Consider the following 47727-nt stretch of genomic DNA (forward strand, 5'->3'; position numbering starts at 1 on the left):
ACATGGATATCGAGCTTGCCATCGATGTCCTCGAAATGGCCGAACATCTCGACCATGTCGTTCTGTTCTCCGGCGATGGCGATTTCCGCCGTCTGGTCGAAGCCGTTCAGCGCCGGGGCGTGCGGGTGACAGTTGTCTCCACCGTCAAATCCCAGCCGCCGATGATCGCCGACGAATTGCGCCGCCAGGCAGACCATTTCCTGGAGCTGAAGGATTTCCAGGAAAAGATCGCCCGCGCCCATCAGGGCCCCCGCCCGGTGCGTCCGCAGCAGGATGAATACGAAAACGGTGTCGAGGATGACCTCGATGACGATGACGATGATTACGAAGACGATCTCGACGAAGCGGAAGTGACGCCGCGTCGCCCGAATTACTGAGCCGCGCCAAAACAGCCTGATGACCGCACAGATATCAAGCCTGGCAGAGCCGGGGCGCGATTGCCCGCTCTGCCCACGGCTCGTCGATTTTCGCCACGGTAACCGCGAGAAATTTCCGGACTGGCATAATGGCCCTGTGATCTCGTTCGGACCGAAGGATGCGGCTTTTCTTATTGTCGGTCTTGCGCCCGGCCTGCGCGGAGCGAACCGCACGGCCCGCCCCTTCACGGGCGACTATGCCGGCGACCTTTTGTATCAGACGCTGGACCGGTTCGGCTTCTCCGAGGGAACATATGTCAGCGAAGGCAAAGACGATCTGAAGCTCGTCGATTGCCGTATCACCAATGCTGTGCGCTGCGTGCCGCCGGAGAACAAGCCAATCGGTGCCGAAGTCAAAGCCTGCGCACCCTTTCTTCAGATGGAGCTCGCCGGCCCCCGGCGGGTCGTTCTGGCGCTCGGCGGTCTTGCCCATGGCGCCGTGCTGTCAGGGCTCGGCATTCCGAAGAGCCGCTTCAAGTTCGGACATAATGCCGTGCATGAGCCTGGCGCCGGTTTCACCCTGGTGAATTCCTACCACTGCTCGCGCTACAACACGAACACCGGCAAGCTGACCGAAAGCATGTTCGAGGATGTTTTCCGGACAATCCGGAGCTTGCTCGATACGGATTGAGCGTCAGTTCTTCTCGCGCATCAGGCGCGCCTTGTCGCGCTGCCAGTCCCGCTTCTTCTCGGTCTCGCGCTTATCCATCTTCTTCTTGCCCGTCGCGATCCCGATGGAGATCTTGGCAATGCCCCGGTCATTGAAATAAAGCCGCAGCGGGATGAGCGTTGCCCCTTCCCGCTGTATCAGACCGAGCAGGCGATCCCGCTCCTTGCGATGCACAAGCAGACGCCGTGGCCGGCGCGGCTCGTGATTGAACGGCTCTGCCGCCGGATATTCCGGGATATGCACATTGAAGAGGGTCAGCTCTCCGCCGTCCTGGCCAGCATAGGACTCGCCGATGCTGGCCTTGCCGTCGCGCAGGCTTTTCACTTCGGAGCCAGCCAGAACGATACCGGCTTCGATCGTGTCTTCAATAAAGTAGTCGTGCCGCGCACGACGGTTCTGGGCGATCAACCCGTCGCCTGAGTTCTTTCCCGCCATGGGAGATTTCCTTCAACCGCCGGGCAGAGCCCGGTCCGCTGATCAGTTCAGCAGACCGGCATGCCGCAGAGCGGATTCCACTTTTTGTTTGCTGCTGTCCGCGATCTCGCAGATCGGCAGACGCGCCGTCGGCTCACAAATACCGAGCAGGCTCGCCGCATATTTGACCGGACCCGGGCTGCTTTCACAGAACAGGGCCTGATGCAGCGGGGACAACCGGTCATTAATGGTCATGACCGTATCGAGATCGCCCTTGCCCCACGCCCGGTGCAGTTCCGACAACGGCCCCGGCGCGACATTCGCCGTCACCGAGATGCAGCCGTGACCGCCCTGGGAGAGAAACGGCACAACAGTCCCGTCCTCACCGGTCAGCTGAGAGAAGTCCGGTCCAATAGCAAGCCGGGTTTCCATCGGACGCGTGCCGTTGGCTGTCGCATCCTTCACGCCGACGATGTTCGGCAATTCGGCGAGCCGCTTCATGGTATCGACCGTCATGTCGACGATGCTGCGTCCCGGGATATTGTAGATCACGATCGGCAAATCAACCGCATCGGCAATAGCCTTGAAGTGCCTGTAAAGGCCTTCCTGGGTCGGCTTGTTGTAGTAAGGCGTGACAATCAGCGCCGCATCCGCGCCGGCTTCCTTGGCATGCCGGGTCAGCTCGATGGCTTCCTCGGTCGAGTTCGAGCCAGTACCGGCAATAACCGGAATCCGGCCCGCAACCTGATCGATGCAGATTTCGACAACCTGCTTGTGCTCGGCATGGCTGAGAGTCGGGGACTCGCCGGTGGTTCCCGTGGGGATCACACCGTCCGTACCTTGCTCGATCTGCCAGTCGACAAGTTTTCGGAACGCGGCCTCGTCGACCGCGCCGTTTTTAAACGGCGTGATCAATGCTACCAGGGATCCCTTGAACATTGGATTTCCAGCATTGTAGGCCACGTCTCGTCTCCTGCCGATTTTGGCTGTTTCCTCGAAAGACGGGGACCATACGCTTACCTTCACGGTGTAACAAGAACTAGCGTTCCCTTTATGGCCATCGCGATTTGCCGCCTGCACATGATGCCCCCGCCGGTCCATAGCGAGTGGTGACTTAGCGTAAAGCGCGTTTCCTGTTACTATATGTCCAGGCACGCAGACTCCGCACCGGTTCAACCTGAAGATCCTGTCCGCGTGCGCTGTCCAATGACGGGGGAGTAGACACTTCGAATGCTGTTCCGAAACGGATCAACGCCACGCGCGATCCTAGCTGTTACCGCCTTGTTGATCGGCGGCAGCGCAATTCTGGCAAGCCCTTCAAGCCAGGCTGCAGCTCCAGTTCCGGAAATCCGGCCTGAATTGGAACGACCGCCTCTGCCGGTCGTCAGGCCCGGAGACATCCTTGTTCCGCAAAACAGTTCGACTGCCTACAGGCGCGCCTTCGAGTTCGCAGCCAAGGGAAAATGGACGACTGTTGCACAAATTCCGCGGGACCCTGCCCGCCCCGAGCTGGAGAAGGTCCTCACCTGGTTGCGCCTTCGCGATCCGGCAAGCGGCGCTCAGTTCGACGAGATCGCAAGCTTCCTGAAAGAGAACCCGGGCTGGCCCGGCCGCTGGGGCATGATTGCCCGCGCTGAATATCTGATGCCGGACGATCTACCGGAATCGGCGCGGAAATCCTGGTTCGCCGATATCTCTCCCCAAACCGCCTCGGGACGCCTGAAATACCTGAAATCCCTCGAAGACGAGACAGACCGCACTGATCTGACCGACACGGCACGGGCCTACTGGCACGAAACACCGTTCGGACTTTCGGATCAGCGTGCTTTCCTTCAGCGTTACAGATCCCTGCTCCGCTCCGAGGATCACTGGATCCGTCTCGACCGGATGTTGTGGCGCGGCTACATTTCCTCCGCCCGGCGGGTCTTGCCCCTGGTCGAGAAAGACAGGCGGGACCTGGCATTGGCGCGAATCACACTGCGCACCCAGTCCCCCGGCGTCGATGGCGCCATCAACAGGGTTTCCGACGATCTGAAATCAGATCCCGGCCTGCAATATGAACGTCTGCGCTGGCGCCACCGTAAAGGCCGCAACGACGATGCCCTTGAGTTGCTCTGGTCCGTGCCTGCGAACCAGCAATTCCCCGATCTCTGGTGGCGGGAACGCTCCCGGCAGATTCGCTATGCTCTCGACGACAATCGCAAGGAGGATGCCTACCTTCTCTCTGCGGCGCATATCCAGCGTAGTGGGTTGAGTTTCGCCGAAGCAGAGTGGAATGCCGGCTGGATCGCCCTCCGTTTTGCCGACAAGCCCGTCGAAGCATTAGCGGCCTTCGAAAAACTCTATAACGGCGTCAGCACATCAATCAGCCTGGCCAGGGCGGCTTACTGGGCAGGTCGTGCGGCCGAAAAACTCGACCAGAAAAAGAAGGCCCGCGACTGGTATCGCCTGGCCGCGGAAAACCCCGCCACATTCTACGGTCAGCTCGCGCAGGCACGTCTCGATACCAACGGCTTCCAACTCCCCCGAGAGCCCAAACCGACCTCGGCCGAGCGGACCACCTTCCGGCGCACGGAGATTGCGCAAGCCGCCTCCTCGCTCGGACGCATAGGCGAAGACGAACTTGCCCGCGATTTCGTGCTTCATCTCGCATTCCTCGCCGAGGACGGAACACAGGCAGTCCTCGTCGCCCAACTGGCGCGCGAACTGGGCTATCTCGATATTGCCGTCCGGGCCGCACGGCGGGCTGCCCGTAAAGGCGTTGTCCTGGCCCAGGCCGGGTATCCGACACGCTATGCCACCGAACACGGACCGCTGGAGCCTGCCCTGATGCTCTCCATCATCCGCCAGGAAAGCGGGTTCGATACGAAGGCGCAAAGCCGGGCCGGTGCACGCGGCCTGATGCAACTGATGCCGGCGACGGCCCAGCAGGTATCGAAAACCGTCAACCAACGCTATTCGACAAAGCGGCTGACGACCGACCCCTATTTCAACATCCGGCTCGGCAGCACCTACCTCTCCGGCTTGATCGATCGGTTTGGCGGTAATTACATTCTCGCGATCGCCGCTTATAACGCCGGCCCCGGCAATGTGAACCGGTGGCTGCAGGAGCGCGGCGATCCGCGCAGCGACGAGGTTGACGTCATCGACTGGATCGAGCGTATCCCGTTCGGGGAAACCCGGAATTATGTCCAGCGCGTGCTGGAAGGGCTGGTGGTCTACCGGACCCGGCTGGGGCGTCACAGTCCCGTGATATCATGGGATAAGGTCTCCCCGCGCGATGTCTGGTGCGTTACGGCTTGCGGCGTTCTGCTGGATGCCCATCAGGCGTCCTTGCCCACAGGGGAGTAACGCTCAATGCCGGTAAACCCGTCCTTCACAGGCATCAAAGCCTGTGTATTCGATGCCTATGGCACCTTGTTTGATGTTCATTCCGCCGTCGCGCAATGCCGCGGCCAGTTTCCCGATCCGGAGGCACAGGCGGACAGGACATCGGAGATCTGGCGGACGCGGCAACTTCAGTATTCATGGCTCCGGGCCTTGCAGAACCGTCATGTCGATTTCTGGCAGGTGACCGGAGACGCGCTCGATTTCGCACTCGAATCCGTCCTCGGCAACCTTGGCCCCGCCGGTCTGCGCGATGCGCTGCTGAACAGCTATCTCACCCTGGATGCCTATCCCGAAGTGCTTGGTGTGCTGAAAAATCTCCGGGACAGCGGCCTGAAAACCGCGATCCTCTCCAACGGCTCGCCTGAGATGCTGGAACGGGTATGCGATAAATCCGGTGTCGGCGCGCTGATGGATGCCGTTCTCTCGGTCGAGGAAGTCGGGATTTACAAGCCGCACCCGTCTGTCTACCAGCTCGCTGTCGACCGGCTCGGCGTGCATGCGGATAGTATTTCTTTCCAGAGCTCGAACGCCTGGGACGCAACCGCTGCTTCCGCCTTCGGCTTCAGGGTTGCCTGGATCAACCGTTTTTCCCAGGCGCCGGAACGGCTCCCCGGCAAACCGGACGCGGAACTCCGGACCCTCGATGAATTGCCGCCCCTTCTCGGCAATTGACCCGGTGACAATCACAGCGTTGCACCAGCGCCCGCGCACTCCTATCGTCATCATACGCCGATCCGCATATTGACACCTTCGCGGACAGGTCCCCGAGACAGGAGAAAGACCAGATGAACGAGCTTGCTTCAACGCACCTCGCAGCCCCCGTTTTCGCCGATGTCGAAGCTGCCGCCACGCGCCTGAAAGGCGAAGCGGTACGCACTCCTCTGCTGGAAGCGCCCCTGCTGAACGAGAAGCTCGGCGGCCGACTGCTCGTCAAACCGGAGTGCCTGCAACGCACAGGGTCCTTCAAATATCGCGGCGCCTTCAACCGGCTTTCGCTGATCCCGGAAGCCGACCGGGCGCGGGGCGTGCTCGCCTATTCCTCCGGCAACCACGCCCAGGGCGTCGCCCATGCGGCGGCCCGGCTCGGCATCAAGGCAAGCATCATCATGCCGGAAGATGCGCCGGCGATGAAAATCCAGAACACCAAGGATTACGGCGCTGAAGTCATCCTCTATGACCGCTACAACGAGAGCCGTGAGGAAATCGGCCAGCGGATCGCCGCCGAAACCGGCGCCACCCTGGTCCGCCCCTATGACGATCCGGGCGTGATTGCCGGACAGGGCACCATCGGCCTTGAAATCGCGGAACAGGCAGCCGAAGCCGGCGCCACTCTGGATGCCGTTATCGTCTGCTGCGGCGGCGGCGGGCTTGTCTCCGGCACCGCACTGGCTATTCACAATGCCGCGCCGGGCGTCGCGGTCTATTCCGCCGAACCTGAAAATTTCGACGACATGGCCCGCTCCCTCGCCAGCGGCAAGCATGAGAGCAACGATCCCAATGCACGCTCCATCTGCGATGCCATCGTGACGCCGACCCCGGGAGAGATCACCTTCAGTCTCTGCAAGCCGCTGCTGGCAGGCGGTCTCGCGGTCAGCGACGATGAAGCTCTCGACGCGATGGCGGCGGCATTCCGTTATCTGAAAATCGTTGTGGAGCCCGGAGGCGCTGTTGCTCTTGCCGCCGCCCTCAGCGGCAAAATCGACATGAAGGGCAAGACCGTTGCCGTCGTTTGCTCAGGCGGGAATTGCGATTCTGAAATGTTTACGCGGGCACTCGCCCGCTCTTAAGAGAATGCACATAAGAAACGGGCGGCGAAATCGCCGCCCGTTCGAATGTCAGCCCCGAAGATTAAACGAGGGCGTGAGACTCTTTGCCTTTGGCATCGGAAACGGTGCCGGTTGCCGGATTGCCCCCCCCGACAACGCTCGGTGAAGCCAGTTCCGGCTTCGTGCCAATCCGCTCCAGCGCTTTTTTCTCCACCGGCTTTTCATCCGGGAAGTGCCGGCAATTGCCTTCAAAGAAGGCGCCGGGCTCGATGGTCAGCCGTTCCTGGACAACGTCTGCAATGACACGTGCCGTCTTGCTCAGCGTCACATGGCGCGCCTTGACCTGGCCGGTCACCGCGCCAGCGATGACGATGGCATCGGCTTCAATCGATCCACGCACAACGGCCGTGGAGCTTATCGTCAGCTTCTTGCTGGTGATATCACCCTCGACCGTACCGTCGACCTGCATGTCCCCGTCGCTCACGAGGTTGCCGCTGACCACAAGATCAGCACTCAGGATCGAAGGCGCAGCCTGCTTCTGCGGTGGCTGCTGCTGGCCGCGACTATCCTTTTTTTGAAACATATCGTCCCGCCTTGAGAAAGTTACGCGGATTCATCGGTTTATTCTTGTAGCGAACCTCATAGTGCAAATGCGGTGCCGTGCTGCGGCCCGAAGAGCCCATCCGGCCAACCACTTCGCCCAGCCCGACCATCTGGCCCACTTTCACCGCGATACTACTCATATGCGCGTATCGGGTCGTGATATTATTTCCATGATCGATTTCAACGATGCGCCCATAGAAGGCCTCACGGTGCGCCCGGATCACTTTGCCCGGCGCCGCCGCCATCACTTCCTGTTTGCGCGGTCCGGACAGATCCAGACCGGCATGCAATGCCCATCGCTTGTTGATCGGATCCTTGCGCCGGCCGAAGCCGCTGGTGAAGTAATATTCTTTCATCGGCACGATCAGCGGCACGGACAGATAGACATCGCGGAGCTTCTCCCAGCGGGAAAGCCTCAGCTCCAACTGTGTTTCCAGGTCGTCTGCCTCTGAACGCTCGGACTGGAGCTCCGGGTGATAGGGAATGAAGGGGCCACCCTGCCCCATGATCATTCCTTCGGGCATCGGCGCGATGCGCTCCAGATCGAGCCCCGTCTGCCGCAACACGGCTTCAACAGCATGAATATTGTTGAGCGCCCGCTCCGAAATCGCTTCCAGCCTGTGCCTGTGTTCGTCGTCAACGTCGGTGAGCCGCGCTTCCAATGAGGAAATCCGGCTCCGCAACGAATCGTTTTCCGATGTCACGGAACTACGCTCGAGCATCACCGTCCTGAGATCCGAGCGAAGATGCGCAATGGTTTCGGAAAGATGATCCCTCTGGGCCACGGACTCCGCGAGCTCGTTATTCAGGCGCCAAAGACGGCCGTCCAGCTTTTCGCGTTCCGCCGCGATCTCGTTCTTCTCGGCTTCGAGGGTTTCGAGATGGGTCCGCAGGTTACTGATATGCGTCTCGAGGCCGTTATTCTTGCCGGTCATCCGGCGCAGCTCGCGGCCGAGGAGGCTGAACTGATCGTTAAGAGCTTTGCGCCCGGCATTGATCCGGTCGCGCTCCACCTGGGTGTACCGCAGCCGCGACTCGGTCGTTGTCAGGTTCGTGCGCAAGCCTTCGTTCTGATCGAAAAGCCGCTGAAGCTGGCCCTGCGTCTCTTTCAGGTCACGCGTGATGGCAACCACGGAAAGCTGATAATCCGAGACCTGGTCAAGCAATTGGCGGTAGGAATCCTGGCTGCGCTGGATAGCGACGTCTTTGCCCCGCAGCAAATCGTCCTGCATGTAAACGCCGACCGACGCGAAGCCGACCCAGCCTGCCGCCATCATCCACACCAGAACGATGCCGACCTGCAATCGGGTACTGAGCGAGAAATAGCGAATCCGTGAATCGGATCTTAGTATGACCTCGCGTTCGCGAAAAAAGTGATTAATCCAGGCTGTTATGCTGCTTGCAAGCGAAGAGCTTTGCGTTTCCATACGCTTGTAGCCTTGAATATTGTGTCCGACATCCCCTGAGAAGAGTACCTGCCAGACCGCCTCAAAGCAAGACGGGCGGCATTTTTGAGCGTCATTGGCTGCAACATGCGGACCCGCGCGGGCAATAACCATAAGTAACTCACGAATTTATGCCGACAGGGACCGTGATCGGAGTAAAATCCAGTCCATGGATCGGGCACAATGGGAAGCTGACCAGATACGCGGCGTCGCACTCGCCCTGCGGCACTGGTTCGAGGTTTCCGACACGGAAACGCGCATGCGGGAGCTGGGTATTCGCCCGGCCTCCGACCGCAAGTCATCGCACCCGGCGGACAAGCGTCTGCAGGCTTTCGCGCTTACTGCTTTACCGCCCCAGATCGTCCGCCTCAAACCGGAAGCACCAGTCACGACCCTGCATTTGCTGCAGGTTGTCTATGATGACGGGATGATGCGGGCCGACCCGTGGCGCTGGTGGTTCGCCTGGATCAGCATTGAAATGATTTCCCGGCTCGGCCCGGATCCGAGTGGCCGGCAGGTCAAGAATTTCATCCGCACCGACGACAGCCTGCAATCCGTCCGCCATACCGCGGCCCGCTGGCTCGCCAGCAATGAAGCCCGAATCGATTACGTAAATAACGAGTTCAAGACCTTGCTGCGGCAGGCACTCGCCGATCGGGAAACCGTCCCCGATCAGGACTCGCTGATCGACCGGCTCGGTCAACCTCTCGTGGTCTTCATCGAAGCGATGGCGGGGGAAGCCGGGCGGATCTCCGCCGGCATCACCGCGCAACTGGCCGAACGGGTCGAACGGATGTAGCAGAAGACCTGCCCGCGCCCCTGCATGGCGTAATTGCGCGACAGCAGGTCGTAATCTGGCTTTTCGTTTTGCCGTGCCTGGTGCTAGGCATATCCGGTCATTTCCTAACGATACGGCAAGGCAATCCGCTCATGGCCGAATATTCCGTCTTCAGTCTGATCCAGAATGCCCTCACCGGGCACAAAAACTGGCAGCGCGCCTGGCGCGACCCGGAGCCGAAGCCAAGCTACGACGTGGTCATCGTCGGCGGTGGCGGGCACGGGCTAGCAACCGCGTTCTACCTTGCGAAAGTACACGGCATCCGCAATGTCGCCGTGCTGGAAAAAGGCTGGCTCGGCGGCGGTAACACCGGACGCAACACCACCATCGTTCGTTCCAACTACATGCTCGACGACAATGCGCTGTTCTATGAGAAGTCGCTGAAGCTGTGGGAAAAGCTGAGCCATGAGCTGAACTTCAACGTCATGTTCAGCCAGCGCAGCGTCCTCAACCTGGCCCATTCGGACGGGCAGATGGACCGCTTCGCCCGGCGCGGAAACTCCATGCGGCTGAACGGCATCGACGCCGAACTGCTCGACCGGAAAGAGGTCAAGCGCATGATCCCGTATCTGAATTACTCCGACGAAGCGCGCTTTCCGATCTATGGCGGCCTGCTGCAGCCGCGCGGCGGCACCGCCCGGCATGACGCCGTGGCCTGGGGCCTCGCCCGTGGCGCCGACCGGCTGGGCGTGGACATCATCCAGAATTGCGAGGTCACCGGCTTCAAGCGCAACGGCAACCGGATCGAGGCTGTCGAGACATCGCGCGGCACCATCGGCTGCGGCAAGATCGGCTTCGCCGTCGCCGGGAACACTGGTTATCTCGCCTCCAAGCTCGGCATGAAGCTGCCAATCGAAAGCCACGTTTTGCAGGCCTTCGTCTCCGAGCCGCTGAAGCCGTTGATCGACCATGTGGTTACCTATGGCGCCGGGCACTTCTATCTCAGCCAGTCGGACAAGGGCGGCCTGGTCTTCGGCGGCGATCTCGACATGTATAATTCCTACGCACAGCGCGGGAACATGGAGACCATCGACCATGTCATGCGCGGCGGCATCGCCATGGTGCCGTCGCTCTCCCGGCTCCGGCTGCTGCGGCACTGGGGCGGGATCATGGACATGTCGATGGATGGCAGCCCGATCATCGGCAAATCGCCGATCGACAATCTCTATCTCAATTGCGGCTGGTGCTATGGCGGCTTCAAGGCGACGCCGGGCTCCGGCTGGGTCTTCGCCCACACCATCGCCGAGGACGAGCCGCATCCGCTGAATGCCGGGCTCCGGCTCGACCGCTTCGAGCGCGGCCATATTCTCGACGAAGAAGCGACCGGCCCCGTGCCGGGGCATCACTAGGAGGCGCCGGCCATGCTTTATATCGACTGCCCCTATTGCGGCAAACGCGCCCACGAGGAATTCACCTATATCGGCGACGCCACCAAGAAGCGCCCGGATGGCGCCGAGAAGAATGACCCGGCCTGGGTGGACTATGTCTATACGCGCGACAATCCGCGCGGCCCGCATCTGGAACTCTGGCACCACGGCCTCGGCTGCCGTGAAGTGGTGAAGGTGCTACGCAATATCCTGACGCACGAGATCCTCGGGTGCGGACGGCCTGCGGACGACATCCCCCTGCCCGAAGCGGAGACCAAGCCATGATTCGCGGTAAGGAACAGCAGCCCTTCCGGATGTCCGAAGGCGGCGAGATCGAACGCACCCGCCCGCTTAGCTTCAGCTTCGACGGCAAGTCCTACACCGGCTATGAAGGCGATACGCTGGCCTCCGCCCTGCTCGCCAACGGCGTCAAGCTGGTCGGCCGCAGCTTCAAATACCACCGCCCGCGCGGCATCTATTCGGCCGGGCCGGAAGAGCCGAATGCGCTGGTGAACCTGCGCACAGGCGGACGGCAGGAGCCGAACACGCGCGCCACCCAGATCGAGCTGTTCGCCGGGCTGGAAGCCAAAAGCCAGAACCGCTGGCCGTCCCTCGCCCTCGACGTCATGGGCGTGAACGATCTGGCCTCCCGCTTCCTGGTTGCCGGTTTCTACTACAAGACTTTCATGGGAATACCGGGCTGGCACTTCTATGAGCATTTCATCCGCAAGGCCGCCGGTATGGGCGAGGCCAAACATGTCAGCGATCCGGACATCTACGACAAGATGAATGGCCATGCCGACATCGTCGTGGTCGGTGCCGGCCCGGCCGGACTTGCCGCAGCCCTGACCGCAGGCCGGAGCGGCGCCCGTGTCTTCCTGATCGACGAGAACGACAAGCCGGGCGGCCGCCTGCGCAGCGAGCGGGAGACCATAGACGGCAAGCCCGCCATGGACTGGGCCGCGCAAACACTTGCCGAACTCGAGGAGATGGAAAACGTCACCCTCCTCCGCCGGGCAACCGCTTTCGGCTATTACGATGGCGATACCATCGCCGTGCTGGAGCGGATATCCGACCATCTCCCCGTCCCCGCACCCTTCCAGGTGCGTCAGCGCCGCTGGTTGATCCACGCCAAAAAAGTATTGCTGGCCACCGGTTCGACCGAGCGGCCGCTGGTATTCGACGGCAATGACCGGCCCGGCGTGATGCTGGCAGGTGCCGCCCGCACATACGCCAACCGCTTCGCCGTGCGACCCGGAAAGCACGCCGTCGTCTTCGCCAACAATGACGATGGATACCGCACCGCCCTCGACCTTGCGGATGCGGGCATCGAAGTGCGCGGCGTGATCGATCCGCGCAGCGGCGGACAAGGCCCGTTGAAAGAAGACGTCATCGCGCAGGGCATTGATGTCGTCAGCGGGGCTGTCGTCGTCCGCACCCATGGCTATCTCGGCCTTGCCGGTGTCGATATTGCCGATCTCGGCACCCTGCAATCCGGCGCCACCCCGGAAACCCGCTACATTCCGTGCGATCTTCTGGCGACCGGCGGCGGCTGGAGCCCGAACGTGCATCTCTACAGCCACCAGAGCGGCAAGCCGGTCTACGATCCGGCCATCGCCGCCTTCGTGCCGGGCACGTCCCGCATGAATGACCGCTCCATCGGTGCCGCGCGGGGCCGGTTCAGCCTCGGGGATTGCCTTGCCGACGGGTATGCGGCAGGTCAGGAGACCGCAGAGGCACTTGGTTTCACGACTGAAGCTGTGGCGGATATCCCTTCCACCGACGAGCAGGCAACCGGCCCGCTCAAGATCCTTTGGCAGGTTCCGGCATTGCCCGGCCGCAAGGGCCGCCGCTTTGTCGATCTGCAGGACGATGTCACGGCGGATGACGTCAAGCTGGCCCAGAGCGAAGGCTATGTCTCGGTCGAGCATCTGAAACGCTACACCACGCTCGGCATGGGCACGGATCAGGGCAAGACCTCGAACATCAACGGCCACGGTGTGCTTGCCGAAGCCCGCGGTCTCGACGTCTCCGAAGTCGGCACCACCACGTTCCGGCCGCCCTATACGCCGGTCGCCATCGGCGCCTTCGCCGGACGCGAGATCGGCCGCCACCAGAATCCGGTCCGGCGCACGCCGATGCATGACTGGCATCTCGCGCATGGTGCGCAAATGATGGAAGCCGGGCTCTGGATGCGGCCGCAATATTATCTTGGCAAGGATGAGCCCAATTCCCGTGAAGGAATGTTCAAGGCCATCGAGCGTGAGACACTGGCGGTGCGGAACGCCGCCGGGATTTCCGATGTTTCCACTCTGGGCAAGATCGATATTCAGGGACCGGACGCGGCGGAGCTGCTGAACCGGGTCTATATCAACGGCTGGAAGACTCTGGCCGTCGGCAAGGCGCGGTACGGTGTCATGCTGCGCGAGGACGGCGTCGCCCTCGATGACGGCACCACCTCGCGGATCGGCGAGAACCATTATTACATGACGACGACCACGGCCGAGGCCGGACCGGTCATGGAACATCTGGAACTGCATCTCCAGGTCCATTGGCCCGACCTCGACGTCAAGGTCGCGTCCGTCTCCGACGAATGGGCCGCCATGGCCATTGCCGGACCGAACAGCCGCGCCATCCTACAGGACCTGTTCCCGCAACTGGATCTCTCCAACGAGGGCTTCCCCTTCATGGGCGTGCGCGAAGCGAAACTCGGCGCCTTCCCGGCCCGGATTTTCCGCATCAGCTTCTCGGGAGAGCTGGCCTACGAGATCGCGGTGCCCGCCGGGTATGGCGAAGCCGCGTGGGAACGCTGCCTTGCCGTTGGCGAGTCACACGGCCTTGTGCCCTACGGCCTTGAGGCGCTGAACATCCTGCGCATCGAAAAAGGCCACGTGACCGTCGCCGAGATCGACGGCCGCGTCTCCGCCGCCGATCTTGGCTTCGGCAAGATGATGAGCTCGAAGAAGCGCTTTATCGGCGATGCCCTGTCGACCCGCGAAGGTATGGACGATCCGGGTCGCCCGACGCTGGTTGGCCTCACGCCGGTCGACGGCAAGACCAAGATCCGCGCCGGATCGATCCTGGTGGAAGATCCGAAAACGCCACCGCCGGTGCCGAAGCTCGGCCATGTTTCCTCCACCGCCCCGATCAGCCCGAATGTCGGACATCCAATTTCGCTCGGCTTGCTTAAGGACGGCCCGAACCGGATTGGCGACACCGTCTGGGCGGTCTTCCCCCTGAAAGGCGAAGCCGTCCAGGTGAAGGTAACCAGCCCGAATGTCTATGACGTGGAAGGAGCACGCCTCCATGGCTGACACCGTGATTCTCGCCCGCCGCTCGGCCCTCGCCGGAAGCCTGCAACCGGGCGACCATGGCGCCAACCGGTTCGACGGCCCGGGCATTCACCTGACTGAACGCGCCCCGTTTTCCGTCGTGCAGGTCGAAGCCCGTGCCGATGCGATCCCGGCACTGGCCGAGGCATTGGAAGCGGCCACCGGCACGGCGCCGTCCCTCACCCCGAACCAGAGCGCCGGAACAGGCAGGCCGCGTATCCTCGGCACCGGGACCGGCAGGTGGCTTGCCGTGGAGCCGGAACAGCGCGACCTCGCCGCGCATCTTCGTGGTGCTCTGCCGGACAGTATTGCGGTCACCGATCTCAGCCATGCACGCACGGTGCTTCGGTTGTCCGGACGGGATGCCCGGACGCTTTTGGCGAAAGGCTGTTCCATCGATATGCATCCGTCGGTGTTCCTGACCGATACAAGCCGGATGACCGGGCTGTTCCATGCGGCATGCCTGATCGATTGCCGCAGTGCGGAGCCCGTGTTCGATATCTATGTGCACCGTTCCTATGCCGTACACCTGTTCGAAAGTCTGCTCGACGGTGCGCTTGAATATGGCTGCCGCGTTTCCTGAACTTCCGGGAACATCACCAAACATTCTCCGTATCCGCCATGCCTCCCCGTGGTGAGCGGAACAACCATCGTTAAGAGAATCGCATGACCGGAATTCTGCTGCTCGGCTTCCTGATCGGAATGCAGCACGCCTTCGAGGCAGACCATGTCGCCGCCGTGTCCAGCATGGTCACCTCCGGCACGTCGGTGCGCCGCGCGGTGCACCATGGCCTCGCCTGGGGGCTGGGCCACTCGCTGATCCTCGGCGCCGTCACCGGACTGATGATCGGTTTCGGCCTCAGCGTTGACGAGAAATGGAGTGCCATCTTCGAGTTCGGTGTCGGCATCCTGCTCGTTGTTCTTGGCGCCCGTGTCTTGCTCCGCCTCTGGCGTGAAGGCGGCGCCTGGCGCGTCCACCGGCATTCCGATGGCAAGGCCCACATCCATTTCGTCACTGCGGAAAGTGAGCGGACGGAGCATGCACATCGCCACGGCCTGCCGCTCGGCACCATCTCCATCGGCATGGTGCACGGCCTTGCGGGCTCCGGCTCGATCCTGATGATGACGGCGGTCGGCCTCGACACCCCGTCCGATGCAATGCTTTACGTCCTGCTGTTCGGCATCGGCAGCATGATCGGCATGGGCATTCTCTCCGCCATCATCGCCCTGCCGCTGCACTGGACGGGTAAAAGCCTGAAGGCCGGAAATTTCGCCATTCAGGGCGTTATCGGGCTGATCGCCATCATGATCGGCATCACCATCGCGGCAGAGAATGCCAACGCCCTGATGTAGGATTTGCGGCTGGATCAGGCCGTACCGGCGCGGCTAGTCTCTTTCATCCACATTGGAGATGGGTGCCATGATCGATCAGATCCTCGTCATTCTCGGTATCACGCTGCTTGTCATGATCAGTCCCGGACCGGACATGGTGATCGTGATGCGCAACACCATTGTCGGCGGACGCGCGGGCGGGCTGCAATCCTCTCTCGGCGTGCTGGCAGGCAACATGGTGCACATCACCTATTGCGCCATCGGGATCGGCTGGCTGATTTCCGAAAGCATCCTCGCCTTCAACATCCTGAAATATGCCGGGGCCGCCTATCTGATCTATATCGGCGTGATGAGCTTCCGCGCCAAAGACATGGTACTCTCCGCGGAGACGAAAGCCGAACTGCAGAAGAACGCCGGCAAGAGCTGGTTCCTGCAGGGCTTCCTGAACAACATCCTCAACCCGAAGGGAACGCTGTTCTATCTCGGTGTCTTCACCATGGTGATCACCCCCGAGACCTCGACAGCGACGACCCTGCTGCTGGTCCTGATCATGATGTCTGTCAGCGCCCTGTTCTGGCTGTTTTTCGTTTTCACGCTCGACAGCACGATCGTCCGGAACGTACTTGAGCGCGGTCAGAAGATCGTCAACCGGGTGTTCGGCGGTCTGCTGATTTTCCTCGGCATCCGCGTCGCCTTCATGGAGCGCTAACCGAAATGAGCACAGACCTTGGCCACTATGGCGATCTCGCACGCTTTGCCGTCACGGACGATCTGAAGCAACGGTTTCACATTTCCGACGACTGGCATTTCGCCATCCCGAAACTTGTCGAGTGGCGGGACTGCGATGCCTTCGCCCATGTGAACCACACCGCCTACCTGACCTGGTACGAGAGTCTGCGGAATCTTTATTTCGAAACACTGGGCCACCCCCGGCATGCGATGGATGTGCCCGGCCCGGTGATGAAGCACCTGGAGACGGACTATCTGCGCGGCCTCGCCTATCACACGCCGGTCTGCGTCACTGGCCGCGTGGTTTCCATGCGCAATACCAGTCTGGTGATGACCTATGCCACCTGGGACGCCGACGGCTGCTGCAACAGCTCGACCCAGCTTTTCGTCATGGTGGTGAACCAGACCGGCGAGAAAGCGCCGATCCCCGCCGCCCTGCGTGCCGCGATCATCGCGCTCGACGACCCGGAAACAGCGTGAGGCCAGCAATGCCCGGTCAAACGATATCCTATGATTTCACCGGACGGACCCTGTTCCTGACCGGGGCCGGCGGCGGCATACCGGCGGCTATTGCCAGACTGTTCGCCGCCTCTGGCGCAAACCTGTTTCTGACCGACCTGCATGCGGGCAGCCTGACCGCGCTTGCGAGCGAGCTGCAGGACGTGACCTCCCTTGTCACTCACGCCCTTGATGTGTCCGACCCACAAGCGGTCACAGCCGCCGCTGAAGCCTGCCACGCCCGGTTCGGGCAGATCGATTATGTCGTCACAGGCGCCGGGCTCTATGAGGAAGGCACCGTGGACGGCATGGAAGATGACGTCTGGCGGCGGGGCATCGCCGTCAATCTCGATGGCGTTTTCCACACCGTGCGGGCAGCCCTGCCCCATATGCCGGATGGCGGCGCCGTGGTGAACATCGCCTCCATGGCGGGGCACCGGGGCAGTTTCGGCCATGCCCCCTATTCCGCGGCGAAAGGCGCTGTCCTTGCCCTCACCCGCTCTCTCGCCCAGGAAATGGCTGGCCGGAATATTCGCTGCAATGCCATCTCGCCGGGCCTGATCGACACGCCGATGGTACGCGGGCTTATGCAGGAGCGCGGTGGCGACATGCTGAAAATGACCCCGCTCGGAAGGCTCGGCACTCCGGAAGACGTGGCCGGGGTCGCCGCCTTCCTGTGCAGTGACGGTGCCGCCTTCCTGACGGCAGAGACCATTCATGTGAATGGCGGCCTTTACATCGCATCCTGAGTGCACTGCACATAACAAGTGTTTGAGATCACCGTCTCCAGCGACTACGCTGCATTTCAAGGGACCATTTTGGCCCCTGAAAATAAACCAATAAACAACGTCATGAGGCTTCACATGAATGCAATGGCAAAGGGTTTTGCGCTTGCGGCACTGGCCGCATCCGTCGCAATGCCCCTCTCATACGTGCCGTCCTATGCGGATACGCCGGCTGATACGCTCGTCGTCGCCAACCGTATCGACGATATCGTTTCGCTCGATCCGGCCGAAATCTTCGAATTCGCCGGCGGTGATCTTGCGAACAACGTCTACGACACGCTGATCACCTTCGACGCAGCCGATCTCTCCAAGGGTTATGTTCCCGGCCTCGCCGAGAGCTGGACCGTAAGCGAGGACGGCAAGACCTTCACCTTCAAGATGCGTCCTGGCGTGAAGTTCCATTCCGGCAATCCGGTCACCGCACAGGATGCCGCCTTCTCCCTGCATCGCGCGGTCATCCTGAACAAGACGCCGTCCTTCATCCTGACCCAGTTCGGCTTCACCGCCGACAATGTGAAGGACAAGATCAAGGCGACCGACGACATGACCCTGGTCATGGAAACGGACAAGAAATACGCCACCTCCTTCGTCCTGAACTGTCTCAGCGCCACCATCGGCAGCATCGTCGACATGAAACTGGCGATGGAACATGAAGCCGACGGCGACATGGGCTACGAGTGGATGAAGACTCACTCCGCCGGTTCCGGCGCCTACTCGCTGCGCGGCTGGAAGCCGAACGAGAACTATGTTCTCGATGCCAACCCGGATTACTGGGGCGGAGCGCCTGCCATGAAGCGTGTCTTCATGCGTCACATTCAGGAATCCGCCACCCAGCGTCTGCTGCTTGAAAAAGGCGACATCGACGTTGCCCGCAACCTCTCCCCCGACGATATCGCCGGCATCGCCGGTAATGACGGCGTTAAGATGGAAGAGGATCTGCGCGGCCGCATCATGTACTTCTCCCTGAACCAGGACGTGCCGGTTCTGGCCAAGCCGAAGGTGCAGGAAGCCTTCCGCTATCTGGTCGATTATGAAGGCATGGCGAACAGCTTCCTGCGCGGTCAGTACACCGTGCATCAGGCTTTCCTGCCGCTGACCTATCTTGGCGAGCTGAAAGACAAGCCCTACAAGCTCGACGTCGAAAAGGCGAAAGCCCTTCTCGCCGAAGCGGGTGAAGCGGACGGTTTCGACGTGAAGATCTTCGTTCGGAACGCCCAGGAGCGCCTGGAGATCGGTCAGTCCCTGCAGAACAACTTCGCCAAGGCAGGCATCAAGGCAACCCTTGAAGTCGGCACCGGCAAGCAGACCCTTGGCGCTTATCGCGCCCGCAAGCACGAGATCTATCTCGGTGCCTGGGGCCCGGATTATCCGGATCCGCACACCAATGCCGACACCTTCGCGCATAACCCGGACAACGCGTTCGAAGCAAAGAATACCGGCAAGCTGGCCTGGCGGAACGCCTGGGACATCCCGGAGATGACCAAGGAAACCGAAGCCGCCGTCGAGGAAAGCGATCGTGACACCCGGGCAGAGATGTACCGCAAGATCCAGACGGACCATCAGAAGTCCAGCCCGTTCATCGTCATGCTGCAGAAAATCGAGCAGACCGGCTTGCGCAAGAATGTCACCGGTTTCTATACCGGCAGCGCCGTGAGCAATGTCTCGTACGATACGGTCAAGAAGTAACCTTCGGGGATAAAGCTGCCGTATGGCACTAAACACATCACTTGCGACAGGGAGAGGAGCAGTGCTCCTCTCCCCGCGTATTTTGCGGTCCGTCCTCAGTACGGCCGCAACCGTTGCCGTCACTTTTGTCGGCCTGCTTTTCGTCACCTTCATCATCGGCCGGGTCATGCCTATCGACCCCGCGCTGTCCGTTGTCGGCGACAAGGCAAGCGAGGAGATCTATCAGGCCGCCCGCGTTGCGATGGGCCTGGATCAACCGCTCTATATCCAGTTTTTCTATTACATCCGGGACGTCTTCCAGGGTGATCTCGGCACCTCCTTGCTGACCGCCAGACCGGTCGCGGAGGATATTGCCCGGGTGTTCCCGGCAACCCTGGAGCTGGCGACCATCGCCACCATCTTCGGCATCCTCTTCGGCGTCCCCATGGGCGTGATCGCCGCGGTCAACAAGGGTCGCTGGCCGGACCAGATCGTCCGTCTGCTGGGCCTCTTCGGCTATTCCATGCCGGTCTTCTGGCTCGGCCTGATCGGCCTGCTGATCTTCTATGGCGTGCTTGGCTGGGTCGGCGGGCCGGGCCGGCTCGACATCTTCTTCGAGGATGTGGTGCCAAGGATCACCGGCGTTATCCTGATCGACAGTCTGATCGCCGGGGATTTCGAGATTTTCGGCAATGCCTTCTCGCACATCATCCTGCCCGCCTCCGTGCTCGGCTACTACTCGATCGCCTATATCAGCCGCATGACCCGCAGTTTCATGCTGGAACAGTTGAGCCAGGAATACATCACCACCGCTCGCGTGAAGGGCATCTCGGAATTCCAGGTGATCTGGCGCCATGCCCTCGGCAATGTGCTGGTGCCGTTGATCACCGTGATCGCGCTTTCCTACGCCCAGTTGCTTGAAGGATCGGTGCTGACCGAAACCGTCTTCGCCTGGCCCGGCCTCGGCTTTTACATCACCACAGGCCTGCTCTCGGCTGACATGAATGCCGTCCTTGGCGGAACCATTGTCGTCGGCGGTGTCTTTGTCGGCCTCAATCTGCTCTCCGACCTGCTCTACCGGCTTGTCGATCCGCGCGCCCGATAGCAGGACACAGAAATCATGACAGCAGACACACTCACTTCCGCGAAACCCGGCCTCCGCGCCTGGCTGACCACGGACACGCCCGCGTCACGTAGACATGCACGCATGGTGCAAGCCTATCTCGGCTGGCTTTCACTCTCCCGTAACCCGCTTGCCCTGTTCGGCCTCGGTATTCTGGTAACGCTGATCGTTCTTTCCGCTCTGGCGCCATGGATCGCCCCGCACGATCCATATACCCAGGAGTTGGCGAACCGCCTGCAGCCACCGGGCTCCCCCGGCCATCTGCTCGGCACGGACGAGCTGGGGCGCGATATCCTGAGCCGGCTGATCCATGGCGCCAGCATCACGCTCTATATCGTCACCCTGGTGGCGGTCACCGCGCCCGTTGTCGGCCTCGTGATCGGCACGCTCGCCGGATATGTGGGCGGCTGGACGGATACCGCTCTGATGCGGCTGACCGATATCTTTCTCGCTTTCCCACGGCTTGTGCTGGCGCTGGCTTTCGTCGCCGCGCTCGGCCCGGGTATCGAGAATGCGGTGCTGGCCATCGCCATCACTTCCTGGCCGCCTTATGCACGCCTTGCCAGGGCGGAAACGCTGACCGTGCGGCATCAGGACTATATCAGCGCCATCCGGCTACAGGGCGCGTCGCCCGTCCGCATCATCGCCGGACATGTGATGCCGCTCTGCCTCTCGTCGGTGATCGTCCGGGTCACCCTCGACATGGCGGGCATCATCCTGACCGCCGCCGGTCTCGGCTTCCTTGGCCTCGGCGCACAACCGCCCATTCCGGAATGGGGCGCGATGATTTCCTCCGGCCGGAAATTCCTTCTGGATCAGTGGTGGGTCGCCACCATGCCCGGCCTCGCCATCTTCATTGTCAGCCTCGGCTTCAACCTGCTCGGCGACGGGCTGCGCGATATTCTCGATCCCCGGAGCGGCCAATGACCGGGACGAACGGCGGCAAGAACGGCGCCCTGCTGACCGTCGAGGATCTCTCGGTCCGCTTCCACACCCGCACCGGCATTGTCGATGCCGTGCGCAATATCAGCTTCTCCGTCGGCCGGGAAAAAGTCGGCATCGTCGGCGAATCCGGTTCGGGCAAAACCATGACCGGCCGTTCCGTCCTGCGCCTGATCCGGCCGCCGGGGGAAATCACCGCCAAGCGCATGGAATTCGATGGCCAGGATCTGCTCAAACTCAGCGAGAAGCAGATGCGGGATATCCGGGGCGACCGGATTTCCATGGTCATGCAGGATCCGAAATATTCCCTTAACCCGGTGATGACCATCGGTGAGCAGATCGCCGAAGCCTACCGCGTGCATACAGGCGCCTCTTCCCGGGAGGCAAAGGCACGCACGATCGAAATGCTGGGGGCTGTGAAGATCCGCGATCCGGAGCGGGTGCTCTCGCTCTACCCGCATGAAGTCTCGGGCGGCATGGGCCAGCGCATCATGATCGCCATGATGCTGATCCCCGATCCAGATCTGATGATCGCGGACGAGCCCACCTCGGCACTCGACGTCACCGTGCAGATGCAGGTGCTGGCGATCATCGACGATCTCGTTACCCAGCGCGGCATGGGACTGATGTTCGTCTCGCACGATCTCAACCTTGTCGCCTCTTTCTGCGATCGGGTGATCATCATGTATGCCGGGCAGATCGTGGAAACCTGCAAGGCGAGCGAACTGGACCAGGCGAAACACCCCTATACCCGCGGCCTGCTTAATTCACTGCCGCGTCTCGACCGCGAGCCCGGCCCGCTGCCGGTGCTGGAACGCCAGGAAAGCTGGAAGACGGAGCCCGGTGTCGATGCCTATTTCAAGTGAGGCCATTAAGATGCCGCTGATTTCCGTATCCGATCTCGATGTCCGCTTCGGCTCCGACGACGAAATCGTGCATGCCGTGCGCGGCGTATCCTTCAACGTGGCAGAGGGGGAGACCTTCGGTCTGGTCGGCGAGTCCGGCTCCGGCAAGTCCACCGTCCTGCGCGCCATGAGCGGTCTCAATGCGGACTGGACGGGCACCATCGAGATCGGCGGTACCCAGCTTGGCCGGGTACGCGGCAAACCGTTCTACAAACGCGTCCAGATGGTGTTTCAGGACCCTTACGGCTCGCTGCACCCGCGCCATACCGTCGACCGCATCCTGAGCGAGCCCTGCCAGATCCACGGCATGAGCGATATAGAAGGCCGGGTCCGTGATGTGCTTGTCGCGGCCGGCCTCGGCCCAACCTTCCGGTTCCGCTATCCGCATCAGCTTTCCGGCGGGCAGCGTCAGCGCGTCGCCATCGCCCGGGCGCTTATCCTGGAGCCGGAAATCCTGCTGCTGGATGAGCCGACATCCGCGCTCGACGTATCGGTGCAGGCGGAAATCCTGAACCTGCTGCAACGTCTCAAGCAGGAACGCGGCCTGACCTTTGTCCTGGTCAGCCACGATCTTTCGGTGATCGCCCATATGTGCGACCGGCTCGCGGTGATGAATGCGGGGCGCATCGTCGAGGAATTGACAGTCGCCCAGCTCCGCGCGTCGGAGCCGAGTGAGGCCTATACGCGCCAGCTTCTCAAGGCCAGTCTCGGATACGACCGCAGCGCAGCAGCCGACATGGAATCGTTCGATTGAACATTCCGTTCACCATCTATTCATATTTCCCCGGATAGCATCCCGCCATGGAACGATATGGCGCGACCGAAATTCCGGTTCCGGGAACATCAGGAACGCTTTTTCTCGGCCCTATTCCGGGGGATGAGGAAACACTGGACCGGATTGCCAGCTCCGGGATCGATGCCGTTCTGACACTGGCAACGGCAGAAGAACTGGTCGAACTCGGCGTGCCCGGCATACGGGACATCCTCCTCCGGCATTCTGTCAGCTGGACGCATTTTCCGATCAGGGATTTCGATATTCCGTCGGACGCCGACACCAAAGCCTGGTCCTCGCTGGAAACCATCCTGTCCGAACGTCTGAAAACCGGCGGCGCCATCCTGATTCATTGCCGGGCCGGTTTCGGCCGCAGCGGCATGATCGCCGCGCGCCTGCTTATGGCCTGCGGGTCAACACCGGACGATGCGATCAGGATCGTGCGCAATTCCCGTCCGGGAACGATCGAAACGCCGGCGCAACTGGACTGGGCCAGGAACGCCGACGCAAACGACTAGACTAGAAGATCACAGGCAACACGCTTACAGAGCGGCGATGGCCATGATTTCGACAGTGTATTTCGGGCTGGCGAGCTTCGGAGACTCGACGCAGGCACGGCACGGGGTTGAGCCCGCAACCACCCAGCCGTCCCAGACAGCATTCATTTCTGCGAAATCATCCATCGAGTTCAGCCAGATCGTGGCGGTCAGAAGCTTCGACTTGTCGGTGCCGGCCTCGGCAAGCAGGGCATCCAGGTTCGCCAGGATATCCTTGGTCTGATCGGCAACACTGGCACCCGGTGCGTTCTGGGCGACCTGGCCTGCCGTATAGACCGTGTTGCCGTGGACCACGACCTGACTCATCCGCTCGCCCGTGCGATAGCGCTTGATATCCATAACCTGTTCGCTCCAATGCGTTGAAAGAGGCGGCAGCATAAGCGGGCGCGGCTACATCCGCATAGCCTCTTCCGCCGATCTCACCCATGCCGCAGCGGGAACAGCCGGCGCCGCGCGGATATCACACTCAGGCATTGCAAAGCAGGGCATGGCTCGGCTTAATCGCGCACTCAAGAATGGGCCGGAACGCCCGCATCGAATTGGGATGACGCTTGGGTATGGATGCAGGAATGCGCAGCGCGGTGGCTGAATGGCTACAGCCGGAAACGGGTGCCGGAAAAATCGAGATCACCGGAGCAAAACTGCTTTCCGGCGGCGCCATACAGGAAAACTGGCTACTGGATCTGACGATCCAGGGCGGACGGCTTGACGGGCTGGAACATGCCGTGCTCCGCACGGACGCAGCCTCCGGGGTGGATGAAAGCCACGGCCGGGTGGAAGAATTCCGGCTGCTCTCCGCCGGGTTCGATGCCGGTATGACCGTGCCCGAACCGTTCGCGCTTGAGCCGACAGGCTCGATCACCGGCAAACCCTTCTATGTCATGCGCAAGGCGGACGGCACGGCCAATCCCCGCATGCTCACCCGAGATACCGCCCTTGACCCGCACCGCACCGGCCTTGCCCGGCAGATCGGCCGGGAGATGGCGCGGCTGCACCGTATCCGCCCGCCCCGCCCCGATCTGGATTTCCTCGGCGATGCTCCGGCCAACCCGGCCGCCCAGCGAATCTCCGAGCTCCACGGCTTTCTCGATAGCCTCCCGAAAGCCTATCCGGCCCTGGAATGGGGACTGCGCTGGCTGGAGCTGAATCGCCCGGCGCCAAACCCGGCCGCGCTCTGCCACCGGGACTTCCGGACCGGGAACTACATGGTCGCGGACGGCAAACTGACCGGCGTGCTGGACTGGGAATTCGCCGGGTGGAGCGATCCTCTGGAAGATGTCGGCTGGTTCTGCGCCCGCTGCTGGCGCTTCGGCGCGGACGAGCGCGAGGCGGGCGGTGTTGGCAGCCGGAGAGATCTTTACGCCGGATACGAGGAAGAAGCCGGAGCAGCCCTCGACTGGTCGCTTGTTCCCTATTGGGAAGTGCTGGCCACCGTGCGCTGGGGCGCCATCGCCCTGCTTCAGGGGGAGCGGCATAATTCCGGGGCCGAACGCTCGATCGAGCTCGCCCTTACCGGCCGCAAGGCCGCCGAAATGGAACTCGATATTCTGCAGCAGATCGCTGAAATCGAAAGGATCCGCGCCAATGTTTGAAGCACCCGGCAGAAAGGCCCTGATCGAAACAGCCCTGGCCGCCTTCCAGGACGACATTCTGCCCGCTCTCGACGGAGACAAGAAATATCTCGGCCTGATGATCGCCAGCGCGCTTGCCACGGCGTCCCGTGAGTTGGACGCAGATGCCGGTCGCGATGGTATCCAGCGCATTCTCGACGGATTTGCCGGGCTCTATGGTGAGGACAATGTCGAGCGAGCGGGACATGATGCCGAAACCAAGCTCGACACCCTGTCACGCGACCTGACCCGTGAGCTGCGCGAAGGCCTCTACGACCCCTCCCTCACCGGCCCGGTCCACACGCTTCTGACCGTCCTTGCCGAGGAAAAACTGAAGCTTTCCAACCCGAAATTTCTGGCCGCGCGCGAGTATTCGCAACCAACGCCCAACTGATGCAAAAATCCCAGACAATTCCGGATAAATTACTGCATCAATAAAGTGATCTACTATTTTGTTATGACTTGCGGTTCCGTAAACCGCCGCAGGTTTTCCGCGCGATCCATTCAGTGAAACTGATGCAGCGCAGACACACCAAAGAGCGGCCGGAAGCCAAATCCGTGCGGAAATGGCACAGCCTCTGCGTCAGGGAAGCACCCGGTTGAGGTAGCCTTCATTATCGGGTTCGGCGGCTTCATACGCCGCATCGAACAAAGGGCTGCCGAGGACGAAATCCGCACTCGCCTGATTGCAGGCAAGCACGACATTGTAGAGCGTGCAGAGTCGCAGTAGCGCCTTCACATCCACATCGTGCGGCATGGATGTCATCGGATCCGTGAAGAAGAGCAGGATATCGAGCCCGCCCTCCGCGATCAACGCCCCCATCTGCTGATCGCCACCGAGCGGACCGCTTTTCAGGCACTGAACCGCAAGCCCGGTATCCTCGGCGATGACTTTTCCCGTCGTCCCGGTGGCATAGAGATCATGCCCGGCGAACCGGTCCCTGTGAGCATGCACGAACGCCCTGAGCGCCGGTTTGCGGGCATCGTGGGCGATCAGCCCTATGCGCTTGCGTTCCTTCATCCGATACGGTCCCCGCTTTCAGGCGATAGTTTCCAAAAGGGCGCTACACTGTCCCGTAAGCCATCGTTAAGCTGCAAGAAAATACCAATCAAAAACAACTTTATGGGACGGGAGGACATGTCCGATATCACCCTGGCCGATCTGCGCAAGCTGACGGAGTGGGATACCCCCACAATCTGCAACGGCCTCGAGGTCGTCACACCTGAGCGCCGGACCATCGGCTTCACCACCATGCCACTGGTCGCGCTCGATCCATCCCTGCCCCCGATCTGCGGCTATGCCCGCACCGCCACGATGCGCGCCGTCACGCCGCCTCAGGGCGATGCCAAAGCCACCCGCGCCGCCTATTACACCTATGTCGCGGACGGCGCGCTGCCCCGCATCGTGGTGTTACAGGATCTCGACCCGGAGCCCGGTTTCGGTGCTTTCTGGGGTGAGGTGAACACCAACATCCACAAGGGTCTCGGCTGTCTGGGCTGCGTCACCAACGGATCTTTCCGCGATGTCGATGCCTCGGCGCCCGGTTTCCAGATCCTCGGCGGCAAGGTCGGCCCGAGCCATGGCTGGGTTCATCCCGTCGATTTCGGCGTGCCGGTGAATGTCGGCGGCATGGCGGTCAATCACGACGATATCATCCATGCGGACCGGCATGGTGCCGTGGTGGTGCCGGCCGAAGCAGTGAAAAAACTGCCCGAAGCCATCGCCCTGCTGGAGCGGAAAGAGAAGGTCATTCTCGATGCCGCCAAGTCGCCGGATTTCGACATCGACAAGCTGAAGGCCGCAATGGCCGGTTCCGCCGAAATCCACTGATCCGCCAGCCTGAGATCCCAGCCTGAGAGACCCAAAGATGAACAAGTTTCATGTGCTGGTCGTCGACAAGCTCAACGACGCCGGCCAATCCCAGTTCGACGCCCGTGACGACGTCAAGACCACCGTGCTGCAGTTCCCGACCGAGGAAGAGCTGATCGCTCATGCCCATGACATTGACGCCATCGCGGTTCAGACCACCAAGATCCCGCGCGCGGTGATCGAGGCGGCTCCGAACCTCAAGGTCGTCTCCCGTCATGGCGTCGGCTACGATTCCGTCGATGTTGCCGCTCTCACCGAACGCGGTATTCCGCTCTGCGTTGCAGCCACGTCGAATGCCGTGTCCGTGGCCGAACACACGATGTATTTCATCCTGTCCCTGGCGAAGAAAAGCGTCGAGTTCGACCACGCCACACGGAACGACAATTTCTGGATCAAGCGCCAGATGGGCGCCCAGGACATTGCCGACAAGTCCGTGCTGCTGGTCGGTTTCGGCCGGATCGGCACCCGCGTCGCAAAGCGGGCACTGGCCTTCGACATGAAAGTGTCGGTCATCGATCCTTTCGTCGATGACGCGGTGATCAAGGCGGCGGGTTGCACGCCTGTCCACGATCTGGCGGCGGTTCTGCCGCAGATGGATTTCGTCTCCCTGCACTGCCCGAAGAGCCCGGAAACGGTGAATCTGATGGGCAAGGCACAGTTCGCTGCGATGAAGCCGACCGCACATGTGATCAACACCGCGCGCGGCGGCATGGTGGACGAGGATGCGCTGTATGACGCACTGACCTCCGGCGCCATCGCCGGGGCCGGCATCGACGTCTTCGCCAGCGAGCCGCCGAAGCCGGAGCATCCCCTGTTCCAGCTCGACAACATCATCGTCAGCCCGCACAGCGCCGGCGTGACCGAACAATCGATCCTGCGGATGGCAAGCCAGACGGCAGAGAACGTTCTCAACGTGCTCGACGGCAAGCCGAACCCGGACACCGTCATCAACAAAGAAGTGCTCTAGGGAGGGCAGGCCATGAAAACACGATTGAGAGATTGCCTGAAAGACGGCCGCGGCGCGATCAACGGCTGGCTATCCGTTCCGAACACCTTCACTGCCGAAATCTTCGCGATGCAGGATTTCGACTCCATCACCATCGATCTGCAGCACGGTCTGGTCGACTACCAGGCCGCACTCACCATGCTGCAGGCGATGAGCGCGTCGGACGCGACACCGGTCGTTCGCCCGCCGTGGCTGGAGCCTGGCATCATCATGAAGCTGCTGGATGCCGGCGCCCTCGGCATCATCTGCCCGATGGTAAACAACCGTGCGGATGCGGAAGCGCTCGTCGGCGCCTGCAATTACGTGCCCGACGGATACCGTTCCTCCGGCCCGACCCGCGCTGGAATGGTCTATGGCGCCGATTATCACAACCAGTCCAACAAGACGATCGTCACCCTGGCGATGATCGAGACCGAGGAAGCACTGGCGAATGTTGCCGAGATCGCGGCGACACCCGGCCTGACCGGCCTCTATATCGGCCCGAGCGATCTTTCCATCTCGCTTGGCCACAAGCCGGGACTGGACCGCGCCGAGCCGGAAATGCTGGAAGCCATCGACAAGATCCTCGCTGCCGCCAAGGCCGCGGGCATCAAGGCGGGCATCCACTGCCTTGAGAACAGCTATGCCAAGAACATGCTGGCCAAGGGCTTCGATCTGGTGACGCTGGCCAACGACGTGCGCCTCCTCTCCTCCGCGATCAATGCGGCGGTAAGCGACATGCGCGCCTGATGATGGGCGCGCCAAATGAAGTTCGGGTCGCCCCCGATGTGATGATCCGGCTGGTGCGCGCGATGTTCGCGCGCGCCGGCTGCTCCGAAACGGAGGCCGCCTGCATCGCGGAGCGGCTGACCGGGGCCAATCTCCGGGGACATGACAGCCACGGCGTGATCCGGGTGCCGCGCTATCTCGAATGGGCCGAGAGCGGGCGGCAGAAGATCGGCCAGACGGTCGAAACCGTCATGGAAAACGATGTCATGGCGATCCTCGACGGGAATTACGGCTTCGGGCAGACCATTGGCGAGCAGACCGTCGACATTGGCCTGAAGAAGGTAAAGCAACACGGCCTCGCCCTGACAGCGCTGCGCAATTCGGGCCATCTCGGCCGGATCGGCGACTGGGCGGAGCGGGCAGCGGAAGCCGGTGTCGCCTCCCTGCATATGGTCAATGTCCGGGGCTCCCTGCTTGTCGCCCCGTTCGGCGCACGGGAACGGCGCATGGGCACCTCGCCCTTCTGCATCGGCATTCCCGTCGAGGGACAGGACCCGGTGGTGCATGACTTCGCCACCTCCACGGTCGCCGAGGGCAAGGCCCTGGTTGCTCTCAGGGGCGGCAAGGCATTGCCCGAAGGCGCGCTGATCGACGCGGACGGCGCCCTGACAAGTGATCCCTGGCCGCTCTACGGCGATGTGCCTGAAGGCAAGGCACCGATGCCCTATGAAGGCCCCGGCGCGCTCACCGCTTTCGGCGGCCACAAAGGCTCGGGCCTCAATTTCATGATGGAGATGATGGCCGGTGCCCTCACCGGCTCCGGCTGTGCAGGCGGGCCGGGTGAGCCGGAACGGCGGCGGTTCTGCAACGGCATGCTGTCGATCTATATCGATACCGAGAAGTTCGACGGTCAGGACAGCATGGCCGAGGAGATCAAATCCTATATCGCCTTCGTCAAAAGCGCCCGTACGGCCGATGGCCACAGTGAAGTGCTGGTGCCCGGCGAGAATGAACGGCGGGTGATGGCTGAACGGCAAGCGGCGGGCCTGCCGCTCGCGGCTGCAGCCTGGTCTGATATTCTCGGCTCCGCCCGGAATCTCGGTTTCACGGAAGCAGAGCTGAACGCGCTCACTGCTGCCTGAGCCCACCTAGAACCGTCATCCCTGCGCACACAGGGAGCCAGGGATGACGGGGGTCGTTCTATGATCAACAGGCCCCGGCTCTGCGGCCGGGATAACGAATATGTCAGCTTTCCCGCTATCCCCTGGGGAGTTCCCGCTCATGACCGAACAAGCCCGCATCCCCGCCTTCTGTACCCAGTGCCGCTCGCGCTGCGGCTGTGTGGCCACAGTCGAGGATGGAAAGCTGCTCGGCATCGACCCGCTGCCGGACCATCCGAGCGGCGCCAAGCTCTGTCCCAAGGGCAAGGCCGCGCCCGAGCTGGTCTACCACCCGGACCGGCTGACCCGGCCACTGCGGCGCACCTCCCCCAAGGGCGCGAAGGTGCCGACCTGGGAGTCGGTTTCCTGGGAGGACGCGCTGGACGAGATCGCCAGCCATATGGGCCGCATCCGGGACGAGCACGGCCCCGAGCAGGTTGCCTTCTCCGTCACCACGCCGAGCGGCACGCACATCTCCGACAGCATCTCGTGGATCGAGCGGTTCATCCGTGCCTATGGCAGCCCGAACACCATCTACGGGACGGAAATCTGCAACTGGCACAAGGACGTGGCCTCCCGCTTCACCTACGGCACCGATATCGGCACACCAGATTTCGCCCATACGGATTGCGTGCTGCTCTGGGGTCATAATCCGGCCGCGACCTGGCTCGCCCGCTCGACCGAAATCCAGAAGGCCATCCGCAAGGGCGCGAAACTGGTCGTCATCGACCCGCGCCCGACGCTCTTTGCCCGACGCGCCGATTGCTGGCTGCGCGTCCGCCCCGGGACGGACCAGGCCGTGGCGCTGGGATTGCTCCATCTGATGCTGGAAAGCGGCCGGTTCGATCAGGCCTTTGCCCGCACATGGACCAACGCCGCCTTTCTGCTGCATCCCGAAACGAGCCGCCTGCTGCGGGAAAGCGATCTGGCACCTGAAGGAAACCCGGATATCCTGCTCGCAGCCCCCTCGGCGGGTGGCACTCCCCTGCGTTACGATGCGAAAGAAGGCCGCTGGCTGGATACACCGGAAGATGCTGCACTGTTCGGCTCACACACCATAGAGGCCAGCACTGGCGCCTTGCACTGCCGGACCGCCCTGCAGGCCCTTGCGGACGCTGCCGCAGACTATCCGCCGGAACGTGTCGCAGAGATTGCGGGTATCAGCGAAGAAAATCTGCACAATGCCGCCGGCATCCTCTTCGAAAGCCCGTCTCTGGCCTATTACGCCTGGAACGGCGTCGGACAAAGCCTGACCGCGACGCAGACGGACCGGGCGATCTCCACCCTCTACGGGCTGACCGGGCATTATGGCAAGAAGGGCGGGAATGTTCCGGGCGGTGCCGCCAAATTCAACGACATCGCCGGGCATGATCTCCTGAGCAACAGCCAGAAGGCCAAGGCGCTCGGCCTCACGGAACGCCCCCTCGGCCCCGGCAGACAGGGCTGGGTGACCGCACGGGACGTCTACCGCGCCATTACCGACGGTGCGCCCTACCCCGTCCGCATGCTGTTCTCCTTCGGCGGCAATCCGCTCGCCTCCCAGCCGGACACGGCCCAAGCGAAGGAGGCCTTCGGCAAGCTCGACTTCCACGTCCATACGGACTTCTTCCTGAACGAAAGCGCCAAGCATGCGGATATTGTGCTGCCGGTCGCAACGTCATGGGAACGTGAAGGGCTGCGCAACGGCTTCGACGCCAGCCTGGAAGGCATGCGCAAAGTCCAGCTCCGCCCGGCCGTGATAGCACCGGTCGGCGAGACGAAGAGCGATACAGATATCGTGCTGGAACTGTCCCGCAGGCTCGGTCTCTCGGACGTCATGTTCGATTGCAACGCGGACAAGGGCCACGCCCACATCCTGGCCCCCTCGGGAGTTGGACTGAATACCCTCAGAGCCTCGCCAGAGGGTGTCACGCTGGATGCAGAGGTCGCAACCGAGGCGCACCTCGCAGGTGGCTTCCCGACCCCGTCCAGGCGGCTGGAGGTCTATTCGGAGCAGATGCTGGAGCATGGCTATGCTCCGGTGCCAAGCCTCGATATGACTGACCTGCCGAAAGAGGAGGACAGTCTGTTCCCCCTCCGCCTCGGATCAGCCAAGACCGTTGTCTATTGCCACAGCCAGCACCGCAACATTCCCTCGCTGCGAAAGCTGCAACCGGACCCAATCCTGGAGATGACACCCGCCACAGCGGAAGCACGCGGGATCGCCGATCATGACTGGGTCGAGATCAGCACGAAGGCCGGGACATTCATTGCCCGCGCGAAACTCGGCAAGGACCTCGCCCCCGGCGCCGTCTTCGCCCAGCATGGCTGGGCCGTGAGCGACAGCACGGATACGCCGAACACCGGCGGAGATGCGCACGCGGCCAACATGAACACCGCCATTCCGACTGAACAATGCGACCCGGTCAGCGGCTCCATCCCGCTGCGCTGCTCATGGTGCGAGGTCCGGAAGGTTTGATTTTAATCGTATCCCGGCCAGCGAGCCGGGACCTAGGCGATCACAGAATACTACCCGCCATCCCTGGATCCCGTTTTTTCAACGGGATGACGCATGTGGGGGAGAGTGTGGCTCTAAGCTTCACTCGCCCCGATAGCGCTCTTCCTGCTCATAATACCAGTCGAACCCCACCGTCTCGTACAGCTCGTCGAAACTCAGAAGCCGGTCCGGGCCCGGGTGATTGCCCTGAGCCATCAGGGCGAGCGCGTCACGCATGGCCCGGATCGAGACATTCAGCAGGGTGACGCCGAACAGCAGGCAGTCATAGCCGATCGCCTCCGCCTCCTTGGGGCTAAGCAGCGGGCGGCCTTCGCGTTCGAGTTGGGCCAACAGCTTCGGCGCCTGCACCCGGCTGCACAGCGCCTCCATCTCGCCCCGGCTCTGCGGTCCTTCGAAATAGACGATATCGGCGCCCCGATCGGCGAAGGCCTCGCAGCGCCAGAGCGCTTCCTCCAGTCCTTCGGCAACACGGCTGTCCGTGCGGGCCAGTATCAGCACGTCGCCGCCCTCCGCGCGGATCTCGTCCCGCATGTCGAGCGCGGCCTGCAACCGGGTCAATGCTTCGCCCCGCGGTACCACCTCGACGCCCTTGGCGAATCCGCACCGTTTCGGAAAAACCTGATCTTCCAGCATGATGCAGGCGATTCCCGCATCGGCGAACCCCTTCACCGTGCGCCGGACATTGACCGGATTGCCGAATCCGGTATCCGCGTCCCCGATCAACGGGATGGAGACGGCCCCCGCAATGTCCCGGGCCTGATCGAGGATTTCCTTATAGGAAAGCAGGCCCGCATCCGGCAGGCCGATCTGCGTCGCGCTGACCGCGTAGCCGCTGACATAGGCCGCATCGAAACCGGCCTGCTCCACCAGTTTCGCGCTCATCGCGTCATAGCAGCCGGGAATCGTCAGGATTCGCCCTGTTGCCAGTCGCGCCCTCAGCGCCGCTGCATTTCCCGCCATTTTATCGCCTCCCCCGCTTTTCTGATTATTGGGAAAACGATAGCCCTGACGCCAAAATGGAAAAAGGCCCCAAAAGGGGCCTTTTCACGTCACATATGCGTGCCGGTCTTAGAAGGCGTCTTTGACCTTCAGGACCTGGCGGCCGCGATACATGCCGGTTTTCAGATCGATGTGGTGCGGACGGTGCAGTTCACCGGTGTCCGGGCTTTCCACATACGCATCAGCTTTCACCCGATCATGGGCACGACGCATGCCGCGCTTCGACGGGGTCGTTTTCCTTTTGGGAACTGCCATGTCACTTATCCTCAGTTCGTCGGTACCGATTGCACCGACGGTGCGATCTCAGGGGCGCTGTATTAGTGGGTTTCCGGAGCAGTTGCAAGGGAAAAACCCTGCAAAACCCGTCCGGCAGGCATGCGTTTATTCGAACTCGATGATCTGCTGATCGACGGCAAGGCTGCCACCGGCAGCAGCGTGGATTTTCGCCACCGTACCATCCTTTTCCGCCCGCAGCACATTCTCCATCTTCATTGCCTCGACCACGGCCAGTTCCTGCCCGGCCTTGACCGCGTCTCCCTCGCCCACGGCAAGCGAGACCAGCAGACCCGGCATCGGCGACAGCAGGAATTTGCTGAGATCGGCGGCCTCTTTCTTCGGCATCCGGTCCAGCAGATCGGACGCCCGCCGGCTGATCACCGTGAAGCGGCGCTGGGCTCCGGCGATGGAAGCCAGATAATCGATCCCCTTGCGCTCGAACTGGACAGGGAACGGCTTGCCGTTGACCATGCCGCCGAACACCGGCTCTCCGGCCCGCAGCACACCGCGCACCGCGTAGGTGGAGCCGCCTATGGTCACATCGAACCCGCCATCGACCACACTTGCATCCGCATCTTCCGCCGTATCGTCATGACGGACCTTCCAGGCCCGTTGCGGCGGGTTGCGGTCGCCGACGGGAGTCTGACCGGAAATCATCCGGTTCCGCTCCGCATAGGCGCATTCCGCCGCCACCGCGACGGCCCGCATGGCATTCTCGATCTCTTCGCTCACCGGCGCGCCATGGAAGCCGTCCGGATATTCCTCGGCGATAAAGCCGGTCGACAGCCGTCCCTCGCGGAACCGCTCATGCGCCATCACGGCGGAGAGGAAATCGACATTGTGGCCGATACCGCGCACCAGGAACCGGTCGAGCGCCTCGGCCATCCGGTCCACCGCCTCGATTCTTGTGTCCCCGTAGGTGCAGAGCTTGGCCACCATCGGATCGTAGAACATGGAAATCTCGGCACCTTCATAGACGCCGGTATCGACGCGCACCGTGTCGCTCTCCTCCGGCGGCTGGTAGCGCACCAGACGGCCCGTGGAGGGCAGGAAGCCGCGATAGGGATCCTCGGCATAGATCCGCGACTCGACGGCCCAGCCGGTCATCTTGATGTCGTCCTGGGTGAAGGGCAGCTTCTCCCCCGCCGCCGAGCGGATCATGATCTCGACCAGATCGAGGCCGGTGACCAGTTCCGTCACCGGGTGCTCCACCTGCAGCCGGGTGTTCATCTCCAGGAAATAGAAATTCCGGTCCGCGTCCACGATGAACTCGACGGTTCCGGCGGAGGAATAATCCACCGCCTGCGCCAGAGCCACGGCCTCGGCGCCCATGGCAGCCCGGGTTTTCTCGTCCAGGAACGGGCTCGGCGCCTCCTCGATGACCTTCTGGTGGCGGCGCTGGATGGAGCATTCCCGCTCCCCCAAGTGTACGACGTTGCCGTGCTTGTCCGCGATCACCTGGATTTCGATATGGCGCGGTTCTTCGACGAACTTCTCAATGAAGACGCGCTCATCACCGAAACTGGAGCGAGCCTCGTTCACCGCCGAGCGAAAACCGCTCACCACCTCATCGTCATTATAGGCAACCCGCATGCCCTTGCCGCCACCGCCGGCGGAAGCCTTGATCATCACTGGATAGCCGATCTCGCGGGCGACCTTGGCCGCTTCGGTGTCGTCGGCGAGGATACCGAGATAGCCCGGCACGGTGCTCACGTTCGCCGCGTGCGCCAGTTTCTTCGATTCGATCTTGTCGCCCATGGCGCCGATGGCCTTGATGCCCGGGCCGATAAAGGCAACGCCTTCTTTTTCGAGAGCTTCGGCGAAGGCCGCGTTCTCGGAAAGGAAACCGTATCCCGGATGCACCGCCTCTGCGCCGGTCTGCCGGATCGCATCCATGATCTTCTCGATCACGAGGTATGATTCCGCAGAGGCCGCGGGGCCGATATGCACCGCCTCATCTGCGGTCCGGACATGCAGGGCGTCCGCATCGGCATCGGAATAGACGGCGACGGTCTGGATGCCCATGCGCTTTGCGGTCCGCATCACACGACAGGCGATTTCGCCACGGTTGGCGATCAGGATTTTCTTGAACATGGGATGGAAGTTAGCCGAGCCCCTTGAGGGCGGCAATAGGCCAGCGTGCCCTTAATCCTTCAACCTGTGTTCGAGGTAGATTTCTCCCGCGCGCGCCCTACGCCGCCAGGGCCGCGCCTTATTCACAGGAATGTCCCATTTCGCATCAGACGGATCGATCTCGCCGATCACCAGACCGGACGCGCCGCGCACGCATGAGGCCAGAATCTCGCCATCCGGACCGATGAAACAGGATGGTTGTTTATCGCTCCCGTTTTCGGGAACGGAATAACTCAGCCAAAGGCAATTGCTGGCCGCGTGCCCCTGACACTGGATTCGGAACATTTCCAAGCCAGGACCGGACGAAAGGCAGACGCAATCCACGCCAAGCCGCTCATATTCCATGAAAAATTCGGAAAACTGAACCTCGATACAGATCAGAAAACCCAGCCGGATTCCCTTGATCTCTACGGTGACAGGCTGGTTGCCCGCCGCGTACCAGTCCGTGATTTCCGAATTGGAACAGTACCGCTTGTCGTACCGCGCGACGGCTTGTCCTCGCCCGTCAACGATATACAGGCTGTTCAGGGGACGGGACAGGTTCGGATGACGGTGATTACAGCCGACAAACGCCCAGATACCGGTCTCGGCACAGCATGCCCGAACCTCATCCAGAGAAGCTTCCAGGGCTTCCCAGTCGACATCCACCCAGCTTTTGATTTCCGATTTCACATAGCCGGACAGGGCGGCTTCGGGAAAATGCACGCAGTCGGCACCGGAAGCCGCTGCCTCCCGGATCAGGCGGCACATTCCGGCGGCGCTCTCTCTCAGATCGGATGAGAGCGGAGACTGCGCCGTGGCAAGTTTGAGCATAACCGCTCCCCGCCCCGGGATCGGTGTCAGATCAGGAAATTGATATAGGAGCCTGCCGGCGCATCCGGATCGATATTGTCATTCGCGAGAAGCAGCATCAGCCGTTTGATCTGGCGATCAATTTCCGCGTCCGTGGTCGCGGTACGCAGCCGGAAGCCCGGGGTCGGCGCACTGCTGGGGATCTGTAACGGCTGCTGCTGCGAGATGCGGGCCGGGGTCGCAGCATCGGGACGGCGGACAACAGGACGCCGGACACGCCCGTTCGGTGCGCCTACGCCGCCATTTCTTGGTCCGCTCGGTGTCAGTGCCATATGCGATGCCCTCGGCTCGATGCCAACAAACGCGACTATAGCCGAGAGAGAATCGGGCGCAAAGCCTTACGCTTTCGGCCCGCCCAGCATTGTCTCCAGCGCATCCATCGCCGCCGTCAGCCGTTCCGGCGCGGAGGCGTAGCAAAGCCGGAGATAACCCTCCCCCGACGGCCCGAACGCGCTGCCCGGTGCGAGGCCGACATTGCACTTGTCGATGATCTCCTTGCAGGCCGCGACCGAGTCGGTCATGCCGTCGACCGTGAAGAAGGCATAGAAGGCCGCTTTCGGCCGGGCGGAGCTGATCCGGGGCCAGGCGTCGAGACGGTCGAACACGATGTCCCGGCCCTTCAGGCAGCGGTCGCGCAGCTGCTTGATCACATGGTCGCCGTCACGCATCGCCACGATGGCCCCACGATGCAGGAATTGCGGCACGCCGGAAGTGACGATCTGCACCAGCTTAGCAACAGTCGGGCCGAGGGATGCCGGGTGGGTCAGCCAGCCGAGCCGCCAGCCGGTCATCATCCAGGATTTGGAGAAGCTGTTGATGACGAAAAGCCTGTCATCATCCTCGGCGATCTGCAGGAAGGACGGTGCCACGTCCCGGTCGAAGACAAGCTGATGGTAGACCTCGTCGGCGATGATCCAGATGCCGCGCTCCCGGGCGAAATCGAGGATCTGCTGCTGTTGCTCCTGCTCGATCATCCAGCCCGTCGGGTTGCCGGGCGAATTGACGAAAATCGCCTTGGTCTTGTCGGTAACGGCCGCGAACAGCTCATCCATGTCGAGATGCCAGTCATCGTCCCGCAGGCTGAGCGAGACATGGGTGCTGACGCCGCCATTGATCTCCACCGTGGAATAGATGTTCGGCCAGATCGGGCCAACCACCAGCACCTCGTCACCCGGCTCCAGAATCATCTGCATTGCCATGGCAAGCGACGACATGCCGCCGGTCGTCAGGCTCACCCGGTCCGTGTCGAGCGCTATATCGAAGGTCCGGTTCATATAGGCGGCAATCTCCTTGCGAAGATCGAGGATGCCGCGCTGGTCGGTATAGAAGGTCTCCCCCCGGCGCATGGCATCGGCGGCAGCCTCGGTGATGAAAAACGGCGTCGGCAGGTCGCCCTCGCCGAACCAGAGCGGAATCAGCCCCTGCCGGTCCCAGCCATGCTGCGCGACCTCGACAATGCCCGTCTCTTTCAGGTTTTCCACGAGAGAATTCATCGGACCGAAATCGGGCGCGGCGGACATCAACATCATCTTCATCCTGCAATTGGAAACCAGCCGCACCCAGGCACGACAATATGAAAACTTTAGCTCTTTGCCCCATGCTCACAACCCCATAAAACCGATGGCACGGGTTAGCCCCGATTAACCGACGAGACTGAATTGAAAGCGCGAGGAAGAGGATGGGCAGGATCTACCTGATCCGGCATGGGGAGACGGTGTGGAACCGGCTGGGACGGCTGCAGGGCCAGCTTGATTCCCCTCTCACCCTGACCGGCGTGCGGCAGGCCGAAGCCCATGGCCGCAAGCTCGGCGAGCTGCTCGGGTCGACCGCCCTGCCTGTGCTCGCCAGCCCGCTCGGCCGCACCCGGCAGACCGCCGCCATCATCTGCGATACGGCGGGCCTGCCCTACGAGGCCGTCCGGTTCGACGAGCGGCTGATGGAAATCACCCTCGGCGAGCATGACGGCTATCACGGCTGGGGCGCGCTGGATGAGGATTTCCCGGAGCACGCAATCGCCCGGCGGGCCGATCCCTGGCATTACCAGCATCCCGGCGGCGAAAGCACGGAGATGGTGCGCGACCGGCTGATCCCGGTCATGAACGAGCTGCGGGCCGCAGAGACACCGCACATCGTCATCGCCCATGGCGTGGTGAACAAGATCATGCGCGGGATCTATCTCGGGCTGAGCGAGGAGGACTGCTTCGCCCTCGACCGGCCGCAGCACGGCTTTCACGTGCTGGAGGATGGCACGGAAGAATTCGTGCTGAGCATGCCTCTTGAAAGTGCCTGACGAAGATCTTGCGGAAGCGCTCTTCAATCGACATCCTGAAAACACAGGCGGGCACCGTCCCGGTAATTTCAGACAGGAGTAATGGCATGGCCCGGCACCGCCCGCACCATGGCCGGCAACTCCCAAACTGAGGTCCCATGATGGATGACCATGCCACGACCGGCATACGGTTCGGCCGTATCGCCGCCACTCTCCCCGTGAAAGACATGGAGAGAGCCAGAAGTTTCTATGTCGACACGCTCGGCTTCAAAAAGGTGTTCGAAAACGGCACGCCCACCGGTTTCATGATCCTGAAGCAGGGAGCAGCCGAGTTGCACCTCACCCTGCAGCCAAACCACAAGGCTGCACCGTTCAATGTCGCGCACATCATGGTAGGCGACGTGGATGCGCTGCACGCGCTCTGCCAGCAGGCAGGCATGCGCATCGTCAAGGGGCTGCAGGACAAGGATTACGGTCTGCGGGCCTTCGTCTTCGAGGACCCGGACGGAAACCGCATCGACGTCGGCGCGGCGCTCTGACGTTACGGCGTCTCCGGCACGGCTGGTCCGTGCCGGGGCGCTTTATTCCATATCCGGGATGGCAGGCAGCCGGCGGATGGTCCGGATCGGGATATCCATGTCCCGGGTCCGGTGCATGAAGTCCGCCAGTCCCTCATAGGCCACAGCCATGTGGTGGCCGTTGGCGTGCAGCAGCATGCCCGGCTCGGCCAAAAACATGACATGGCCCGCCGTGAACAGCAGATCGCCCGGCTGCGCCGCATCCAGCCCGCCCTCGACGATCTCGCCTACAGTGGCTTCCTGCATGTCGCTGTCTCGTGGCGCCGTAATTCCGGCCCGGGCCAGCGCAAGCTGTACCAGAGCGGAGCAATCCAGCCCGAAGCTTGACCGTCCGCCCCAGCCATAGGGCGCGCCCATGAACAGCTCGGCGGTCGAGAGATAATCCGGCTCCACCTCGGTCACATCGCAGAGGTGTGGCGTATAGACCCAGCCGCCCGTCTCACCGAAATCGACCCGCGAATAATTGCCTTCTGTCCCGGACACCCGGACGCGGGTGGAAAGATGCAGCATATCGAGCGGAATGGACTTCAGATCCGGTTCCGGGAACACATAGCTCCGGAGCGCCTGAATCTCGTGACTGTAGGTCGCCTCATTATCGGGCCCCAGCCCGCCCTCACGGACATAGCCGACATAACCGTCGCTCTGGTTCTGCCCCCAGGCCCAGCCATCCTTGCGCTCATAGGCGATGAAGCGCTCGTTGAAGAGCAGCTCCGTCGATTGCCGCGCCTTCGCATCCGGCGCCTCGCGCACAGACACCGTACCGGACAGCACCCGGCAGGCCTCACCCGCCACATATTTCGGTGCATCGATATCGGCTTCGAGGAAATCGGCGGCGATATCCGCGCGGGCGGGTGTCAGCCGATGGTCAAACGGATCGATCTTCACGCCATCAGATCCTTTGTTGCCCGGTCGAGACCGTCCAGGGTGAGCGGGAACATGCGGTCCTCCATCAGGTCGCGGATCATGCTGATCGACTGGGTATAGTGCCAGTATTTCTCGGGCGTCGGGTTGAGCCAGGCGGTGCGCCGGAAATGGCCGGTCAGGCGCTGCATCCAGGCGGCGCCCGCTTCCTGGTTCATATGCTCTACGCTGCCGCCGGGCATGGCGATCTCATAGGGGCTCATCGAGGCATCGCCAACGAAGATTGCCTTGTATTCCGGCCCGTATGTGTGCAGCACGTCCCAGGTCGAGGTCGCCTCGGTATGGCGGCGCCAATTGTCTTTCCACACTTTCTCGTAGGGGCAGTTGTGGAAGTAGAAATATTCCAGATGCTTGAACTCTGACCGGGCTGCGGAGAACAGCTCTTCCGTTACCTTGATGAAGGGGTCCATGGAGCCGCCGACATCGAGGAACAGAAGCACATTCACGTTGTTATGCCGCTCCGGCACCATCTTCAGGTCGAGATAGCCGCCATTGCGCGCGGTGGAGCGGATGGTGTCGCTCATATCCAGTTCGGTCGGCGTGCCGGAACGGGCAAAGCGGCGCAGCTTGCGGAGCGCCATCTTGATGTTCCGGGTGCCAATCTCGACAGAATCGTCGAGATTGCGGAATTCCCGCTTGTCCCAGACCTTCACCGCCCGGTTATGGCGATTGCCGTCCTGGCCGATGCGCACACCTTCCGGATTGTAGCCATAGGCGCCGAACGGGCTGCGGCCGGCCGTGCCGATCCACTTGTTGCCACCCTGATGGCGCTTTTCCTGCTCTTCCATGCGCTGCTTCAGGGTTTCCATGAGCTTTTCCCAGCCGCCCATGGCCTCGATCTCGGCCTTCTCCTCCTCGGTCAGGTTCAGCTCCGCCATCTTGCGCAGCCATTCCTCCGGGATGTCCTTGCCGAACAGATCGGTGAGGTATTCCAGCCCCTTGAAGACATGGCCGAAGACCTGATCGAACCGGTCCAGATGCCGCTCGTCTTTCACCAGCGTCGCGCGGGAAAGATAGTAAAAGTCCGTGACCGCATAATTCGCGAGCCCGGCCTGCACGGCCTCAAGTAGCAGCAGGTACTCCTTCACGGAGACCGGCACTTCGGCGCGTTTCAGCTCGTAGAAGAAATTTGAAAACATGGAAGAGTTGTCACAGCGTCCGCGCGAGGGGTCAAGTGCCCTGAAAGCGGCTTTGTGTGACAGACACTCAATGCCGTGCGGAACGCAGCAGGACAGCGCCGACCAGCGTCGTCATGGTCGAGATCACCTTCATCAGATCCAGCCTCTCCTTCAGAAAGAAGACCCCGATCAACAGTGCGAAGACGATGCTGGTCTCCCGCAATGCCGTCACCAGCGCAATCGGCGCCTGGGTGAAGGCCCAGGTGACCATCGCATATGCCGCAAAGGATGCACCGCCCCCGACGAGGAAAACCTTCTTTCCGCCTGACAGCAGGCGACCGAAGGTGCCGGGCGCACGCAGTGCCAGGAACATCACCATGATTATGCCATTACCGATGGAGAGCCAGGCATAAAACCCGAGCGAGGTGCCGGCCAGCCGTGCGCCTAGCCCGTCCACCAGGGAATAGGAGGCAATAAAACATCCCGTGGCAAGTGCCAGAGCAGCCGCTTTCCCGTTCCTCTGCCCGTCCGCACGCCGGACCAGAGTCAGGCTGATGATGCCTGCACCGATCAGAAAGACGGCGGACAGCTCCATGGAAGTCATCTGCACCCCGAGCACGGCGATAGACACCGCCGCCACGATCAGCGGCGCCGAGCCGCGGGCGATCGGATAGACCTGCGTCAGATCACCGGAGCTGTAGGAGCCGAGCAAAAAGAACTGATAGCCAACATGAAGCGCAATCCCGGCAAGGAGGTAGGGCAGTGCTTCGGCGGCAGGCAGTGGAACAAACGGCAGGGCTCCGAGGGCAAAGGGCAAATGCCCCAGCACGACAGCCGCCATCGCCATCAGCTTGTCCGAGCCGCTTTTGACGAGGGCATTCCAGCCGGCATGCAGAATGGCGGCACCAATCACGGCAATGAAAACGGTTGTAGGCACTGTCTGTCCGATCCTCTGGACCCGCAGGTCCGGCCGCTGTCTATTATTCATCTATACGTCTAGATGAATAATAGACAATAGGAACCACTGAGCCGCAATCGGAATCGTGACTGCTCTATGAATTTCCCAGCCGCAACGCTGGCTCTGGTAACAGAGTGCCTTTGGAAGAAGCGGTGATCGTCAGGCAAGGCAGCCGCTAGTTCAGCGCGGCCTGCAGCGCCTTTTGCTTCTCGAGGAGGTCAGTCGCAAGGGCACGGCCGCCATCTTCGGTGCAATGGTGGTTTCCGATCTCGGCCTGGTCCCGCGCCTTTTCCATCGATGCCTGGATGACCGACCATTCGATGGGGTCCGCACCGGCTTTCTCGGCAAGCTCCTTCACCTGCCTCTCGAAATAATCGACCTCTTCGGCAGGCCCGCCACAGAAAGGCACCGACGCCGAAATTTTCCCGGCCGCGCTCCCATATGCCTGCAACGCCGTCTTCAACGTGTCATCGGCAGCGCCTGCCGGTGCCACAAAAACAGCCAGCGCCAGCGCGGCGCCTAAAGAGCCCACAACCAGTTTCATTACCCCCGTCCCTCCCGGCGGGCCATGAATGCCAGCCGTTCAAACATATGCACATCCTGCTCGTTCTTCAGCAGAGCGCCATAAAGCGGCGGAATAATGTCCTTCTTGTCCTTGACACGCAGCGTCTCCGGCGGGATGTCCTCGACCACCAGCAACTTGATCCAGTCCAACAGCTCGGATGTCGACGGCTTTTTCTTCAGCCCCGGCACCTCGCGCACCTCGTAGAACGAAGTCAGCGCTTCACGCAGCAGGTTCTGCTTCAGCTTCGGGAAATGCACCTCGACGATTTCCGCCATCACCTCTGGCTCGGGGAAGCGGATGTAATGGAAGAAACAGCGGCGCAGGAAGGCGTCCGGCAGCTCCTTCTCGTTGTTCGAGGTGATGATCACGATCGGACGCTGTACGGCCTTCACCACTTGCTGCGTCTCGTAGACGAAGAACTCCATCCGGTCGAGTTCGAGCAAGAGGTCGTTCGGAAACTCGATATCCGCCTTGTCGATCTCGTCGATCAACAGGATCGACGGCTTTTCCGCCTCGAACGCTTCCCAGAGTTTACCGCGCACGATGTAGTTGGAGATATCGTGTACTTTCTCATCGCCGAGCTGGCTGTCGCGCAGGCGGGAGACCGCGTCATATTCGTAGAGGCCCTGCTGCGCCTTGGTGGTGGATTTGATGTGCCATTCGATCAGCGGCATGCCGAGAGCGCGGGCCACCTCATGCGCCAGAACGGTCTTGCCGGTCCCAGGCTCCCCCTTCACCAGAAGCGGGCGCTGCAGGGTGATGGCCGCGTTCACGGCGACCTTCAGATCCTCCGTCGCGACGTATCCGTCAGTTCCGGAAAAGCGTGACGTCTCGGTCATGAAAACTCCCTCGGGCAGTAAGGCGCCCGGCAATAATCCACTGCGGCGACAAGGAAAAGGCGCCCCCGAAGCGGCGCCTCCCAATTAAGGTACGGCGATCAGTCGCCTACTGTCGATGGCAAAGCCATCACTGATCAATGGCAAAGCCATGTCTGATCAGGCGAGTTTTTCCACAAGGGCGGCTTCGATGGCCGCGATCGCCGCCGGACCCGCCTCCGCATCGGGGCCGCCAGCCTGCGCCATATCAGGCCGGCCACCGCCCCCCTTGCCGCCAAGGGCTTCGGAGCCGACACGGACCAGATCGACCGCACTGACCTTGTCCGTCAGATCCGCCGTGACACCGACCACCAGGGATGCCTTGCCTTCGTCGTTGGAGACCACGACGACGACACCGGTGCCGATCTGCTGTTTCAGGCCATCCGCCACGCCTTTCAGCTCGCGCGCGGGCACGCCCTCGAGGGTACGGCCGGCGAATGTGACGCCCGCCACGTCCTTGGACTGGGCTTCACCCGCTTCGCCACCCTCGGCAAGTTTGCGGCGGAGATCCTGCACCTCACGCTCCAGCTTGCGGCGCTCTTCGATCAGGGTTCCAACCCGGTCCGGCAACTGGTCGACTGAAACCTTGGCGACTGTCGCCGCTGCGGTCAGCAGGCCTTCCCGGCCATCGACATAATCCATTGCCCCGGCACCGGTGACGGCTTCGATCCGGCGCACACCGGACGCAACCGCCCCTTCCGAGATAATGTGCAGCACACCGATATCGCCTGTCCGGTTCACATGGATACCGCCGCAAAGTTCAGTCGAATAATGCTGCTTGCCGGGATCGTCCGTCGCCCCGCCCATGCTGACGACCCGAACCTCGTCGCCGTATTTCTCACCGAACAATGCCATCGCACCGGCCTTGATGGCATTCTCCGGGTCCATCAGGGTGGTGCTGACTTCGCTGTTGCCCCGGATGCGCTCGTTCACTTCCGTTTCGACCGCCTTCAGCTCCATGTGGGACATGGCTTTCGGGTGGGAGAAGTCAAAGCGCAGACGCCCCGGTGCGACAAGCGAGCCCTTCTGGGTGACGTGCTTGCCAAGATGACGGCGCAGCGCTTCGTGCAGCAAATGGGTGGCCGAGTGGTTCGCCCGAGTGTGTCCACGGCGCGTGCCGTCGACGGAAAGCTCGACCGCGTCACCGACCTCAATGACACCCTCCGCCACTTTGGCGATATGGACCCAGAGATCGCCGACTTTCTTCTGCGTATCGGAGATGGTGATCTCGGCGCCGCCAAAAGTTTTCGCCGCCCCCGCATCACCGACCTGGCCGCCGGATTCACCATAGAACGGCGTCTGGTTCACGATCATGGAGAATTCAGCCGGTCCCTCGACCCGTTTCACCGGTTTGCCGTCCAGCACCAGCGCCTCGACCTGGCCTTCGGCATGTTCCGTATCGTAGCCAAGGAATTCGGTGGCGCCGCACTGCTCGCGCAATTCGAACCAGACCGTATCGGTCGCCGCATCGCCGGAGCCGGACCAGGCAGCCCGGGCAGCCGCACGCTGCCGTTCCATCGCCGTCTCGAACCCGTCCGTATCCACAAGACGGCCCTGACCGCGCAGGATGTCCTGGGTCAGATCGAGCGGGAAGCCGTAGGTATCGTAGAGCTTGAAGGCCACATCACCGGCCAGGGTTTCACCGTCGCCAAGCCGGGAAGTTTCGTCCTCAAGATGCTTCAGGCCGCGATCGAGGGTTTCCTTGAAACGGGTCTCTTCCAGTTTCAGGGTTTCCTTGATCAGGCTTTCCGCCCGGCCAAGTTCCGGGAAAGCATCTCCCATCTCCTTGACCAGAGCCGGTACCAGCTTCCAGACCAGCGGATCCTTGCAGCCCATGATATGGGCATGGCGCATGGCCCGGCGCATGATCCGGCGCAGCACATAGCCCCGGCCCTCATTCGACGGCAGCACGCCGTCGGCAATCAGGAAGCTGGAAGCGCGCAAGTGATCGGCGACCACCCGGTGGGAAATCTTGAAAGGCCCGTCCGGATCGACATTCGCCGCATGGGCCGAGGCCTCGATCAGGGCGCGCATCAGGTCGATGTCGTAATTGTCGTGCTGGCCCTGCAGGACGGCGGCGATACGCTCCAGCCCCATGCCTGTATCGATGGACGGACTCGGCAGGTTCACCCGATTGCCCGGCGCGATCTGCTCGTACTGCATGAAGACGAGGTTCCAGATCTCGATGAAACGGTCGCCATCCTCGTCCGGGCTGCCGGGAGGGCCACCCGGAATATCCGGTCCGTGATCGTAGAAAATCTCGGAACACGGACCGCATGGGCCGGTATCGCCCATCGCCCAGAAATTGTCCGAGGTGGAAATCCGGATGATCCGGTCGTCCGACAGGCCCGCGACCTTGCGCCAGAGCGCCGCCGCATCCTCATCCTCGTGATAGACCGTCACCAGCAGCTTGTCGGCGGGCAGGCCGTAGCGCTTGGTGATCAGGGTCCAGGCATGCTCGATGGCCTGTTCCTTGAAATAATCGCCGAACGAGAAATTGCCGAGCATTTCGAAGAATGTGTGATGCCGGGCCGTGTAGCCGACATTTTCAAGGTCATTATGCTTGCCGCCGGCACGCACGCATTTCTGCGAGGTGGCGGCGCGGTTGTAATCCCGGTGCTCCTGCCCCGTGAAGACGTTCTTGAACTGCACCATGCCTGCGTTGGTGAAGAGCAGCGTCGGGTCATTCCGCGGCACCAGGGGACTGGAGGCGACTTCGGCGTGACCGTTCTCAACGAAATAATCGAGGAATGTGCGTCGGATCTCGTTCGCGGTCTGCATATCGTCCCTCCGGACCGGCGGCATTTATCGGTTTGCCGCTGGAATAGCCGTGCCTTTCAACCCGCCGCACCATCGCGTCAGGCGGGCTCCGCTTTTACTGAAGAAGCCCCCGTCTGTCCAGCACGGGGGCTCAGGGAATCCGCCATTTTCCACTTGATAAAGACCTCACCCGGTACGCTCAGGAAAGCCGAGCGGCAACGATGCGTTCCAAGCGCACATAAAAGAAAACCCCGGCACCGAGACCGGACCGGGGTTTTCTGCTTTTAATCCGAAGCTAGTCCGGGGCGAAAACGCCAGCCCTTGAGCCGGGTTTTCCTAGCCTCAATCAGGCATCCTCTGCTGCTGCAGTATCGTCCGGCCCCTGCATCATCGCATCCGCGACCAAGCCCGCATTCTGCCGAATCTGCTGCTCGATCTGACCAGCGATTTCCTTGTTTTCGAGCAGGAACCGCTTGGCATTCTCCCGGCCCTGTCCGATGCGCTGACCACTGTAGGAGAACCACGCGCCGGACTTCTCGACGATCCCGGCATTGACGCCGAGGTCGAGGATCTCGCCATTCTTGGAAATGCCCTCGCCATACATGATGTCGAACTCGATCACCCGGAAAGGCGGCGCCATCTTGTTTTTCACCACCTTGACCCGGGTCTGGTTACCGACCACCTCGTCCCGGTCCTTGATGGCGCCGATCCGGCGGATATCCAGCCGCACGGAGGCATAGAACTTCAGCGCGTTGCCGCCGGACGTGGTTTCCGGGTTACCGAACATCACACCGATTTTCAGGCGAATCTGGTTGATGAAGATGACAAGGCAGCGGGATTTTGAAATCGAGGAGGTCAGCTTGCGCAGCGCTTGGCTCATCAGTCGGGCCTGCAGGCCGACATGACTGTCGCCCATCTCGCCTTCAAGTTCCGCCCGCGGCACCAGGGCCGCGACAGAATCGACAACCAGCACATCGATCGCGCCGGAACGCACCAGCGTATCGGTGATTTCCAGCGCCTGCT

The 47727-nt window shown here is 61.9% G+C and carries 48 protein-coding genes; 29 read left to right on the plus strand and 19 right to left on the minus strand.

Annotation, left to right across the window (positions count from 1 at the left end):
- Both AAC126_RS07225 and AAC126_RS07230 read left to right on the plus strand, forming a co-directional pair.
- Positions 1-377: NYN domain-containing protein (locus AAC126_RS07225; RefSeq protein WP_339851579.1), on the plus strand; the 377-nt coding region annotated here is incomplete at its 5' end.
- Between the two features lie 19 nt (positions 378-396).
- The gene (locus tag AAC126_RS07230; protein ID WP_339851582.1) at positions 397-1047 is read left to right on the plus strand and encodes a uracil-DNA glycosylase; all 651 of its coding nucleotides are present in this window, start codon (positions 397-399) and stop codon (positions 1045-1047) included.
- A gap of 3 nt (positions 1048-1050) precedes the next feature.
- On the opposite strand, the gene smpB is transcribed toward AAC126_RS07230, so the two are convergent.
- A complete protein-coding gene (gene smpB, locus AAC126_RS07235) occupies positions 1051-1521 on the minus strand; it encodes an SsrA-binding protein SmpB (RefSeq protein WP_339851584.1) in 471 nt (156 codons plus the stop codon).
- 42 nt (positions 1522-1563) lie between these two features.
- Complete coding sequence (gene dapA, locus AAC126_RS07240) at positions 1564-2439, minus strand: 4-hydroxy-tetrahydrodipicolinate synthase (protein WP_339851586.1); 876 nt, start codon at positions 2437-2439, stop codon at positions 1564-1566.
- A gap of 420 nt (positions 2440-2859) precedes the next feature.
- On the opposite strand from dapA, the gene AAC126_RS07245 reads away from it, so the two are divergent.
- The 3 genes from AAC126_RS07245 (at position 2860) to AAC126_RS07255 (ending at position 6677) form a co-directional block, all read left to right on the plus strand.
- A complete protein-coding gene (locus AAC126_RS07245) occupies positions 2860-4851 on the plus strand; it encodes a transglycosylase SLT domain-containing protein (protein WP_339851589.1) in 1992 nt (663 codons plus the stop codon).
- A gap of 6 nt (positions 4852-4857) precedes the next feature.
- Complete coding sequence (locus tag AAC126_RS07250; protein ID WP_339851592.1) at positions 4858-5562, plus strand: haloacid dehalogenase type II; 705 nt, start codon at positions 4858-4860, stop codon at positions 5560-5562.
- Positions 5563-5675: 113 nt separating this feature from the next.
- Positions 5676-6677 (plus strand): threonine/serine dehydratase, encoded by a 1002-nt coding sequence (locus AAC126_RS07255; protein ID WP_339851595.1) that lies wholly within the window; start codon positions 5676-5678, stop codon positions 6675-6677.
- Positions 6678-6738: 61 nt separating this feature from the next.
- Here the strand turns inward: AAC126_RS07255 and AAC126_RS07260 are convergent, their stop codons facing one another.
- Both AAC126_RS07260 and AAC126_RS07265 read right to left on the minus strand, forming a co-directional pair.
- Positions 6739-7239 (minus strand): polymer-forming cytoskeletal protein, encoded by a 501-nt coding sequence (locus tag AAC126_RS07260; RefSeq protein ID WP_339851597.1) that lies wholly within the window; start codon positions 7237-7239, stop codon positions 6739-6741.
- Positions 7220-8563 carry a peptidoglycan DD-metalloendopeptidase family protein gene (locus AAC126_RS07265; protein WP_339851599.1) on the minus strand — a complete coding sequence of 448 codons (1344 nt, stop codon included), beginning with the start codon at positions 8561-8563 and terminating at the stop codon, positions 7220-7222. Before AAC126_RS07265 ends, AAC126_RS07260 begins: the two co-directional genes overlap by 20 nt.
- A 310-nt stretch (positions 8564-8873) precedes the next feature.
- Between AAC126_RS07265 and AAC126_RS07270 the strand changes: the two genes are divergently transcribed.
- From AAC126_RS07270 to AAC126_RS07340, 15 genes are all read left to right on the plus strand, one after another.
- Complete coding sequence (locus tag AAC126_RS07270) at positions 8874-9503, plus strand: hypothetical protein (RefSeq protein ID WP_339851601.1); 630 nt, start codon at positions 8874-8876, stop codon at positions 9501-9503.
- A gap of 131 nt (positions 9504-9634) precedes the next feature.
- Entirely contained in the window at positions 9635-10891 is a 1257-nt protein-coding gene (locus AAC126_RS07275; protein WP_339851603.1) for a sarcosine oxidase subunit beta family protein, read from the plus strand.
- Positions 10892-10903: 12 nt separating this feature from the next.
- A complete protein-coding gene (locus tag AAC126_RS07280) occupies positions 10904-11194 on the plus strand; it encodes a sarcosine oxidase subunit delta (protein WP_339851605.1) in 291 nt (96 codons plus the stop codon).
- Positions 11191-14223, plus strand: a complete 3033-nt coding sequence (locus AAC126_RS07285) for a sarcosine oxidase subunit alpha family protein (protein WP_339851607.1) — start codon at positions 11191-11193, stop codon at positions 14221-14223. Before AAC126_RS07280 ends, AAC126_RS07285 begins: the two co-directional genes overlap by 4 nt.
- Positions 14216-14824, plus strand: coding sequence for a sarcosine oxidase subunit gamma family protein (locus tag AAC126_RS07290; RefSeq protein ID WP_339851610.1), 609 nt, complete (start codon positions 14216-14218; stop codon positions 14822-14824). Before AAC126_RS07285 ends, AAC126_RS07290 begins: the two co-directional genes overlap by 8 nt.
- 83 nt (positions 14825-14907) lie before the next feature.
- Positions 14908-15594 (plus strand): hypothetical protein, encoded by a 687-nt coding sequence (locus tag AAC126_RS07295; RefSeq protein ID WP_339851612.1) that lies wholly within the window; start codon positions 14908-14910, stop codon positions 15592-15594.
- A gap of 67 nt (positions 15595-15661) precedes the next feature.
- Positions 15662-16282 carry a LysE family translocator gene (locus AAC126_RS07300; RefSeq protein ID WP_339851614.1) on the plus strand — a complete coding sequence of 207 codons (621 nt, stop codon included), beginning with the start codon at positions 15662-15664 and terminating at the stop codon, positions 16280-16282.
- A gap of 5 nt (positions 16283-16287) precedes the next feature.
- A complete protein-coding gene (locus tag AAC126_RS07305; protein WP_339851617.1) occupies positions 16288-16782 on the plus strand; it encodes a thioesterase family protein in 495 nt (164 codons plus the stop codon).
- Between the two features lie 8 nt (positions 16783-16790).
- Positions 16791-17549 carry an SDR family NAD(P)-dependent oxidoreductase gene (locus tag AAC126_RS07310; protein WP_339851618.1) on the plus strand — a complete coding sequence of 253 codons (759 nt, stop codon included), beginning with the start codon at positions 16791-16793 and terminating at the stop codon, positions 17547-17549.
- Positions 17550-17663: 114 nt separating this feature from the next.
- Positions 17664-19271 (plus strand): ABC transporter substrate-binding protein, encoded by a 1608-nt coding sequence (locus tag AAC126_RS07315; protein ID WP_339851620.1) that lies wholly within the window; start codon positions 17664-17666, stop codon positions 19269-19271.
- Positions 19272-19332: 61 nt separating this feature from the next.
- Positions 19333-20355: an ABC transporter permease gene (locus AAC126_RS07320; RefSeq protein ID WP_339851622.1), complete on the plus strand. Its 1023-nt coding sequence runs from the start codon at positions 19333-19335 to the stop codon at positions 20353-20355.
- 15 nt (positions 20356-20370) lie between these two features.
- Positions 20371-21300 carry a nickel transporter permease gene (gene nikC, locus AAC126_RS07325; RefSeq protein ID WP_339851626.1) on the plus strand — a complete coding sequence of 310 codons (930 nt, stop codon included), beginning with the start codon at positions 20371-20373 and terminating at the stop codon, positions 21298-21300.
- Positions 21297-22181, plus strand: coding sequence for an ABC transporter ATP-binding protein (locus AAC126_RS07330; protein ID WP_339851629.1), 885 nt, complete (start codon positions 21297-21299; stop codon positions 22179-22181). The genes nikC and AAC126_RS07330 overlap by 4 nt, the downstream gene beginning before the upstream one ends.
- Positions 22165-22974 (plus strand): ABC transporter ATP-binding protein, encoded by an 810-nt coding sequence (locus AAC126_RS07335; RefSeq protein WP_339851631.1) that lies wholly within the window; start codon positions 22165-22167, stop codon positions 22972-22974. Before AAC126_RS07330 ends, AAC126_RS07335 begins: the two co-directional genes overlap by 17 nt.
- 47 nt (positions 22975-23021) lie before the next feature.
- Positions 23022-23510, plus strand: a complete 489-nt coding sequence (locus AAC126_RS07340; protein WP_339851633.1) for a dual specificity protein phosphatase family protein — start codon at positions 23022-23024, stop codon at positions 23508-23510.
- Positions 23511-23534: 24 nt separating this feature from the next.
- On the opposite strand, the gene AAC126_RS07345 is transcribed toward AAC126_RS07340, so the two are convergent.
- The gene (locus AAC126_RS07345; protein WP_323795905.1) at positions 23535-23888 is read right to left on the minus strand and encodes a RidA family protein; all 354 of its coding nucleotides are present in this window, start codon (positions 23886-23888) and stop codon (positions 23535-23537) included.
- Between the two features lie 218 nt (positions 23889-24106).
- On the opposite strand from AAC126_RS07345, the gene AAC126_RS07350 reads away from it, so the two are divergent.
- Both AAC126_RS07350 and AAC126_RS07355 read left to right on the plus strand, forming a co-directional pair.
- Positions 24107-25141 carry a phosphotransferase family protein gene (locus AAC126_RS07350; protein ID WP_339851640.1) on the plus strand — a complete coding sequence of 345 codons (1035 nt, stop codon included), beginning with the start codon at positions 24107-24109 and terminating at the stop codon, positions 25139-25141.
- Complete coding sequence (locus AAC126_RS07355) at positions 25134-25553, plus strand: DUF6285 domain-containing protein (RefSeq protein WP_339851643.1); 420 nt, start codon at positions 25134-25136, stop codon at positions 25551-25553. Before AAC126_RS07350 ends, AAC126_RS07355 begins: the two co-directional genes overlap by 8 nt.
- A gap of 189 nt (positions 25554-25742) precedes the next feature.
- On the opposite strand, the gene AAC126_RS07360 is transcribed toward AAC126_RS07355, so the two are convergent.
- Entirely contained in the window at positions 25743-26180 is a 438-nt protein-coding gene (locus AAC126_RS07360; protein WP_339851645.1) for a methylglyoxal synthase, read from the minus strand.
- 117 nt (positions 26181-26297) lie between these two features.
- On the opposite strand from AAC126_RS07360, the gene AAC126_RS07365 reads away from it, so the two are divergent.
- From AAC126_RS07365 to AAC126_RS07385, 5 genes are all read left to right on the plus strand, one after another.
- The gene (locus AAC126_RS07365) at positions 26298-26990 is read left to right on the plus strand and encodes an RraA family protein (RefSeq protein WP_339851648.1); all 693 of its coding nucleotides are present in this window, start codon (positions 26298-26300) and stop codon (positions 26988-26990) included.
- Between the two features lie 37 nt (positions 26991-27027).
- Entirely contained in the window at positions 27028-27996 is a 969-nt protein-coding gene (locus tag AAC126_RS07370; protein ID WP_339851650.1) for a hydroxyacid dehydrogenase, read from the plus strand.
- Between the two features lie 12 nt (positions 27997-28008).
- Positions 28009-28764, plus strand: coding sequence for an aldolase/citrate lyase family protein (locus AAC126_RS07375; RefSeq protein WP_339851652.1), 756 nt, complete (start codon positions 28009-28011; stop codon positions 28762-28764).
- Positions 28764-29885: a malate/lactate/ureidoglycolate dehydrogenase gene (locus AAC126_RS07380; RefSeq protein WP_339851654.1), complete on the plus strand. Its 1122-nt coding sequence runs from the start codon at positions 28764-28766 to the stop codon at positions 29883-29885. Before AAC126_RS07375 ends, AAC126_RS07380 begins: the two co-directional genes overlap by 1 nt.
- A 139-nt stretch (positions 29886-30024) precedes the next feature.
- Positions 30025-32361 carry a molybdopterin-dependent oxidoreductase gene (locus tag AAC126_RS07385; RefSeq protein WP_339851657.1) on the plus strand — a complete coding sequence of 779 codons (2337 nt, stop codon included), beginning with the start codon at positions 30025-30027 and terminating at the stop codon, positions 32359-32361.
- Between the two features lie 120 nt (positions 32362-32481).
- Here the strand turns inward: AAC126_RS07385 and AAC126_RS07390 are convergent, their stop codons facing one another.
- The 6 genes from AAC126_RS07390 to AAC126_RS07415 all read right to left on the minus strand — a co-directional run bounded on the left by AAC126_RS07390 (position 32482) and on the right by AAC126_RS07415 (position 38180).
- Positions 32482-33360, minus strand: a complete 879-nt coding sequence (locus AAC126_RS07390) for an isocitrate lyase/PEP mutase family protein (RefSeq protein WP_339851659.1) — start codon at positions 33358-33360, stop codon at positions 32482-32484.
- Between the two features lie 108 nt (positions 33361-33468).
- Positions 33469-33654 (minus strand): 50S ribosomal protein L32, encoded by a 186-nt coding sequence (rpmF, locus tag AAC126_RS07395; RefSeq protein ID WP_323795913.1) that lies wholly within the window; start codon positions 33652-33654, stop codon positions 33469-33471.
- A 126-nt stretch (positions 33655-33780) separates the two neighbouring features.
- A complete protein-coding gene (locus AAC126_RS07400; RefSeq protein ID WP_339851661.1) occupies positions 33781-35769 on the minus strand; it encodes an acetyl/propionyl/methylcrotonyl-CoA carboxylase subunit alpha in 1989 nt (662 codons plus the stop codon).
- A 51-nt stretch (positions 35770-35820) separates the two neighbouring features.
- The gene (locus AAC126_RS07405; protein WP_339851662.1) at positions 35821-36621 is read right to left on the minus strand and encodes a carbon-nitrogen hydrolase family protein; all 801 of its coding nucleotides are present in this window, start codon (positions 36619-36621) and stop codon (positions 35821-35823) included.
- Positions 36622-36647: 26 nt separating this feature from the next.
- Positions 36648-36932, minus strand: coding sequence for a hypothetical protein (locus AAC126_RS07410; RefSeq protein WP_339851663.1), 285 nt, complete (start codon positions 36930-36932; stop codon positions 36648-36650).
- A gap of 66 nt (positions 36933-36998) precedes the next feature.
- Positions 36999-38180, minus strand: coding sequence for a pyridoxal phosphate-dependent aminotransferase (locus AAC126_RS07415; protein WP_339851664.1), 1182 nt, complete (start codon positions 38178-38180; stop codon positions 36999-37001).
- 158 nt (positions 38181-38338) lie between these two features.
- On the opposite strand from AAC126_RS07415, the gene AAC126_RS07420 reads away from it, so the two are divergent.
- Together AAC126_RS07420 and AAC126_RS07425 are read left to right on the plus strand one after the other, a co-directional pair.
- Complete coding sequence (locus AAC126_RS07420) at positions 38339-38950, plus strand: histidine phosphatase family protein (RefSeq protein WP_339851666.1); 612 nt, start codon at positions 38339-38341, stop codon at positions 38948-38950.
- 137 nt (positions 38951-39087) lie between these two features.
- Positions 39088-39468, plus strand: coding sequence for a glyoxalase superfamily protein (locus AAC126_RS07425; RefSeq protein WP_339851668.1), 381 nt, complete (start codon positions 39088-39090; stop codon positions 39466-39468).
- Positions 39469-39510: 42 nt separating this feature from the next.
- Here the strand turns inward: AAC126_RS07425 and AAC126_RS07430 are convergent, their stop codons facing one another.
- The 7 genes from AAC126_RS07430 to recA all read right to left on the minus strand — a co-directional run.
- On the minus strand, positions 39511-40392 hold the full coding sequence (locus AAC126_RS07430; RefSeq protein WP_339851669.1) for an NlpC/P60 family protein: 882 nt from the start codon (positions 40390-40392) through the stop codon (positions 39511-39513).
- On the minus strand, positions 40389-41567 hold the full coding sequence (locus AAC126_RS07435; RefSeq protein ID WP_339851671.1) for a VWA domain-containing protein: 1179 nt from the start codon (positions 41565-41567) through the stop codon (positions 40389-40391). The genes AAC126_RS07430 and AAC126_RS07435 overlap by 4 nt, the downstream gene beginning before the upstream one ends.
- A 67-nt stretch (positions 41568-41634) precedes the next feature.
- Positions 41635-42483, minus strand: coding sequence for an EamA family transporter (locus AAC126_RS07440; RefSeq protein WP_339851673.1), 849 nt, complete (start codon positions 42481-42483; stop codon positions 41635-41637).
- 196 nt (positions 42484-42679) lie between these two features.
- Positions 42680-43048: a hypothetical protein gene (locus tag AAC126_RS07445; protein WP_339851676.1), complete on the minus strand. Its 369-nt coding sequence runs from the start codon at positions 43046-43048 to the stop codon at positions 42680-42682.
- Positions 43048-43908, minus strand: a complete 861-nt coding sequence (locus AAC126_RS07450) for a MoxR family ATPase (protein WP_339851678.1) — start codon at positions 43906-43908, stop codon at positions 43048-43050. The genes AAC126_RS07445 and AAC126_RS07450 overlap by 1 nt, the downstream gene beginning before the upstream one ends.
- Before the next feature lie 156 nt (positions 43909-44064).
- Positions 44065-46725, minus strand: a complete 2661-nt coding sequence (alaS, locus tag AAC126_RS07455; protein ID WP_339851681.1) for an alanine--tRNA ligase — start codon at positions 46723-46725, stop codon at positions 44065-44067.
- A 325-nt stretch (positions 46726-47050) separates the two neighbouring features.
- A partial coding sequence (gene recA / locus AAC126_RS07460; RefSeq protein ID WP_339851684.1) for a recombinase RecA occupies positions 47051-47727 on the minus strand: 677 nt, incomplete at its 5' end.

Origin of the sequence: uncultured Nisaea sp. (assembly GCF_963974195.1) — a bacterium.
GTDB lineage: Bacteria > Pseudomonadota > Alphaproteobacteria > Thalassobaculales > Thalassobaculaceae > Nisaea.

Coding starts and splice junctions, on each gene's coding strand:
- AAC126_RS07300 (WP_339851614.1), top strand. CDS start 15,662: ATGATCGATCAGATCCTCGTCATTCTCGGTATCACGCTGCTTGTCATG.
- AAC126_RS07260 (WP_339851597.1), bottom strand. CDS start 7,239: ATGTTTCAAAAAAAGGATAGTCGCGGCCAGCAGCAGCCACCGCAGAAG.
- AAC126_RS07350 (WP_339851640.1), top strand. CDS start 24,107: ATGGATGCAGGAATGCGCAGCGCGGTGGCTGAATGGCTACAGCCGGAA.
- AAC126_RS07410 (WP_339851663.1), bottom strand. CDS start 36,932: ATGGCACTGACACCGAGCGGACCAAGAAATGGCGGCGTAGGCGCACCG.
- AAC126_RS07450 (WP_339851678.1), bottom strand. CDS start 43,908: ATGACCGAGACGTCACGCTTTTCCGGAACTGACGGATACGTCGCGACG.
- AAC126_RS07295 (WP_339851612.1), top strand. CDS start 14,908: ATGACCGGAATTCTGCTGCTCGGCTTCCTGATCGGAATGCAGCACGCC.
- alaS (WP_339851681.1), bottom strand. CDS start 46,725: ATGCAGACCGCGAACGAGATCCGACGCACATTCCTCGATTATTTCGTT.
- AAC126_RS07335 (WP_339851631.1), top strand. CDS start 22,165: ATGCCTATTTCAAGTGAGGCCATTAAGATGCCGCTGATTTCCGTATCC.
- AAC126_RS07250 (WP_339851592.1), top strand. CDS start 4,858: ATGCCGGTAAACCCGTCCTTCACAGGCATCAAAGCCTGTGTATTCGAT.
- AAC126_RS07445 (WP_339851676.1), bottom strand. CDS start 43,048: ATGAAACTGGTTGTGGGCTCTTTAGGCGCCGCGCTGGCGCTGGCTGTT.
- AAC126_RS07270 (WP_339851601.1), top strand. CDS start 8,874: ATGGATCGGGCACAATGGGAAGCTGACCAGATACGCGGCGTCGCACTC.
- AAC126_RS07275 (WP_339851603.1), top strand. CDS start 9,635: ATGGCCGAATATTCCGTCTTCAGTCTGATCCAGAATGCCCTCACCGGG.
- AAC126_RS07230 (WP_339851582.1), top strand. CDS start 397: ATGACCGCACAGATATCAAGCCTGGCAGAGCCGGGGCGCGATTGCCCG.
- AAC126_RS07255 (WP_339851595.1), top strand. CDS start 5,676: ATGAACGAGCTTGCTTCAACGCACCTCGCAGCCCCCGTTTTCGCCGAT.
- AAC126_RS07385 (WP_339851657.1), top strand. CDS start 30,025: ATGACCGAACAAGCCCGCATCCCCGCCTTCTGTACCCAGTGCCGCTCG.
- AAC126_RS07415 (WP_339851664.1), bottom strand. CDS start 38,180: ATGTCCGCCGCGCCCGATTTCGGTCCGATGAATTCTCTCGTGGAAAAC.
- AAC126_RS07425 (WP_339851668.1), top strand. CDS start 39,088: ATGATGGATGACCATGCCACGACCGGCATACGGTTCGGCCGTATCGCC.
- AAC126_RS07340 (WP_339851633.1), top strand. CDS start 23,022: ATGGAACGATATGGCGCGACCGAAATTCCGGTTCCGGGAACATCAGGA.
- AAC126_RS07380 (WP_339851654.1), top strand. CDS start 28,764: ATGATGGGCGCGCCAAATGAAGTTCGGGTCGCCCCCGATGTGATGATC.
- smpB (WP_339851584.1), bottom strand. CDS start 1,521: ATGGCGGGAAAGAACTCAGGCGACGGGTTGATCGCCCAGAACCGTCGT.
- AAC126_RS07330 (WP_339851629.1), top strand. CDS start 21,297: ATGACCGGGACGAACGGCGGCAAGAACGGCGCCCTGCTGACCGTCGAG.
- AAC126_RS07435 (WP_339851671.1), bottom strand. CDS start 41,567: ATGTTTTCAAATTTCTTCTACGAGCTGAAACGCGCCGAAGTGCCGGTC.
- AAC126_RS07285 (WP_339851607.1), top strand. CDS start 11,191: ATGATTCGCGGTAAGGAACAGCAGCCCTTCCGGATGTCCGAAGGCGGC.
- AAC126_RS07290 (WP_339851610.1), top strand. CDS start 14,216: ATGGCTGACACCGTGATTCTCGCCCGCCGCTCGGCCCTCGCCGGAAGC.
- AAC126_RS07365 (WP_339851648.1), top strand. CDS start 26,298: ATGTCCGATATCACCCTGGCCGATCTGCGCAAGCTGACGGAGTGGGAT.
- AAC126_RS07345 (WP_323795905.1), bottom strand. CDS start 23,888: ATGGATATCAAGCGCTATCGCACGGGCGAGCGGATGAGTCAGGTCGTG.
- AAC126_RS07405 (WP_339851662.1), bottom strand. CDS start 36,621: ATGCTCAAACTTGCCACGGCGCAGTCTCCGCTCTCATCCGATCTGAGA.
- AAC126_RS07360 (WP_339851645.1), bottom strand. CDS start 26,180: ATGAAGGAACGCAAGCGCATAGGGCTGATCGCCCACGATGCCCGCAAA.
- AAC126_RS07370 (WP_339851650.1), top strand. CDS start 27,028: ATGAACAAGTTTCATGTGCTGGTCGTCGACAAGCTCAACGACGCCGGC.
- AAC126_RS07305 (WP_339851617.1), top strand. CDS start 16,288: ATGAGCACAGACCTTGGCCACTATGGCGATCTCGCACGCTTTGCCGTC.
- AAC126_RS07355 (WP_339851643.1), top strand. CDS start 25,134: ATGTTTGAAGCACCCGGCAGAAAGGCCCTGATCGAAACAGCCCTGGCC.
- dapA (WP_339851586.1), bottom strand. CDS start 2,439: ATGTTCAAGGGATCCCTGGTAGCATTGATCACGCCGTTTAAAAACGGC.
- AAC126_RS07420 (WP_339851666.1), top strand. CDS start 38,339: ATGGGCAGGATCTACCTGATCCGGCATGGGGAGACGGTGTGGAACCGG.
- AAC126_RS07310 (WP_339851618.1), top strand. CDS start 16,791: ATGCCCGGTCAAACGATATCCTATGATTTCACCGGACGGACCCTGTTC.
- nikC (WP_339851626.1), top strand. CDS start 20,371: ATGACAGCAGACACACTCACTTCCGCGAAACCCGGCCTCCGCGCCTGG.
- AAC126_RS07280 (WP_339851605.1), top strand. CDS start 10,904: ATGCTTTATATCGACTGCCCCTATTGCGGCAAACGCGCCCACGAGGAA.
- AAC126_RS07390 (WP_339851659.1), bottom strand. CDS start 33,360: ATGGCGGGAAATGCAGCGGCGCTGAGGGCGCGACTGGCAACAGGGCGA.
- AAC126_RS07375 (WP_339851652.1), top strand. CDS start 28,009: ATGAAAACACGATTGAGAGATTGCCTGAAAGACGGCCGCGGCGCGATC.
- rpmF (WP_323795913.1), bottom strand. CDS start 33,654: ATGGCAGTTCCCAAAAGGAAAACGACCCCGTCGAAGCGCGGCATGCGT.
- AAC126_RS07315 (WP_339851620.1), top strand. CDS start 17,664: ATGAATGCAATGGCAAAGGGTTTTGCGCTTGCGGCACTGGCCGCATCC.
- AAC126_RS07400 (WP_339851661.1), bottom strand. CDS start 35,769: ATGTTCAAGAAAATCCTGATCGCCAACCGTGGCGAAATCGCCTGTCGT.